Here is a 57,671-nt window from a genome sequence, read left to right on the forward strand (position 1 = left end):
GGAACTCCTTCGGATACGGCTTGGGCACTGCAACATCCTTCCAGGCCGCCTCTCAGCAAGCCAGGTCAGGTGTCACTCATCCGTGCAGCAGTCCCGGATGACCTGCCTGTTACCCGTCACCCAACGAGGGCGAGGTTGTACAGGCGGGCGATTCCGAGCATGGCGTGGTGGACGCCGTCGCCCTTCAGGCGGCAGTCACGAAGGATCTTCCAGCCCTTCATCCGGGCGAATACATGCTCGACGCGGGCGCGGACCTTGCGGTGGGAGGCGTTGTGCTCCTCTTTCCATGCCGGGAGTTCGGCCCGGCCGCGCTCGCGACGGTGCGGAATGACCAGGCCGGTGCCCCGGTAGCCGCCGTCCGCGATCACGGTCGTCCTGCCGACGGCGTCCTTTGCGCCGGACAGTTCCCAAGCCTTGCAGTCGTTGCGGTTGCCGGGCAGCGGCCGGCCGACGGCGACGACGAGCCGGGTGTCGGCATCGATGACGACCTGGTGGTTGGTCGAGTACCGGTAGTTCTTCGACTGCTCGGCGATGCTGTGATCGCGGGTGGGCACCAGGGTTCCGTCCACGATCAGCACGGTGTCCTTGCGGAACCGCTTGCGCTGCTGGAGCGCGAAAGACGGCCCAAGGTGGTCGATGACGCGGTCGGCGGCCGACTTCGACACCCCGAACAGCGGCGCGAGCTGGCGCAAGGTGAGGTTGGTGCGCCAGTACGCGGCGACCAGCAGGACCCGGTCCTCCAGTGGCAGGCCCCAGGGCCGGTCCTTGCGGATCGGGTCCGCACCCTCGCGCCGCAACGCGGTGATCAGCTTGCCGAACTGACGTCGACTCAACCCGGTGAACGGGGCTATCCAGGACGGCTCCGACGCCGTGATCACACCAGCCACAGCAAGATCATCTCACCCGTGACCAGCAGCTACGGGACACCCCTTACACCGCCGGACGCTTCTGGATCGAGGCATTGCGCATCCGGGCAGATCGTCGGGGCCGCCGTACGGTTCTTGGTTGAAGCAGTTGCCCCAGCGACCGATCGCCTGTGCCAGCACCAGGCCGGGAGCTGTGGCATCGGCGAAGTCCGCCAGCTCGGTACCACGACGACGACACCCCAGCCAGGCACCAACCGCCCCCAGCCCCATCGCACCGGGGATACCCAGGCCGCCGTCCCAGATGTACAGGGCGTGGAGGGCTTGCTTGCCCGCCGCGAAGTACAGCTCCGGGTCGGTGATCACGTGGTACAGGCGGCCGCCGAGGACGCCGAAGGGCACGGCCCAGATCGCGATGTCCGCGATGTCCGCGATGTCCTCCCGTCGGCCGCCACGCGCCTCCCTGCGACGGCCGGTCAGCCATACGGCGGTGAAGATGATGGAGAACACGCCCCGGGCGGATCGCCTTTTGGGTCCGGACCCGCGGTCACAACCGAGCGAGGCGGCTACCCCGACGCAAAGTCCCCCCTCGTCACGGAGCAGCACATGCACACCACCCGCGCCGTAGCGGCCGACTTGACCGACGAATGCCACCACATCGCCGGACGAGACACCACGACCATCCCACCGCCCGATCAGCGATGGTCGGGGTCGGGCACGTCCGGGCGGCAACCAGCGTCCCGCTCGGAGCGCTGATTGCCGTGGGCAGGGATGCCGCCGGAGCGCTTGAGCAGGACGCCGAGGTGCATCAGGTTCCGAGTCATGAAGGCCGTGTTGCGCTTGGTGAAGCCGTTCTCCGTCCCACGCGTCCGTAATAGGCATACTGCCCCTCGGAATCGAGCAGTCCCGAACAGCCGTACAGCCGCTCGATCACCTTCTTCGTCACCGAGCTGTTGTCGCCCAGCCGGATGGGCCCGGCCAGCACCAGGATGTCGGCGGCCATCACCTTCTCGTACAACGCCGGCCAGACGTCGGTGGCGGAGCCGTGCTCGGTCATGTCCGGGCAGACGCCGGTGGCGATGTCGTGGTCGACGGCGCGGATCACCTCTGTGGTCACCCCTCGTCCGTCCATGATGGCCCGGCTCTTGTCGATCAGGCCCTGGGTGTGGCTGAGGTGCGGGGAAGGTGTGAGGGTGCAGTTGACGAAGAGGGCGGTGAGGTCGTCGAAGCGGTATGGGTCATCGGGGGAAGAGAGGGAAGGCGACGCTGCCGTGACGGGTTCTCCCTTGCCGAAGGTGTAGCGGCAGCGTCTCGCGGGGAGCCGGATGTGTCCCGTTGGCGCGCCTGTGTCCGGGCATCCCCCAGACGGCGAGACCGTCAGGCGTCGGCGAGTTCGGCGGCGCCGAAGGAGACGTCGAAGCGGTCGCACCAGATGGTGACGCTGGTGTACCGGTAGGGGTCGACGTCCTCGGGCAGGGGGTAGTTCTGGCTTCCCTTGTTGCCCTTGAGCTTGCCGAGGCTGAGGTACTCGCCGTCGTCGAAGACGTGCCAGCCGGCCTGGCCCTGCTTCACCGGGGCGTCGGTCAGCCATACGCGCAGGTCCGGGCCATTGCTGGTCTCGAGCCGCTCAAGTCGGATCACGTGGGAGCCGTCGGCGAGCCGTACGAGTTTCACCGTGCCCGATGTCGTGTGCTCGTGGCTGATCAGCTCACCGGTGGCCAGTGTCACGGGTCCGGTCGGCGCCGACGGTGAGGGCGATGTTCCTGGGGCCGTTTCCGGGGTCCGGGAGGCTTCCACGACGGTGGCGGGCAGGGACTCCGTCACCGTCTCGTCCTGCCAGAGCTTCCACGGCTGGAACCAGTACAGCCCGGCTGCCAGTCCCACGACCACCGCCACAAGCAGCCCGGTGATCAGCGCCCCCCTTTGCACGCGCCACATGCCGTCCCCTCTTTCCTTTCCGTGAGTCCGTCTCGTCACCCCCATTCAACGCGGTGAGTGGCCGCCTCGGCCCGGAGCGGCCGATGACGAAATCCTTACGTCTCGGCACCGGTGTACGCGCGGGGGCGAAGGAGCGGCACAGCGGCGCGGCTTCCGGGCCGGCGTCTTACGGAAGCGTGACGTGCCGGGCGTGGCCCCGGGGTTCGACCGGTGCGCGGTCCTAGCGTGAGCCGTATGCGAGTACTGGTCACCGGCGGTGCCGGGTTCATCGGGTCCCATGTCGTCGACGTGTTGGCGGAGCGGGGGCACGAGCCCGTCGTGTTCGACGTGGCCTCGGACGCGGGCGCGGACGTACGGAACCGCGAGGCCGTCCTCCGTGCGCTGGACGGGGTGGACGCCGTGTGTCATCAGGCGGCGATGGTCGGTCTCGGCACGGGTTTCGCAGACGCGCCGGAGTACGTCTCCCGCAATGACCTGGGTACGGCCGTGCTGCTCGCCGCGATGGCGGAGGCGGGTGTGCGGCGGCTGGTGCTGGCGGGGTCGATGGTGGTGTACGGCGAGGGGCGGTACGAGTGCGGGAGGCACGGGGTGGTGCGGCCGGGGCCGAGGGACGCGGCCGGTCTCGCGGCCGGACGCTTCGAGCCTCTGTGCCCGACGTGCGGCGCGGAGCTGGCACCGGGACTGGTGGACGAGGACGCCCCGACCGATCCGCGCAATGTGTACGCGACGACGAAGCTCGCCCAGGAGCATCTGGCGGCGGCGTGGGCGCGGGCGACGGGCGGGACGGCGGTATCGCTGCGCTACCACAACGTGTATGGGCCCCGGATGCCGCAGGACACTCCCTACGCCGGGGTGGCCTCCTTCTTCCGTTCGGCGCTCGCGCGCGGCGAGGCGCCTTGGGTGTTCGAAGACGGGAGGCAACGGCGGGACTTCGTGCATGTCCGGGATGTGGCGGCGGCCAATGTGGCGGTGCTGGAGGCGGGTTCGGCGCGGGGTGCGCTGAGCGCGTACAACACCGGCAGCGGTGAGCCGCACACCGTCGGAGAGATGGCCCGCGCGCTGGCCGCCGCGTACGGCGGGCCCGAGCCGGTGGTCACCGGGGAATACCGGCTGGGGGACGTCCGCCACATCACCGCAGACTCGTCCCGGCTGCGGGCGGAGCTGGGCTGGAAGACGGAGGTCGGCTTCGCGGAGGGGATGCGGGAGTTCGCACGGGCCGGGATGCGGGGCTCGTAGGGCTCCTTGGACCGGTGTTGCTGCCCGTGTTCAGGAAGCGGCGGCGGGCAGCACCACCTCGAAGCGGCGGCCGTCGGTGATGTTGCGCACGGTTGCGTGACTCTGGTGCGCCTCCACGATCCCCTGGACGATGGCGAGGCCCAGGCCCGCGCCGGCCGGTGGTGCGCGGGCGTGGGTGCCGCGCCGGCCGGTGCCGAAGACGCGTGCCAGGTCCTCCTCGGGGCTGCCGCCGCAGCCGTCGCTCACGGAGCGCACCACGCCGTCCTCAGACCGCACGGCCGCGAACGCAGCCGTGCCGTCCGCCGGGGTGCGGCGGATGGCGTTGACCAGGAGGTTGCCGAGGACGCGGTTCATCTTCTTGCCGTCCACCTCGCCGGCACCGGCTCGACGCGGTCGCCGAGCAGCAGCGCGGTGGCCAGCGAGACGACGGCGGCCATCGCAACGACCGTGGTGACGACGCTCAGGTCGTGCGGGGAGGGGAACATCGCCCATGCCACGGCGAGGGTGCTTGCGAGCATCAGGTCACCGCGACGGCGGCCACGACGGTGAGCGACGCGGTGAGCGGGCGGCGGCGCAGCGGCCACAGCCCGATCGCGCCCAGCAGGCCGGCCTCGCCGGCGCCGAGGGACGCGTACGGCGCGATGAGCAGGATGCCGCGCACGGTCAGTCCTTCCTGCCTTCGGACCGGACGGGCCGTTCGCCGCCGTCGGGTGGGGTGCGTGTGAGGTCGAGTAGGTAGCCGACGCCCCACACCGTCTGGATCAGCTGCGGCCGCGCCGGGTCGTCCTCGATCTTGCCGCGCAGTCGGCGGCCGTCCGCGGCGTATCCGGCCCGGTCGAGGTATCCGGCGACGACCTCGGCGACCGTGGGGTCGTCGTCAGCAAGCAGGGCGCGCGCCGTTGTCGGTCCGCTCGGTTCCTCTTGCATGCCGTCAGCTCGCACCACACCCGGCGGCTCGGCCCTCCGGACTGCGGGAGGAACCTCCGACGTCCTCGTTTCGTAAGGACATGAAGTCCGGTATGTGAAGTTCGCCCTCGTAGAGTGAGACCCGTGACGACCTTTCCCGCATCGTCGGACGTCGACGTCGTTCTCCCATGCCTCAACGAGGCCGAGGCGCTCCCCTGGGTCCTGGCTCGTATCCCACCCGGCTGGCGGGCCCTCGTCGTGGACAACGGCTCCACGGACGGCTCGGCGGACCTCGCCCGCGAACTGGGGGCGACCGTGATCCACGAGCCGCGCCGCGGCTTCGGCGCCGCCTGCCATGCCGGGCTGACCGCCGCCACGGCCGACATCGTGTGCTTCTGCGACTGTGACGCCTCCCTCGACCCGTCGCTCCTCGCCCCCTTCGTACGCGAAGTGGCGGACGGCCGGGCCGACCTGGTGCTCGGCAGGCGGCGCCCGCAGGGCCGGGGTGCCTGGCCCACGCACGCCCGCGCCGGCAATCTGGCGCTCGCCCGGATGTTGTGCCGCCGCACCGGACTGCGCCTGCACGACCTGGGCCCGCTGCGCGCCGCCCGCCGCGAACCGCTCCTCGCCCTCGGGCTGACCGATCGGCGCAGCGGCTATCCCCTACAGATGGTGGTGCGCGCCGCCGACGCGGGCTGGCGCGTCACCGAGCACGACGTGCCGTATCTGCCGCGCGCCGGTGCCTCGAAGGTGACGGGTACCTGGCGGGGCACCTGGCAGGCGGTACGAGACATGAGCCGCGTCCTGAACGAACCGCCGGCACCCGCCACGACGGAAGGAACCGCCGGCACCACGGCCGAAGGACCCCGCCCATGACCAAGACCCTCCTCGTGATCGCCAAGGAGCCGAAGCCGGGCCGGGTGAAGACCCGGCTCACCCCACCCTTCACCCCCGTAGAGGCGGCGGCGCTCGCCGAGGCCGCACTGGAGGACACCCTGCGCGCGGTGGCCGCGACTCCGGCACGCCGCCGGGTGCTGGTCCTCGCCGGGGAGCCCGGCCCCTGGCTGCCGCCCGGCTTCGACGTCGTACCGCAGTGCGCGGGCGGACTGGACGAACGGCTCGCCGCGGCATTCGCCGACTGTGACGGCCCGGCCCTGCTCATCGGCATGGACACCCCACAGGTCACCCCGGATCTGCTGAACGTGCGCTTCGCCGGCTGCGATGCGTACTTCGGTCCGGCCGAGGACGGCGGCTTCTGGGCCCTGGGGCTGGCCGAGCCGGACCCCGCTCTCCTGCTCGGGGTGCCCATGTCGACGCCCGCCACCGGCGCCGTGCAACGCGACCGGCTCGTCGCCGCCGGACTGCGCGTCCACGACCTACCACGGCTGCGAGACGTCGACCTGTCCGCCGACGCCGAGGCGGTCGCCGCGATCGCGCCGCTCAGCCGGTTCGCCGCGGAGCTGGCCCGGCTGCGGGCGGTCAGCGGCCGATGACCCGGCCAGGGCAGGACACCATGTGGCAGCCCTGGTCCTTGGATCCCTACTCCGACGCCCTGCGCACCGGCCAGGGGCCGCTCCTCCTGCGCCGCAGCGACGGCCGGCTGCTGCCCCTCGAGGTGGAGCGATGGTGCGCGCGCCGACGCGGTGGATCTTCAGGTCCCGGGAAGGTGCGAGGGAGCCGTCCTGGGCGTGGGGTGCGGGCCGGGGCGGCTGGTCGCGGAACTCGCCGCTCGCGTGCGGCCCGCGCTCCTGGGCCCGGCTCGGCACCCCGGCACTGCTGCGACACGCCCGCCCGCTCGGCTGGCGCGACACCGATCAGTGGACGGCGGGCGGGCGCTCCTTCGTCGCCCTGCGCAGCCGCACCACCAGCAGCAGCGCCGAACCGCCGAACAGCAGGGCCGTGATCAGCAGCCAGCGGCCGAGGAAGCCACTCGCCGACAGCGCGGTGGCGGACTCGTAGCGGTCCGCCACCCGCCCGCTGATCAGCGGGAACCACACCAACAGCAGCAGCCCGGACAAGACGGCGGGCACGCGCACATACGCGGCCCGCTCCCGCTGACCGGCCGCACCCGCCGCCCGGACGAGCGCACGGTCCGCCGTCGCGTACAGCGGCAGCAGCACGAGATCGTGCACCACCGCCGCACCCACGAACCACAGCGCGACCTGGAACCAGTCGTCCGCGAGCAGCCGTACCCCCGCGTAACCGGCGAGCGCGAACGAGCATGCCAGGAGCAGCAGTTGGAACGGGCTGCCCAGCGGCGGCCAGAACTTCCCCATCACAGGTCTCCGAACGTCATCCGGGCCGCCCATTTGGTGTTGAGCACACCGGGCGCGGCGGGCACGATGACCCGCGCCGGGTAGCCGTGGTCGGGGGACAGTTGCTCGCCGTTGACGTCCAGGGCGAGCAGGGAGCGCGCGTCGCGGACCTGGTTGGCGCGCAGGGCTGCCCGGCGGAAGGCACCGCGCCGCTGGAGGGACTCCACCAGGACGTCGGGGGCCGCCTCGGGCTCGTATCCGACGAGGCCGGCCAGGTCCCTCAGCCGTACGCCCCGCCACCACTGGTCGGAGGTGGACCAGCCCTCCACGCAGGCGATGGGCAGCGCCGCGCTGTACAGGGGCAGTTCCAGCAGCTCGGCGCGGCTCAGCCTGACGGTCCCCGAAGGCCCGGTGACGACCAGCCGCCATGCCTCCTCGCTCGTCTCCGCCGCGCTGATCCCCCTCGACGCGGCCGTCTTGTTGATCTGGAAGCCGCCCGGCCCGCTGCCCGGCTCGGCACCGCCGTGCGGGGCGAGGAGGGCCGTCCGCCGCAGCGGGCCGTCGAAGTTCTGCCCCACGGTCGTCCCGAACAGCAGCAGCGAGCCGCCCCCGACCAGCCACACGGCACCGCGCCGCGACACGGTGGGCTCGGCCGGGTCCGGAGACACCAGCGAGGGCTCCTGTGACGAAACCGGCGGCGGAGCGCCTTCCCCTTCACTCCCCCGCAGCTCACGGAGGTTGCGTACGGCCGTCGGTGCCCTCAGCACCACATGGACCACGAACGCCGCGAAGAACACCCACGCCCCGTAGAAGTGCAGCGGGTAGAAGGAGCCGGGGAAGACGTAGTCGAGCTGGATGTTGAGCACGCCGGTCACGAACTCGAACAGCACGCCGCCGACCAGCAGGAGCAGCGAGATCCGCTCCAGGGCGTGGACGAGCGACCGCGCCGGGGGCAGCTGGAACAGCCTCGGCACCACCGACCACAGCTTGGCCAGCAGGACGGGGACCAGCGCGATCCCGAGCGTGACGTGAAGGCCCTGCGTGAACCGGTACAGCCAGTGCGGGTCCGTCGGCCAGGGGAACAGGTAGAAGCCGAGGATCCCCTTGTCCGGGGTCTTGTCGTTCACCGGCGACAGGCCCGGGTTGTAGGCGGCGTACGACAGCAGCCCTGTCACGAACAGCGCCGTGATCCCGGCGAGCAGCACCACGCCGAGGACGGAGGTGAGCCAGGGGCCGCGCAGCGGGCTGCGCCAGAAGGCGGGTGAGGTAGGAGTCCGTGCCATACCCCGACGCTAGGCCCGGAACACCCGGTGAGCGGGTGCGCGACTCATGACGAAAGGCTGACGTCCGCGCCTGTCGAGAGTCCATCGGCCCTCCACCGGCCTAACGTCTCCGAGCGTGAACCGCGATCTTCGCCGCGACCTGTACGCCGTCGCCGCCGCCACACTGCTCGTCGTGACGGCCGCGCTGGTCGGCATCGCCATCAAGCGCGCCAAGGACGTCCTGCACGTCGGCTGGCCACCCCTGTACGCCAACTGGCTGCCGCACACCGGCCCCGGCACCCCCGCCGCGATCGCCGTCGCCGTCGCCGTCGTGGCGTACGGCCCCACGCTGGCCGCCCGGCTGCCCTGGCGGCCCCTGCTGTGGACCGCGTGGGCCACCGCCATGGCCTGGACCTTCTCCCTCGCCCTCGTCGACGGCTGGCACCGCGGAATCGCCCGCCGGCTGACGACCAGGTACGAGTACCTCCAGGTCATCGACCGCTTCGACGACATCCCCCACACCCTGCGGGACTTCACCCGCCACATCCTGCTCGGCTCCCCCGACCACTGGCCCCCGCACGTCGCCGGCCACCCGCCGGGGGCCACCCTCACCTTCGTCCTCCTCGACCGGATCGGCCTGGCCGGCGGAGCATGGGCGGGCGTCTTCGTCATCGCCATCGGAGCGACCACCGCGGCCGCGATCCTCGTCACCGTACGAACGCTCACGAGCGAGGCCCTCGCACGCCGCGCCGCGCCGTTCCTCGTCCTGGCCCCGGCGGCGGTATGGGCAGGCACTTCGGCGGACGGGTACTTCGCGGCGGTCGCCGCCTGGGCCGTGGCGCTCCTCGCCCTCGCGGTGACGCACCACCGGCCACGGGCGACCGCCGTCGCCGCCGGACTCCTCCTCGGCCTCACCATCTACCTGTCCTACGGCCTCACCCTCTTCGCCGTGATGGCCTCCACCGTCCTGCTGCTCGGCTCCCGACGGCTGTCGGTCCTCCCCTACGTGATCGTCGGACTCGCCGTCGTCCCGCTGGCGTTCACCATGGCGGGCTTCAACTGGTGGGAGGCGTACCACCTGCTGGTCGAGCGTTACCACCAGGGCGCCGGCGGCTTCCGTCCGTACGGCTACTGGGTGTGGGCCAACCTCGCCTGCACGGTCCTCGTCGTGGGCCCCGCCACGGTGGCGGGCCTGCGCCGCACGGGCACCCGCCTCGCCCGGTGGCGCTCGTCCCCCGCCGCCGAGCGCCGCATGGGGGTGTTGCTGTGCGCGGCCCTGCTCATGCTGCTCATCGCCGACCTGTCCGGGATGAGCAAGGCGGAGACGGAACGGATCTGGCTGCCGTTCGCGATGTGGCTGCTCGCCGCAGGCGCCTTCCTCGACCGCCCCCGCGTCTGGCTGACGGCTCAGGCGGCCCTGAGCCTGCTCCTCAACCATCTGCTGCTGACGGGCTGGTGAGTTGCCGTGCCAACCGTTCGATGTCGGTCGGGCAGGACGCATCCTTCGATCGGTCTCAGGCCGTCGGTGCGGGCGAGGGCCAGCCGACCCAAGGTCTGCGGGGTTCACCGGGCTGGGCGACGGTGGGCTGGAGGCACATACCGGGCGCGCCGACTGACCGCGCCGACGACGAACCCGGACGGCAGCCACGGCAGTGATTGCCGTACTCACGATCCCCAACTCCCCTACTGTTACTCTGCTTTGACTTTCAACAAACGGCACTCGCACGCACACATCAGCCATCCCCCGACGGGAGACAGCAGCACGTGGACACCACCGGACCACGCACGGCCGAGAGCCTTGCCGCACGCTTCCACGACGTCGACTCGTCCGACGTCCCCGAGGACTTCATCGCCTATCTGCGGAAGATGGAGGAGAGCGAGAGCGGTCACGCGGTGCGGGAGGCCACCTACCGCGCCCTGAAGACCGCCGAGGGCAAGGGAACCGACGTCGGGTGCGGCGCCGGCCGCGCCGTAGCGGATCTCGCACGGCTCGGAAAGGACGCCGTGGGGGTCGACAGCAGCCAGGCCATGGTCGACGCGGCTCTGGCCAGGTTCCCGGACTGCCGCTTCGTCCAAGGCAGCGCCTTCGAGTTGCCGTTCGAGGACGGTGAACTGTCGTGGTATCGGTCCGAGCGGACCTTCCTCCACTTCGGCGATCCCGCCGAGGCACTGTCCGAGGCCCGCAGGGTGCTGAGGCCGGGCGGGACCATCGTTCTCGCGGACCCCGATCTCGGGTCGATGGTGGTGAGTTCACGGATCCCCGAGACGACCGAGGCGGTCAAGCACGCGTTCTGTTCAGCCGTCCCGAATCCCCACTCCGGCACCCGCAGCGCCTCCCACCTCGCCGACGCGGGCTTCACCGACATCGAGGTCGTTCCCATCATGGCGGCGCTGAACGACCACGCGTCCGCGTTCGGCGTGGTGCTGGAGCCGGCCCTGACGGCGGCGCTCACCCAAGGCGTCGTCAGCGAGGACGAGGCGGCGCGGTGGAAGGACGACCTGAGCGATCTCTCGCGCCGGAACGCCTTCACCGCGACGGCGACCTTCTTCGTCACCACGGCCCGCCGGGCGTCCTAGTACTCGAGCGGTACGGCTTCAGCAGAGTGCGGTACCGCGGTCGTGCGGTGACCTGATGCGCGGGCTCGCGCCCAAGGGCTGGTCCGCCGCCTCGGCCGCGGTTTCACGGCACCAGCGCGATCAAGGGCCCGGGTCCGTGCGGGAGTTCTGGATCCGGGCCCTTGGCAGCAGGGAGCGAGTCGCTTCTGTCGCCTCACGGCGGGCCAGGGCCACAGCCCCTCCGCGTTCTCCTCTGACCGAGGCGAACCCACGCAGGGTCGGCCCAGGGCCGGACAGTCGGGTCGCCCGGGGATGGTCTCCCGGGCGACCCGGACCTCTTGGTCAGTCCGAGCGGACCTGGAGCCGTCCCCGGAGCAGGTTCTTCCGCACCTTGCCGGTCTCGTTGCGCGGGAGTTGGGGCAGGAGTTCCAGGTGGGAGGGCAGGCACCATTCGCTCATGCCGAGCCCGCCGAGCCAGTCGCGCAGGCCTTCGAGGGTGGGCGTCCGCTCCCCCGGGACGACGACCGCGCAGGCGAGTTCGCCGCCGTGGCCGTCCGGGTAGCCGACCAGGGCGACATCCCGTACGTCGGGGTGGTCCAGCAGTGCCGACTCCACATCGCTGACCGGGATCATGATGACGCCGATCCGGTCTTCGGCACGGCCGTGGAGCCGGATGCCGCCGTGGCCGTCCGGCGCCGCGAGGTCACCGGTGTCGTACCAGCCGTCGTCGTGCTCGGCCAGCACGGTCAAACGGCCGTCGTCCCGGCCCCAGGTGGCCAGGCACAGCGAAGGGCTGCGCACGAAGAGACGCCCGGGTCGGTCGTCGCTGATCGGGTGGTCGGCCCGCAGGTCGATCTCATGACCCGGTGCGCAACGCCCGACCGTGCGTCCGGCCAGGTCCGGGTGCTCTCCGGCGCGGGTGAAGGTGTTGGCGCCCTCCGTCATGCCCCAGCCCACGTCCAAGGGGATTCCGAAGGTCTCCGTCACCCGCCTGAACAGCGGCTGCGGGACCGTGGTGCCTCCCGCGCGGATGATGCGCACGGTGTCCAGTCGCCGCGAGGTGCGTTCCATCGCGTCGATCAGCGCGGAGAGGTGGACCGGGACGATGACCATCCAGGTGACCCGGGCCTTGGCCAGGAAGGGGACGATGGCCTCCGGCGCCCAGCGGTCCGTCATGACCGCGCACCCCCCGCGGTGCAGCGGCATGAAGATCCCCATGGTGAGGCCGACGATGTGCGTCGCCGCGTTCGGTGAGTAGACGCGGCTGTGCGGGCCGATGCCGTCGGCGGCCGCGACGGGGGCGTACCAGGCGTACAGGGTGTTGAGGGTGTGCAGTACGGCCTTCGGCTCCCCGGAGGTACCGGAGGTGAACAGCACCAGGGCGATCCGGTCCGGGTCCACCACGGACGGATCCGGGAGGGTGCCGTGCTCCGTGTGCTCGAAGAACTCGCGGAAGTCGACTTCCCCGTCGTCCCCGTCGGCGGTTCGCTCACCGAGCACCACGCGGTGGCGCAGTGCGGGCAGCCGGGGTGCCATGTCGGCCAGCGCCGCGGCGTGTTCGAAGTCGTCCCACCGGTCGATGGTCACGCAGACGACGGCGTCCAGTCGGCGGAGCATCCGCTCCAGCTCACGGGGGCGGAAGGCGCACATGATGGGTGCGGCGACGGCCCCGAGCCGGGCGCAGGCCAGGAGCAGCGGTCCTACCTGCCAGACGTTCGGCACCTGCATCGCGACGACGTGACCGCTGCGCACGCCCAGCGCGTGCAACGCGCCGGCGAAGCGGTCCACGTACTCGGCGTACCGCGCGTAGCTCATCTGCATGAGGCCCCGGTCGGCCTCCGACACGAGGAGGGCAGGGGCGTCGGGAGTCTCGGCACGCCACCGCGCCAGGTCGTCCAGGATGGTGTCGGCCCGCCAGAAGCCCTCCTTGCGGTACCGCTCCATGGTGTCGGCGGGTGGGCGTAACGTGGTGATCGGGTTCACATTTCCACTTCTCATTGGATGGTCGCTTCAATTCACTGCGTCGGAGCGGAGCTTGGTGCCGCCCCGGACCGTGCCGGTCATTCCTGGCCCAGTCCCTCGCGCCAGCTCGGCCGCAGCGGCTTCCAGCCCAGAGCCGTACGGGCCCGGTCATTGGCCGCGCCGTGCGCGGCGGTGAGCTGATGGGCCAGGAACCAGCCGAGCAGCCGCGGCGCGAGGTCGTCCGGGAGCGTACGAGGGGCCGGGCCGCCCAGCGCCCGGGCGTAGTGCGGCAGCCACTGTGCGGCCGGGGCCGGGTCGTCGTCCGTCACATGGAACACCCCGGCGACCTCCGACTCGACGGCGGCGACCGTGGCTCCCACGGCGTCCTCCACATGCAGGAACGACGTGATCCCGGTGCCGTTCCCGGGCAGCGGGAGCTGTCCGGCCCGTACCGCCTGGGCTGCCCCGCCGTCGCGGGCGTACATGGTGCCGGGGCCGTACAGCGTGCCGTACCGCAGGACCGTACCGGCGAGCGGCTCGCTGTTCAGAGTCAGCCGCTCCAACTCGGCGATCGCCCGTACGGTGGCGGCCCAGCCGGGATCGGGTGCGTCCAGGTACAACGGTGCGTCCTCGTCGAGGACCGGTTCCTCGGCCGGGGCGGCCGCGAAGGCGACGGACTGCGCGACCAGCCGTCGCGCACCGGCCGCCCGGGCCGCCGCAATCAGGTTGGCGGTGCCCTCGGTACGCAGCCGCGCGGTCTGGGCGAAGGCCGCCACCGGGTCGTCGCCCAGCAGGCGCAGCGCCGTCATCTGATGGACCACCACCTCGGGGCGAACGGCCGACACCGCCGACAGCAGGGCCTCGCGGTCGAGGGCGTCGGCGCTCACGACGCTGTCCGCCTCCGGGGCCCGCTCCCGTGACTCGTGGCGTACCAGCGCGCTCACCTCGTGGCCCCGTGCCCGCAGCGCTCCCACCAGGGGGTGTCCGATCACTCCGGTGGCCCCGGCGACGAGAATACGCATGATTCATTCCTCCGTATCGGTAGAAAAAAGAGGGTGGCGAACCGCCTCAGCGAACGGCTCGCCTTGTCACGCTTGTGCGGACCGTTCTCGGTCAGGGCACGCCGAGTCCCTCGGACCGGCCCGCGTGGATGTTGTGCACGGGCAGCCGTAGCCCTCCGGCGAACCGCGCGTCCGTACTCTGGCGAGGGCGATGTTCCGCCGGAGCGTGCGGGCGGTTCCGGGGGCAGTGCGAGGCGTCCGGGAAGAGGCCCTTGGTGGAGGCATTCGCCGCTTCCCGCACAGACAGCAGCCGGGCGGTCCGCCTGCCACCCGTTCGCTGCCGCGTGCCGTCGTCCGGGCCCGCCGCGTGATCCGCGGGTGACGCCCGTGCGACCGACCAGGACCACTGCCCCGGTGACCGGGCGGAGGCCGGCCGTGTCGAGGACTTCCGGCCCGCACGGGGCGAGCGCGTGGCGCCGCGCCCAGCACTCGGTCGCGTCGGGCCGGGAGGCCGGGAGACTGTCGGGCACCCCGGGAAAGATCTCGCGCGGCTGGACAGCAACTCCCGAACGGCGGCCCCGGTGACGGTGAAAGTCGCGGGGTCCCGTACCGCTGCCGTGCTTGGTTCACCGGGGCTTGCGTGCTCATGCCTTCGCTCCGCGCCGAAGGACCTCGCCTCCGAATCCGCCGAGGCGCGGCGAGGCCAAGGGGTCGATGTCGGGGACCGCGGTATCCACACCCGAGCGCGACTCCAGTCGCAGGGGCGCGCTCGATCGGCTCGGCGAGTCGAGACCTGACGCTCCGACGGCCACCGTGGTCACGCCCGTGATGCCGTCGCGGCTCAGCGGGAAGTTCATCTCGTGGATGACCGTGGTCATGTGTGGACACCGGCCAACGACCGTCGCCTTGACCGAAATCGTGTGCCCCGTTCTCGCATCCCGCCGTCACTTCCACACCCGTAGAGCGATGGTCGTACAACTTTCAAGAATCTGCCGCGCATCAGCATTCCCCTTGTGATCACACGTTGGCAAGGCGTAGTCAGGGTGGATTTTTATGCCGCCCAGCGCATGACCACCGAAAGGGAATCGGCGACTGCCGACATGCCGACTCGACAGCGCCGAGCACCGAGTTCGGCATCTGCGACGCCCCCCGGGATCACCGCCGAACCACGCGCGACAGACGAGTTGGCCAGCCATGAGAAAGTCGCCCGGATCATGCGCAACACCGGGCCGGCCGGCCTACGGCCGCACAGGAACACCGCACCCCTCTTTCGTCGCGCCCGTAGGCCCACGGCGAACGCCGTCGGCTCATCCGGGGCTGTCGAGGTTGCCTGACGGTGTCACTGACGGCGACTGCTTCGCCGAGGTGGAGCAGTGGCCGCCGAGAGCGAGGTGGGTGCGGCGGGTTGCGGCGGCCGTGGCACCAAAAGCTCCAAAATCACCTCAGTCCATAGAAAGGAGTGCATGGATCACGGCCCTCCGAACGGGTGCAGTGCCGCCCCAGCCTCTTCGAGGGCCCTCATCGCCGAGACCGGGCCCGAACCCCGCCCCCGCCTCAACCGCTGATGATCTCTAGATGCGGTGGAGCTGGAATCGCTGGTTGGTGCTCCCGGAGGCCGCCCACTGGGAGATGCGGGCTCCGTCGGCGGTCGAGGCCCCCCACACGTCCAGGGCGAGGCCGCTGAGTCGGTTGACCAGACTGATCACGCCACTACCGTGGTCGACCATCCGCCACTGCTGGCCTGTGGCGTCGGCATCCGGCTGCTGGGTGACGTCGGCGCCGCTGCCGCTGCCGGCCGCGTGCAGGACCAGACCACTGTGCCCGACCCGGATCTTGTAGTGTCCGCCGTCGGAGGGCAGGAACGCGAAGTGCTGGTTGAGACCGGCGGTGATCTGCCACTGGACCAGCAGCGCACCCGCGGCCGTGGACGCGCCACTGATGTCGGCAGCCTTGCCGCTGTGCTGGGCCACCAGCCGATACGCCACGCCGGCCTCCACCGGCCCCGACCTGAGTGCGGACGCGCGGTAGGTGTTGCCGGCCCGGCCGGTGAACTCGATGAGATCGGCCTCGATCCGCTTCGACTGGACCGGCTCGCCGCTCGCATCGTCCCGCAGCGTGAAATCGCCGGCGAAGATCCGGCTGCGCACCCGGACGGCACCGGTTCGGTCGGGGGTGACGACGAACTCGATCCGGCCGCTGCTCCACTCGGCGCCGACGGTGTATCCGCCGCGGCCGCGCAGTCCGCTCACACGCCCGGTGGGCCAGGCGGCAGGCAGCGCCGGCAGCACGTGCAGCTCGCCGTTGTGGCTGTGCAACAGCATCTCCGCGATGCCCGAGGTGGCGCCGAAGTTGCCGTCGATCTGGAACGGTGGGTGCAGGTCGAACATGTTGGGCGCGAGCCGGTCCGTGCGCACCAGGTCCCGGATCAGCTTGTGGGCCCGGGCTCCGTCCTCCATCCGCGCCCAGAAGTTGATCTTCCACGCGAGCGACCATCCCGTCCCGTCGTCACCGCGCAGTTCCAGCGTCCGCCGTGCGGCCTCGTGCAACTGAGGTGTCCCGCGCTTGGTGATCTGGTTGCTCGGATGCAGACCGTACAGGTGGGAGACGTGCCGATGATTCCGCTCGGTCTCCACCCAGTCGGCCAGCCACTCCTGGACATTGCCCCTGGAGCCGACCCGTGTCGGGGGCAGCCGGTCCCGGGCCGCCAGTGCCTGAGCGCGGAAGGTCGCGTCCACGCCGAGGGTTTCGGCGGCGCGGGCGACGCTGTTGAAAAGGTCGCGCAGGATCTGGTTGTCCATGGTGGGCCCCGCGCAGACGGTGGCGTTCGTATGGTGAGGAAGCTCCGGAGAGTTCGACGGGTTGGTGACCAGGTGTCCGAGCGTCGGGTGGGCGACCAGGGTGTCGAGGAAGAACTGGGCGGCGCCCTTCAGGGCCGGATAGTTCGAGCGGAGGAAGTCGGTGTCACCGGTGAACAGGTAGTGGTCCCAGATCAGGGTGGCCAGCCATGCGCCGCCGGTCTGCCACATCCCCCACTGCGCTCCGTCGACGACCGAGGCGCCCCGCCACGCGTCGGTGTTGTGATGTGCCACCCAACCACCGGCCCCGTACTGCGCCTTGGCCACCCGGGCGCCGGTCACCGTCAGGTCGTCGATCATGTCGAAGACCGGGAGGAAGCATTCGGACAGGTTCGTCGTGTCGGCGGGCCAGTAGTTCATCGGCAGGTTGGCGTTGAGGGTGAACTTCGAGTCCCAGGACGGGGCCATCTGGTCGTTCCAGATGCCCTGCAGGTTCGCCGGCTGAGTGCCCGGCCGCGAGGACGAGATGAGCAGATACCGGCCGAACTGGAACAACAAAGCAGAAAACTGTGGGTCGTTCACTTGCGCGTGCTGCGCGATCCGTACGTCGGTCGGCTGGTCGGCCGCCGTCGTACGTCCCAGATCGACCGACACCCGGTCGAACAGCTCCTGATGGTCGGCACGGTGCCGACAGCGCAGTTCGTCGATGCCGACGTCGCGAGCAGCGTCGAGGTGGCTCCGCGCGATCCCCCGGTAGTCGCCGTCGACGTCGCGGAAGTCGACGTAGCTGGAGCCGATCGACACCAGCACCGTCACGCTGGTGGCGCCGGAGACCCGTAGCGTGCCGCCCGAGCTGCTGACCGTGCCGCCCGTCACGGCGGCGTGCGCCAGGGCGAGGAACCGGACCCGTCCGGCGATGCCCTCCATGGTGCCGGAGGTGCCGTCCAGGGCGATCGTGGCCCCGTCCGGGCTGGACACCGTGGTCCGTTGGGGACTGTCGAACGTGGCACTGAAGGTGATGGAGCCGGCCCGGTCGGCCGTCAGCCGGACCACGATCACCTGGTCCCGTGCGCCGGCGAACACCTCACGTCGGTACCGCACGCCGTTCTGCACGTAGGTCGTGAGGGCCGTGGCGGTGGTGAGGTCGAGCGTCCGGTGGTACTGCGACGCGCCGGTGGCGCTGCCGAAGGAGAGCAGAAGGCTTCCGACCGGCTGGTAGGCAAGCTGTCCGGACGGGCTGCCCAGCATCGTCTGATTGATCAGATCCTGCGCCGGCCCCCACTGATCCGCGAAGACCCGTCGCCGGATCTCCGCGATGTTGGCGGCGCCGCGCGTGTTGGCGGAGTCGTACGGACCGCCGGCCCAGACGGTGTCCTCGTTGAGCTGCAGCCGTTCGGTGTCGACGTTGCCGAACACCATCGCGCCGAGGCGTCCGTTGCCGATCGGCAGTGCCCGCAGCCAGTCCGCGCCGGCCGGCTTGTCGTACCACAGGGCGAGATCGTCGGCGGCCAGAACCTCCGGCGGCGCGGCCGAGCCGCTCCTGGCGGCGGCGCCCCAGCCACCCGGCACGATCCCTGCTCCAGCCGCCGCCCCGGCGGCGAGAAACCGTCTGCGTGTCACTTCGGACATGTCGTTCTCCCTTCACGGGCTGGAGCAGGTCACTGACTCTGGTGATGGCGGACCGCCGGTGACGAAGACGACGGCCGTCCGCTGTCTTCTCCGACGAGCCGCAGGCCGGCCACCGTCGGGATGACCGGCCCTGCACCGGCTTCCGAACGAGCGCCGGCGCCTCGGCACTCCGCTCAGTCGGTCCATGCCGGCGTCCTCCCACTCGACCGCGATCGGCCCGTCGTAGCCGATCGCGTTCAGCGCGCGGAAACAGTCCTCCCAGGGGTAGGTCGCCGGGGGAAGCCGATCCCGCCGTCGCCCACCTCCAGGTGCTCGTGCGTTCCTCGACGCCTGTCGTCGATCCGCACCTGGACCAGGTGCCCCGCCACGTCCGCGACGCGGTCGAGTGCCGGCAACGGCTCCAGGCATCGGCGGTGTCCGATGTCGAACGCAATCCGAAGCCCACCGGCTCGCACAGCGCCGTACGCTGTCTCACCCGCGGCGATGTCCGCGTGCAGGATCTTGACGTCGGCCGCCTGCCGGCAGCCGGCCGAGCCGGCGCGGAGCTTGCCCTCTCCGCGCCGGCCCCTCCCAGATCGCTCGCGCAGCGGGCATGTCAGCGTCATACCGCTGCCGTGGCGCCTGGAAAGCCCTGCTCCCCGGCTTCGCCCAAATATCCGGTCAGCAGGTGGAGTCGGTCCGGGTGAGTAGCCCCGTCCGCCACGGCAGGGTGACGCAGTCGCCGTCGGCGTGAGGGCCATGTCCTGGTACAGGAACTGCAACTGGCACGGGTTCAACGGCACGGCCTGGTCGTCACCCGGCCCGGATGGCTTTTTCGTGGCCGAGTCCCGGGTTTACACCGGGCCCGAGAACGTCACGCACTTTCACGCGGCAGCGTGCAAGCCGCGGCCAGCCCCGGCTGACAGCGGGAAACAGGGTCGCTCGGGCCCGGGGGCCGCCGCCGTGGATCAGCCGAGTGCACGAATTCTTTCATCACCGGCACCTTTCGAAGTCGGAGCCATCTCACCGTTTCAGTGCCAGCATTCCAGATTGCTTTCGACTTCCGCTTTCACAGGCCATGAGAGGGAGTACGTTCCACGTCGACGACTAGAAGACTGACAGATCATCATGGTCCATTCAAGAGGGAAACGTCGGCATATGTGGGCCTGAGCCGTTGTGCAACCAACCGGAGAATCGGGACCGTTGACGACCACTCCTCATAACCATTTCGAGGGCGATTTCGGAGAGACGGACGCATGTGAATCACGGCAGTTTTCGTTATCGACGGCCGACTTGAACAGTCACAGTCCCCGTAGTGCCGAAAAACACGGCGCCGAAGCCGAACACGTGGACTCGGGTTGCCGACTCGAACGGCTCTCAGACGAGTTGGCCGAGCAACCCAGCCCTGACGCCGGCATCCGACCCGGAGCCGGCCTCGGCCGACTCGGCTCCTCCCGACTCTGCTCCTGTCACGACCGCATTCGCGGTAGCCCCGGCGAGCGCGGGTCTGTCGAGCACCGTGGCGGACCGCGCCGGCGGGACGGGGAGCAGCGCCAGGGCGACGACCAGCCGGTCGAGGGGCACCAGTTCGTCGGCGGCCCGGACACAGTCCGCGCAGGATCGGGTGTGCCGGGTGATGCGCTTGCGCCACAGCGCGCTCGGTACGCCGCCCCAGCCCCCCAGCACGGCGGTCAACCGTGGGCACCGGGGGCCTGCTTCCAGCGCCGCCACGAGTGACCGGCTCAGCTCCAGCTGGTTGCGCATCCGCTGGACGCGCACACCCGCGTGGGCCACGCTCGTTCCCAGCGCCGCCGCGAGCTCCGGCCTCGTGAGCCGGCCCGCGGTCTCCAGCAACCACAGCGACAGCAACGCCCGGGCGTCCGGGTCGAGCCATCGACTGGCGCGTACGGTCTTTCGGCGATGAGCGGACAGCTCGACGTGGATCAGGGCGAGGTTCTCGGTGTCGGCGTCCGGCGGGTCGGTCAACTCGTCGAGGGGGGCCGTCCGTTCGGCGTCCGCGTGCCGCCGGTGCAGATGGGTGCTGATCTGTCGTGTCGCGATCGTGGCCAGCCAGGGCCGGAAGCACTCCGGGGTGCGCAACGTGCGCAGCTCGGGGAGTGCCCGCAGCATCGTCTCCTGCACCACGTCGTCGACGTCCGCGGGCTCACCCAGAGCCCTGCGCACGATCGCGTACACCAGAGGCAGGTACATCGCGGCCAGGTCGTCGAGCGCTCGTGGATCGCCGGCCTGTGCGGCGACGACCATGCTCGTCTCGTCGGCTCGACCGGCTCGCACCATGAGCCCGTACACGCCACCTCGGGCAGGGCCGCCGCAGGCGCCGCGCACGTCGCCACCCTCGGGTTCGCTCGCACGATCGACTCGGGCGCGGCCGGCGGGTAATGCTGGGCGGGCCGTCATCGCCCCGGCCGTCCACCGTCGACGGGAGGAACGATGCCGTTGACACCGTCCGGCGCCGTGGAGGCGAGGGGCACCGTGGCTCCGGCGAGATCGTCGGCGCGGCTCCGCCGACCGGCCGGGATCCGGCCGGGGATCGCCCGGTCGCGCCGGGGGTCCGTGCGTAAGGCCTCGGTCTTGCCGGTGGCGACGCGGCCCGGCGCGACGGTGCTGACGCCGCGTCCGCCCCGCTTCTTCGCAGGGGCCGGCGCCTCGTCGACCCGGATCTCGGTCTCGTGGGCGCGGGCCCCGCGGTGGACAACCGCGTTCATCGATCCTCCATTCCCATGGTGTCGAACGTCCCTTCCGCGGTGGATCGGCATGGTCCAGGGGTGACCGCGAGCAGCCGTCGGCCGGCGTGCTCCGGCCGTATGTGCGGTCCGTCGGGTGCGTGTGCCGTTCGCTGACGGGCCGCGGTCATCACCGTCTCGTCGACGCGGATGCCCAGGCCCGGTGTGTCGCCGAGGACGAAGGCTCCGTCCTCGACGTGCAGGTCCATCGCGACGCCGATCGGCGGCCGCAGGTTCTGTAGTTCGCTGACGAGGTGGTTGGGCACCGACGTCGCGGCGTGCAACAGCGCGACAGGCGTGTTGCCGATCGGGCTGACCGGCAGGTCGTGGGCGTGCGCCAGCGCGGCGACGCGCAGGAAGTGGGTGACCCCCCAGACCGCGGCCGTCTGGACGATGTCGACGCCTCCCGCCGCGATCAGCGGGCGGAACTGCTCAAGGCCGGTGAGGTTCTCGCCACTGGCGACCGCCGTCCGTACGCCACGGCTGACAGCGGCCAGGCCGTCGGCGTCCCAGCGCCGGACCGGCTCCTCGATCCAGGTCAGGTCGAGTGTGCGTTCCAGTTCACCGACGTGGCGTACCGCCTGCTTGCGGCTCCAGGACTCGTTGGCATCCAGCATGAGCCCTGGCCGGGTCCCGTGCGCGGCCTCGGTCAGTACCTCGCGTACGAGGAGCAGCCGGTGCCGGTCACGCTCGATGTCCAGGCCGCCCTTGAGCTTCGCCGCCCTCAGCCCGCGTTCGGCGTAGGCCTGGTAGGTGGCGACGAGTTCGTCGTCGGTGAGGCCGATGTCCAGTCCGGAGGCGTAGGCGTGGACCATGCGGTCGTTGCCGCCGAGCAACCGCCACAGCGGCTCTCCCACGGCCTGTGCCTTGATGTCCCACAACGCCGTGTCGAACGCGCCGATCGTGCCGAACACCACGCCGGCATGCCCGGCTTTGAAGGTGTGCCGCAGCATGCGGTCGTAGAGGGCGGTCACGGCGCGCGGGTCCTGGCCGTCGATGGCGGCGAAGATCACCTCGGCTTCCACGTGCGGTCCCAGACCGACTCCGGTGATCCCCTCATCGGTCTCGACGATGACGACCGGCACGGGCACGACGCCGTCGCCGTGGACGCCGTTGGCGTCACCGACGGATCGGCCCCATTGCTGCGTCGTCGTCAGGGTTCTGTACCCGGTGATGCGCATGCGTCAGCCCTTCGTCGCGCCGGCCGTCACGCTGTCAGCGATCTGGCGCTGCAGGAACAGGTAGGTCACCAACACGGGCAGCCCGGCGATCAGGACACCCGCGGCGAAGGTGGGGATGTCGGCGGAGTACTGGCCGCGCAGGGAAGTGATGCCCACCATCAGGGTGCGATGGTCGGCCGACGGCATCATCAGCAGCGCGATGAGCACGTCGTTCCAGCAGAACAGCGCGTCGAGGATGCCCACCGACAGCAGTGCCGGAGCACCCATCGGCAGCATGATGCGCCGGTAGACGCCGTACAGGGTGTTTCCGTCGATCCGTGCGGCGTCGACGAGTTCGGTGGGCACCGCGCGGTAGTAGCTGGTCATCAGGAAGACGGTGAACGGCAGGAACTGCGCGACGTACGCGAGGATCAGCCCCGGATAGGTGTCGATGAGACCGCCGTCGGCCATGATCCTGGCCAGCGGCACCATGATCACCTGAAACGGGACGAACAGTGCCGCGAGGCAGACCACAGCCAGCGCGGAGGACCCACGGAACCGCACCTGGGCCAGCGCGAACCCGGCCATGGACCCGATGAGCAGGAGCAGCCCCACGGCGCAGGCCACCACGATCACGGAGTTGAGGAAGTAGCGCCCCATGCCGACGCTGTTCCACGCGGTGCTGAGGTTGTCCCACCGCAAGGTGCTCGCCAGGGAGAACCGGTCGAGGATGTACTCCCGGCGGGTCTTCATCGCGACGTTGGCGGTGAACAACAGCGGGTAGACCGTCGCCAGGGCGAGGAGCGCCATCGGCACGGCGACCAGCCATCTGCTCGGCCCCGGGCGGGACATCAGTCCTCCCTCCCCGCCCGGCGCAGCAGGCCGACCTGCAGCAGGCCCACGACCAGCATGACGAGGAAGAGAACTGTGGACGCGGCCGACGCGAGCGCCGGGCGGCTCATCTGCCCCTGTTGAATCCAGATGTAGTACTCCGGCAGGTAGGTCGAGCCTTCCGGGCCACCACTGGTCATGACGTAGAGCAGCCCGAACATCGAGGTCAGCATCCCGATCATCGTGGTGACGACGACGAACTGGATGGTGCGGGTCAGACCCGGGATGATGACGTGCCAGATCATCCGCGCGAGCGAGGCGCCGTCGACCCGGGCGGCGTCCAGAAGTGCGGGGTCCAGGGTCGCGAACCCGGCCAGGAACACCACCAGCGCCATCCCTGCCGTCGCCCAGATGTGTACGCCGACGACGGAGAAGATGGCCACGTCGGGATCGCCGAGCCAGTCGACCGGGCCGATTCCCGAGCTGCCGAGCAGGGCGTTCAGCGGACCGTCGAACGCCAGGAGCAGGTTGAAGATGGCACCGACGATCACCGGTGAGAGCACAGCCGGGAAGAAGTAGACGCTCCGGAAGAACGGATGTCCCGGCACTCGCAGGTAGATGAAGGTGGCGAGCAGTCCCGGGATCGCGACCGCGACCGGCAGCAGCAGCACCAGCCATCCGACGTTGCGCAGCGCGGTGCGGAACAGCGGGTCGTCGATGAGCTCCGCGTAGTTGTCGAACCCCACCGGGGCGCCGTTGCGTTCGCCGTCGCCGGTGAAGGAGAAGCTGACACCCAGTCCCAGTGGCCAGAGCCGGAGCGCCACGATGATCAGGACGGCGGGAGCGATCAGGACGTAGGGGGCGAGGCGTTCGGCGCGCCGGCCGTTCTTGACTCGCGGAGTTGTCGACGCAGGGCCGCGGCCGGCTGCCGTCTCGCCTGCTCGCGCCCCGTCGGTCCGCCCTGCTTGAGCGGCACGGACCGGCGAACCCATGGGTGACATGGCCTCAGCCCGCCTGGTCGGATGCTGCCAGCTGTTTCACCGCCGCGTCGACCGTGACCGATCCGCTGAGCAGCTGCTGGGACAGGCGCCCCATCAGGTCGACTGTCTTGGACGGCAGGGCCACGTGCAGCGCGGGCTTGCCACGGTCGATCTCGGAGACGATGGTGGCGACGGCTGGGCCACCGCTCGAGACGTCCACGGTGCGGTCGGCCGCGATCGCGCCCGCGTCGGCGTGGAACGACTTCAGTGCGTCGGTCGAGGTCAGTGAGCGCACCAGGTCGGCGGCGGCCTTGGGATCCTTGGTCCACTTCGCGACGGCGTAGCCGATGCCGCCGTCGTAGGGAAGGCTCGGCCTGGCGCCGGCTGTGACGACCGGCGGCTTCATGACGCCGATATCGGTGGCGTCGAGGAATTCGGCGAAGTCCTTCCAGTGCCCGATGTCCGACATCAACCCGATGACGTGGGCGGCTTTGTCGGACTGGAACACCGCGAACGCGTCGTTGAACATCGCCGTCGAGTTCGCCCCGTCGTTGTTGAGGCCTTTGTCGTCGGCCTCTTTCCAGAGCGAGAAGACCCGCTTGACCGCCGGCGCGGACCAGTCTCGCTCGCCGGCGATCCAGTCGTCGTACTCCTTGGGCGACAGGACGCCCGAGCCGAGCCCGGACAGGAAGAACTGGATACCGATGCCTTCCTTGTTGCCCTGCGCGAAGCACCTGGCACCGGTCGCCCTGGTGACGGTCCGGCAGTTGGCGACGAACTCGTTCCAGCTGGTGGCCGGATGCTCCGGGTCCAGGCCCGCCTTCCGGTAGAGCGACTTGTTGTAGTAGATCGGGTGACCTTGCAAGGTCACCGGAGCGGCGTAGGTCTTGCCGTCCTCGGTGAAGGCCTCCCACCCGGCCAGCCGCTTCTTGTCGTCACGGACGTACTCGTCCAGCGGCAGAAGGGAGTCCGCGCGGTCACGGATCTGCCCGCCGCCGTTGAAGAGCATGACGTCCGGCCCCTTGCCGGCTTGGATGGCGGCCCCGAGCAGGGTGTAGTACTGCTCGAACGGCTGCGCGACGAACTCGACCGTCACACCGGGATGCCGCTCGGCGAAGTCGGCCTTGGCCTTCTTGACGTAGGAGGACGCTGTGGCGTCGCCGGACTTCCAGTCCCAGACGACGAGCCTGCCCTTCGAACCACCTGACGTCGCATCCGGATCGGAGGCGCTTCCGCACCCGGCTAGGACGACGAGCCCGGCGACCACGATCGCCGACCACGGTGTTCGGTGCTTCATTGCTGCCCCACTCTCCTGAGGTGGCCGGCCGTCCGGCAGTTGAGGTTGAGGAGGAACGCAACTCGTATGACGTATGTAACTCGTATGACGTATGACGTCAACCGGATGCCGTATAGTGGGCCGGAATCCGTGGCACGGCGGGTCCCGGGGGGTGTCATGACGGCAGTACCGCAGTCATCCGCAGGGGCCTCCGAGGTCCCCGCCTGGAGTCGGCGCCCGGCGAACCTTGCCGCGGCGGTCACGGCTGAGCTGGTGGAGCGGATCGTCCGTGGAGTCCATCCGTCCGGTTCGCCACTGCCCCCTGAGCCCGTGCTCTGCGCGACCTTCTCGGTCAGCCGCACCGTGGTGCGCGAGGCGGTGAAGATCCTTCAGGAGAAGGGGCTGGTGCAGGTCCGCCAAGGCGCCGGCACGATGGTCACCCCGCCGACGATGTGGAACATGCTCGACGAACTGGTCCTCGGCGCGTCCATCGCCGAGGACGAGAGCCTGGCCATCCTCGATCACCTCGTCGCGACCCGCCGCGTGCTGGAGTCCGACATGGCCAACGTCGCCGCCCGCCTGGCGAGCGCGGAGGTGATCGACCGGCTCCGCGGTCTGGTGGAGCGGATGGATGAGCTCGTCGACGACCCCGCTTCGTACCACGAAGAGGACAGGGCGTTCCACGACACCGTGATGCAGGCGTCGGGCAACCGCATCGGCCGTGCCGTGGTCCGTTCGCTGGAGCGCCAGGTCATCGACTCCGCCCGTTACATGGGCCGAACCGGCCGCGCCCTGTGCGTCGCGTCCAACCAGGGCCATCGGCGCATCTACGAGCGGATCGCCGGGCACGACCCCAAGGGTGCGGCCGAGGCGATGTTCACCCACATCACCGAGGCATGGGTGGTGCGCCGCAGCGGGCCGGGCGAGCCGACCCGGCTGCGGCGTTAGGGCCCTTCCGACGGATCTCCGTGCAAGAGCCGTTGTGGTCGAGATGGCAGAGCATCGGCGTGCAGCTCGCTGGTGGGCGGAGACGCCGGCTGTGCCGGTGCTGTTGCCACTTCACCCGTCCGGGTCCGGGCGCACCCCGCTGAACAACCGGACAGGACCGGAGTCACCGGCTTGGTGTCCAGGGGCCCACGCGACGAGGGGCAGGGGCCGGCGGTGGCGTGCCGCCGCATTCCGCAGGTGTCCACGGATCCGCGGATCCACCGAGGCGCGGCGGGGGCCCGTACCCGGCCCGTACCCCACTCGGGGCCCGCTGCCGCCCCTCCGCTCCTGTCCCGAAGGAGCGGAGGGGCGTCGGTGCCGCTATCGCAGTGCCCACTGCTGGTTGGTGCCGCCGTTGCAGGACCAGAGGATGATCCTGGTGCCGTTGGCGGTGCCGCCGGCGTTGGCGTCGAGGCAGAGTCCGGACTGGACGCCGGTGATGGTGCCGTTGGGGTTGACGTTCCACTGCTGGTTGTTCTGGCCGTTGCAGTCCCAGATGATGACGGGGGTGCCGTTGGTGGTGCCGCTTCCGCTGGCGTCGAGGCATTTGTCGCCGTGGACGGTCAGTTGTTTGCCGATGGTGTGGGTCCAGGTCTGGCCGGCCGCGCCGGTGCAGTCCTGGAGCTGGGTCTGGGTGCCGTTGGTGGTGCCGGCGCCGGGGACGGTCAGACAGCGGCCGGACTGCGCGCCCACGATCTCCCGAGCCGTTGTCGGCGGCGGGGTGGTGTCCTTCGGTCCGGCGGACGCGATCACGTCCTGGGCACCGGAAGGCCAGTTGCCATTGGTGACCGTGGCATTACCGGACACCACGTTGCCGCGGTCCCCGTTGGTCACGTTCGTACTGCCGTTGGTCGACCAGTTGTTGGTGACGGTCCAGTTCCCCATGTTCTCGCCACCCCAGTAGTTGGCTGTCGCCCACGTACCGGTGCTCGAGAAGACATTGTTGTCGGCCTTGTAGTACTTCGAGCCCTCGTCGAAGTACAACCCGAAGTGTCCGTTGGTCCGCAGGCAGTGGTTCCGGCTGATCAGCGCGCTCGGGTTCCATCCGAGCGTGTAGATGCAGCCACCGTCGTTCATCTGCTGCATGACATCGTGGATGTAGTTGCCGACGAGCCGATTGTTGGACGCGGTGGTCGGCGTCGTGTAGCGCGGCTGGTAGTTGTACAGGCCGCGGCCCGCGTAGTGGTTACTGCCGCCCGCGTCGTTGGCACCCCAGCCGAACCCGATCGACATGCCGGAGTACGGCATGTTGTAGACCTCGTTCTGGGCGACGGTGCTGTTCGTGACGTACGTGGTCAGGACGGAGACGATGCCCCGGTGGTCCGCCCCGAGGTCGTGGATGCGGTTGTTGCTGATCGTGATGTCCCTGTTGACCATGCGCTGGTCGCCGGGGTGGTGGGCGTCGGCGCGCACGCCGCCCACGAGGATGCCACCGGCTGAACTCCGGGCTATCTCCGACCGGGTCACCGTGATGTTGCCGGCGCCCAGGCCGACGCCGCTGGCGTGCGCGTTGGCGTCGTTGCCGATACCGATGGCCGTCTGGCCCAGGTTGATGAACCGGGAGTCGGTGAAGGTGATGGTGTGGGCGGCGGATACCTGCACGGCGGCCGGCATCTGGCGCCAGTGCGGCCGGGCGGCCTCGAACTGCGTGCAGCCGTTGTGGCAGGAGTCGAAGCCCGGCCAACTCCAGTCGCCGGCCAGGTACGCGCCGGTCTGCTGGTCCGCGTAACCCTGGTTGCTGCTGGGGCCCAGCCAGCTCGTCCCGGTGAAGGTGATCCCGCTGAACGTGAGGTGGTGCGCCGGCTCGCCGTACGTGCCTCCGACGTTCACCAGCGACTGCAGCGTCGGCAGTTCCACGCCGGCCGAGCTCATGTTCTGCCCGGGCCGGGGGATGTAGTACAGGGCTCCGGCCCTGGGGTTGAGGTACCACTCACCGGGCGAGTCGAGGAACTCGTACGCGTTGGTCAGGTAGAACGGGCCGGCCCGGTGTGGCCGCATGAGGGTGTCGTAGCCGAAGTTGTTGTTGTTCCACGCCGGCTGCTGCATCGTGATGAAGTTCGCGTTGATGCTCTGCACCGGCGAGTACCGGTCGGTGAAGGAGTTGATGCTCTCCACCTCGATCCGGCTCTGGTCGGCCAGGTTGTTCAGATAGCTCAGTGCTCCGCCCGAGAACCTCATTCCGGTGCTGGAGGCGGTGAAATCGGCTCTGTTCACCTGCGTGCGTGCCCGGGTGGCGACGGCGCCGTCGACATAGAGCTGCCGGGCATCGAGACCGGCGGGCACGTCGGCCTTATAGATGTTCTTGGCTGTGTCGGCCACCGACCAGCCGGTGACCGCCCGGGCACCGGTGATCACCGGACGCGCCGACGGGGCGGCTCGCCACACGACCGTGTGGCCGCCTGAACCGGAGTCCTCCGCTGTCAGCCGCAAGGGTTGGGCCAGTCGGTACACACCGTCCGCCAACTGCACCACGATGTCGTCCGACATGCCGTCGTTGAGCGATCGCACCGCCGCCTGCGCGGCTGTCAACGAGCAGGGCTGCGCGCTGGAACAGTCCGTGCCGGTGCCGGACGGCGAGACGTACACGGTGTGCGCGGCTGCGGATGCGGGCGCGGGGAACGCCATCACGGCGGTCGCGGCTGAACCGAGTGCGGCGGCTACGGCGAGAAGCCGCCTTCGTATCGTGCGGGCTTTGAACACGTTTTCTCCTTGTGGCGGTTCCCGATGCAGAGGACGTAGGACGTCTTTCGGATACCGGTGCCACCCCCATCACCCGGTCGAGGGGGCGTTCTCCAGTCCGTGCAGGACGGTTCGGAGGTAGGACAGCCCGTCACGGGCGAGGGTGTCCTGCGTCGGGGCGAGCGGCCGCCAGATCGAGGCCGCGGTGGCGATGGCCTCGTTCTGCGCGGTGAACGACTCGATGCACAGCGCGCCGCCGTAGCCGGTCGTGGCCAGGTCGGCGAGGAAGCGCGGCCAGTCGAAGTGGTCGGTGCCCGGGGCGCCGCGGTCGGTGCCGCTGACCTGGACGTGCTTGATGTGCGGACCGGCCGTGCCGAGCGCCTCGTAGGGGTCGGCCTCCTCGATGTTCATGTGATAGGTGTCGAGCATGAGACCGACGTTCGCGGGCAGGCCGTCGATCAGCTCCACCGCCTGCTCGACCGTGTTGACGACGCTCGTCTCATAGCGGTTGAGGGCCTCCACGCCGATGCTCACGCCCCGGTCCCCCGCGTAGTCGGCCACCGGCTCCAGGGCGCGGCGGACGTCCGCGTAGCAGGCCGCGCGCTCCACCGGTGACATCCGCCAGGTCCGCCCCACCGCTGCGTAGACCGGGCCGCCGACACAGGGCGCGCCGACGGCCACCGCACGGTCCACACACGTGCGCAGGTACGCCGCGGTGGAGGCGACGACCTCCGGTGGGGCGTTCACGAGGTCACGTCCGGGCGAGGTGACGGCACAGACGCCGACCGCGCGCAGGCCGTACGCCGCCAACAGGTCCCGGGTGCGTGCCGGGTCCCAGTCGCCGGGTCGCTCGATCGGCAGCTCGACCGCGTCGAAACCGAACGCGGCGATCCGCGGCACCAGTTCGGCCAGGGCCTCGTCGTCGACCGGCGAGGCCCAGACCCACGGGTTGACACCGATGGTGTACACCGGACTACTTCCAGCGCTTCGGGTAGCCGGGCAGGTCGGTGCAGCCGCACATCGCGTAGTGCAGCGGCGGCATGGTGGGGTCGACGTACTCGTCCAGGTCGTCCTGGGTGATGGTCGGCTGTGGCAGCTTCCACGGGTTCGGTACCTGCTCGCCGTCCAGGATCTTCAGCGCGGCGATGACGGGGGTGCGCCACTGGTAGGTCGGGTAGGTCGGGGCGATCGCCGTGAGCTTCTTGTCCTTCCACAGCTTGAGGAAGTCGAGTTGGTCCTCACCGTTGATCGGCGGCACGGGCTTTCCCGCGTCCTCGAACGCCTCGACCGCCGCGCCCGCGACCGCCCCGGCGTCCATCCAGACGCCGTCGATCGTGCCGTACCGCTGGATGTAGTCGTTGACGATCTTCTTCGTCCTGGCCGGGTCGCCGTCGGTGAACTCGACACCGACGACGTCGACGCCCGCCTCGTCGAAGGCGACCTTCGCCGCGGCCCACCGGGTCTCCAGCACGTCGACGCCGGGCAGGATGCGCAGCGCGAGCACCTTGCCGCCCCGCTTCATCTTCCGGGTGACGAACTCCGCCGCGACATGGCCGAATCCGTAGCCGCCGATCGGGTTGATGAACGTCACCGGGCAGGTCGTGTCGACGCCCCGGTCGAAGACGATGACCGGCAGGCCGTTCTGGCAGGCGGCCTCCACGGCCGGGGTGAGCGTCGCGGTGGTGTTCGGCGAGACGATGAGCGCGTCGCAGCCCTTGCCGAGCAGGTCGTTGATGTCGGCGATCTGCTTCTGGTCCTTGCCTTCGGCGTCGACGTGGACGAACTCGGAGATGCGGTCGCGGTGCGTGTCGACCTCGGCCTGCATGGTCGTGAAACCGACCTGGCGCCATGGGTTGTTCAGCCCGGCGTTGGAGAAGCAGATCTTGTGCGGTCCGGGCTTCTTGAACTTCGCGGTCTCCACCATCGCCGGGTCGAGCGCCTGCTCCCAGGGCTTGCCGGCGGGCCCGGTGGGCGCGGTGTCCAGGAGGGCGAGCTGCTGGTCGTAGTCGGCCCGCACGAAGAACTTCGACTGCTCCCCGGTGCCCGACCCGGTGCCTGCGGAGGGTGAACTCGAAGCGCCGGTGGTGGGCTCGTCGGTGGCGCAGCCGGCCAGCACCAGTAAGGCGCTCGCGACCAGCACCGTCATGGAATGCCTCACTGGATCCCCTTCATCTGGACGGGACACGGAAGGACGCCGCCGCCACGGCGAACAGGATGATCGCGCCTTGGACGGCCGGTTCGAGGGCGCCGGAGACGCCGTAGAAGTTCATGAGCGTGAAGAGCGTCTCAAGGGTCAACGCGCCCAGCATCGCGCCGACGACCGAACCCCGGCCCCCGCCCAGAGCGACACCGCCGAGGACCGCCGCGGTGATCGCGCCGAACTCCAGGCCGGCACCGGCCTGGAACGACACTCCGCTGTACCCGCCGAGAAGGATCGCCGCGAGCGTGGCGGCGAGTCCGCTGAGGACGAAGGCCATGGTCCTGGCGCGCCCCACGCGCACGCCGCTGAGCTCGGCGGTCCGCGGGTTGCCGCCGACGGCGACCAGGGTGCGGCCGAAGTCCGAACGCGTCAGCACCAGCGCCAGAGCGGCCGCCACCAGCAGGACGAGAAGGGCGTACGGTACCCGGCCCAGCACGGGCACGTTCTCGAAGCCCGACCGGCCGAGCCGACGGAACTCCTCGGAGAGGCCGCCCTTCGGGGCACCGTCGGACCACAGGTACACGGCACCGACGAGGATGAGGAACATCCCGAGGGTCGTGATGAACGACGGCACGCGCAGCCATGTGGTGACGAGGCCGTTGACGAGGCCGACGGCGACGCCGAACGCGAGCAGGAGCACGACGACGGGCCAGCCGGCCGACGGATCGCCGTCGATGAGCCGGGCGGCGACGACCACCTGCGCGGTGACCAGAGAGCCGACGGACAGGTCCAGCTCGCCGGAGACGATCACGAAGTACTGGCCGGCGGCGAGCAGGACGATCGGCGCGGAGCGGCCGAGGAACGACATCAGCGACGGCGGCGAGAAGAAGTCCGGTTGGCGGGCGCTCAGCAGAACCAGCAGGACCGCCAGGATCACGATGATCGGTGCGAGACCGCCGGAGCGGAACCCGGGCCGCAGTGGGCGCGCGATCCGCATGCTAGGACGCCTTCCGCATCGCCCGGCGGGCGTAGACGGCGACCGCCGCAATGATGATCACACCACGGATCACCTGTTTGAAGAACACGTCGACGTCGAGCTGGTTGAAGACGGCGTCGATGCTCGCGAGCAGCAGCACGCCGCCGACGGTGCCGACGACGCCGCCGCGCCCACCGGCCAGGGCGGTGCCGCCGAGCACCACCGCCGCGATCGATTCCAGGTCGTACAGTCCCTCGGTGCCCACCCTGGGTGCGCCGGCGCCGAGCCGACTGGCGAGGTAGACCCCGGCGAGGCCCGCGCAGAGGGCGCACAGCACATGGGCGGTGACGAGGACCCGGCTGCCCCGCACGCCGGAGAGCCGGGCGACCTCCGGGTCACCTCCCACGGCGATCAGGTGGTGGCCGAAGCGGGTGCGCGCGAGCACGAACCAGGCCGCCGCGGCGACGGCGAGCAGCAGCAGGAACGCCAGCGGAACCGGGCCGACGCGCTGGTACCCCAGGCCCTGCACCAGGGCGGGTGCGGTCTTGCCGGCCGGCCCGTCGTATCCGTTGTCGAGGTATCCCTTCAGCAGCAGTCCGACACCGACGGTCGCGATGAAGGGGTTGATCCGCGCCATGGTGACGAGCAGGCCGTTGACGAGGCCGATCGCGGCGCTGACGGCGAGTGTCAGGCCGATCGCCGGCAGCAGCGCACCGTCGTCACCGGCCATGGCCTCGGCGGCGACGAGGGTGCTCAGACTGACCACGTACGCCACGGACAGGTCCAGCGAGCCCCCGACGACGACCAGCGTCTGGCCGACCGCGACGAGGCCCAGACCGGCGGCGACGTGCAGCAGGCTCACCGTCGTCGGCAGGCTGAACAGCCGGCCGCCGTCGACCGTGACGACGAGCCAACCGATCGCCAGGGTGAGGGACAGGGCGACGAACACACCGGGCGGGGTCCGCCGGGCCGGCGGGGACAGCGCGCCGCTCATCCGGCCGCCTCCCGCGCGGTGCCGACCGCCAGGGCGACGACATCCTCCTCCGTCGCGCCGGCGGGCAGCTCGCCGGCGATCCGGCCGTCGTGCATGACGATGATCCGGTCGCTCATGCCGAGCAGTTCGGGCAGCTCGGAGGAGACCATCAGCACGGCGGCGCCGTCGCGGGCCAGCCGGCGGACGAGACCGTGGATCGCCGACCTTGCGCCGACGTCGATGCCCCGGGTCGGCTCGTCGAAGATCAGGATCCTCGGGGCGAGCGCGAGCCACCTGGCCAGCACGACCTTCTGCTGGTTGCCACCGGACAGGAAACGGATCTCCTGGTCCTCCCCCGCGGCGCGCAGCTCAACGGCCGCGAGAAGCTCCCGGACCCGCGCGGTCCGGGCACCGCGGCCGACCCGGCCAGGGCGGACGGCACGGACGGCGCGGACGGCGCGGACGGCCAACAGTGCGTTGTCGAGCACCGACTGCTCGGCGACGATCCCCTCGCCCTTGCGGTCCTCGGAGACGTAGGCGATACCGGCCCGCATGGCGGCGCGGGGCGAGCGCAGCCGGAGGGGGGCTCCGTCGACGGCCACCTGTCCGGTGCTGAACGGTGCGGCACCGAACAGTGCGCGGGCGAGCGCCGACCGGCCGGAGCCCTGCAGGCCGCCGACGCCGAGCACCTCGCCGGCGCGCAGCCGCAGGTCGATGCCGCGCAGCTTCCGGTTGCCTCCGCCCCGGACGGTCAGTCGCACCGGGCCCTGCTCCTGCGGCTTCGCCCGGTCGGGGTAGTGGCTCGACAGCTCACGGCCGACCATGTGGCGCACCAGCCGATCGGCGCTGGTGTCCGTGGTGTCCAAGGTGGCCACCGCCCGGCCGTCCTTGAGCACGGTGATCCGGCTGGACAGGTCGAAGACCTCCTTGAGGCGGTGCGAGACGTACAGCACGCCTATCCCGTGCTCCTGCAGCCGCCGTACGAGCGCGTAGAGCTGGTCGACCTCGTGGTCGGCGAGAGCCGCGGTGGGCTCGTCCATGATGAGCAGCCGCGCGTCGAGGGCGAGCGCCTTGACGATCTCGACCACCTGTTGGTGCGCCACGCCGAGTCGTCCCACGCGTGTGTCGGGCGCTAACGAGCCTTCCCCGATGGAGGCGAGGAGCCCCGCGGTGCGGCTGAGCATCGCTCTGCGGTCGACGAGCCCACGGCGCAGGGGCTCGCGGCCCAGCCAGACGTTCTCCGCGACGGTGCGCTCGGGCAGCAGCGTCAACTCCTGGTGGACGATGCCGATACCGGCCTGTTGGGCCTCACGCGGGCTGCGGAACGTCCGCGGCGCGCCGGCGAACTCGACTGTTCCCTCGTCGGGCTGGTGGACGCCGGACACCACCTTCATGAGCGTGGACTTGCCGGCACCGTTCTCGCCGACGACCGCGTGCACCTCGCCCGGCCGTACCTGGAGGTCGACGCCGTCGAGCACCCGCACGCCGAGGAACGACTTGCCGATGCCTCGCAGAGCGAGCAGCGGCGACGGCAGCAGGCCAGACATCGTGGGACCCTCAACATTCGCGTCGTCAGCAGGAACGAGTCACCGATAGCTGAATCGTCCGGGTAAGGCCGGGCATGGAATGACAGCTCTCGCCCGCGAGCTATCGTCGAATTGCCTCGAACTTACGCGGGGCGCAACGGCGACATCGCGCCCCGAGGGTAAATGCCTCGACGAGCGCCTGGCAATACCATAGGCGCCGGCCATTCCATGCGAACCGGCGATCGATCGACAGTAATTGATACGCCAAAATCTGTTATCGAATCGCCCCGTACACAGTCGCGCGCCGAACCACACCGACTGATGCGTAAAAACGTTATGGGATCGACCCGACGACAGTCGCGCACCGGACCATGAGGACGACAGAACCACGAAGAATGATGCGAGAAATGTGTTATGGAATCAGCCGCACCCCATCCATATTGACTGTTGCGAAACCCCGCTGCATGCTGACCGGCAGACCACGGGAGACGGTCGCATCCGGTGTGACGCCCCCCTCTCTTCCGTAGGGACTTGACTGCCCGTCACGGCGGACGGGACGACGAGCTGACGGCACACGCACGCCTCCGACGCGCGCAGGCATTCCGGCGCATCGGAGGTGCGGCCGGCGCGTGCCCGTGGTCATGCCATCGTTGCTCCGCCGAATAGGAGACGGCATGCGTCGCATCACATTCATCTTCGGGGCGATCGCGAGCGTGCTCCTGTCGCTCGTCGTCGCCCAACCGGCGTCAGCGGCGCCGGCCTTCCGGGCCTTGGTCTTCACGAAGACGGTCGGCTACCGGCACGATTCGATCCCGGCCGGCCTGGCGATGTTCCGGGAGCAGGCGGCGGCCAACAACTTCGAGTTGGTCCACAGCGAGGACTCAAGCGTCTTCACCCCGGCGAATCTCGCCACTTTCGACGTACTCATCATGTTCCAGACCTCGGGAATGGTGTGGACCACGGCGTCCCAACGTCAGGCGGTGGAGGGCTACCTGGCCGGCGGCAAGGGCATCGTCGCGATCCACAACGCCACGGACATGGGCATCGAGAACGAGTACCCGTGGTGGGACCAGACCATCAACGGTGGCGCGCACATGCCGGAGCACTCCCCCGGCGTGCTGGGCGGCACCGCGATCGTCGCGGACAAGAAACACCCGTCGACGGCCGGCCTGCCGGACCGTTGGAACCGCAGCGAGGAGTGGTACAACTTCGACCGCAACCCCCGCGGCGACGTCCATGTCCTGGTCACCGCGGACGAGCGCACGTACAACCCCGGCCCTCGCGCCATGGGGCCGGACCACCCCATCTCCTGGTGCCGCAACACCGGCGGCGGCCGCGTGTGGGCCACCGGCATGGGGCACACCAGCGCGGCGTACAGCGAGACCCATTTCCGCAACCACGTCCTCGGGGGCGTCAAGTGGGCGGCGGGCAAGGAGCCCGGCGACTGCGGCGGCACCGTGTGGAGCAACTTCGAGAAACGCACCCTCGACGACAACACCGCGGACCCGATGGCCCTCGCGGTCGCCCCGGACGGGCGGGTCCTCTACGTCCAGCGGGGCGGGCAGCTGAAGATCTTCAAACCGACCACCAACCGGACCGTGACAGCCGCCACGCTCAGCGTGTACACCGGCGGCGAGGACGGCCTCACCGGACTGGCGCTCGACCCCGACTTCGACGACAACGGCCACGTGTACCTGTATCACTCCCCGGCCGGAGTCCCGAACGACATCAACCGGGTCTCCCGGTTCACGCTCACCGGCGACACCCTGAACATGTCGAGCCAGGTGACGATCATCGACATCCCCGCGACCCGTGACCGCACGTTCGCCGAGCCCGGACACACGGGCGGGTACATCGAGTTCGGCCCCGACAAGAACCTCTACATCGGCACCGGGGACGACGTCCCCCCGAACCTCGACCCCAACTGGCAGGGCTACGCCCCGCTGGACTGGCGGCAGGGCAAGGCCAATCTCGACGCCGCCCGCACCGCCGGCAACACCAACGACCTGCGGGGCAAGCTGTTGCGCATCCGGCCGTCGGCCGACGGCGGCTACACCGTCCCGGCCGGCAACCTCTACCCGCAGGGCACGGCGCAGACCCGGCCGGAGATCTACGCGATGGGCTTCCGCAACCCGTTCCGCTTCTCGATCGACCCGGACAACGGGTGGGTCTACCTCGCCGACTACGGCCCGGACCGGAACCCGCCCACGACCAACCGCGGCCCCGAAGGGCTCGTCGAGCTCAATGTCATCAAGACGCCGGGCAACTACGGCTGGCCGTTCTGCCACGGCGACAACCAGGCCTACGCGCCGTACAACCCGAGCACCGGCGTCGTCGGCGCCAAGTTCAACTGCAACGCGCCGGTCAACAACTCGCCGAACAACACCGGCCTGACCAGCCTCAAGCCGATCGTCGCGCCGAACATGTGGTACGGCTACGGCGTCTCACCGAACTTCCCCGAACTCGGCTCCGGTGGCTCGGGGCCGATGGGCGGACCGGTCTACCGCTACGACGCGGCGAATCCGTCCGAGACGAAGTTCCCGCCCTACTACGACGGGGTCCACTTCTTCTACGAGTGGTCGCGCCACACCGTCAAGGAGGTCCACTTCGACTCCGCGACCGCGGTCACCCGGACCAACCCCTTCATGCCCGGCGCCAAGTTCCTCAAGCCGATGGACATGGAGTTCGGGCCCGACGGCTCGCTGTACCTGCTCGAATGGGGCAACAACTTCTCCGGTGGCAACAACGACTCGGGTCTCTACCGCATCGACTACAACCACGGCGGGCGGTCGCCGATCGCCAAAGCCACCGGAACGCCCACCAACGGGGACGCGCCCCTGAACGTGCAGTTCAGCAGTGCGGGGTCCGCGGACCCGGATCCCGGCAGCACGCTCAGCCACCACTGGACGTTCGGCGACGGCACCACGTCCACGGCGGCGAACCCGTCCCACACCTACACCGCCAACGGCAACTACACCGCTCAGCTCAAGGTCACCGACAACACCGGCAGGACGGCCTTCGCCAACGTGCCGATCACCGTGGGCAACACCGCACCGACCGTCACCCTCACCATTCCGTCCAACGGCGGCATGCTGGACTTCGGCGACCGCGTCCCGTACAAGGTGTCCGTCTCGGACCCCGGCGGCGCGCCCGTCGACTGCGCCAAGGTGTTCGTCAACCCCGCCCTCGGCCACGACGACCACCAGCACGAGACCACGGACCATCCGGGGTGCTCGGGCACCATCGACACGACGCTGCTGGGCGGGCACCCCGACGGCGCCAACCTGTACTACGTCCTCAACGCCCGCTACACGGACAACGGCGGCCCCGGCGGGGCGAACCCCCTCACCGGCTACGCCCAGGCGATCCTCCAGCCCAAGCACAAGCAGGCCGAGTTCCACACGGACCAGTCGGGTGTGCAGATCGTCGAGCAGGCCGGCGCGGAGAGCGGCAAGCGGGTCGGCAACATCTCCGACGGCGACTGGATCGCGTTCAAGCCCATGAGCCTGTCGGGCGTCACGAACGTGCGCTACCGTCTGTCGTCGCCGAGCGGCGGAGGATCGATCGAACTGCGCGCCGACTCCCCGACCGGCACGCTCCTGGCCACGACACCGGTGCCCAGCACCGGCGGCTGGAACACCTACCAGTCCACGTCGGCGGTGAACACAGCCGATCTCTCCGGCTCGCACCCGCTCTACCTGGTGTTCAAGGGCACCTCGAACAACTGGTTCGACCTCGACTCGCTCACCTTCGGCGGCAACGGGGTCGGCGAACCGGGCAGCGGCGGCGGTGGCGGCGTCGCCGGTCGGACCTGGACGGTCGCGGCGCAGCACAGCGGCAAGTTCATGGACGTCAACGGCGCCTCGACCGCTGACGGCGCCCAGGTCGTCCAGTGGCCGGCCACCGGCGCCGGCAACCAGAAGTGGCAGGCCGTCGACGCCGGTGGCGGCGCCGTCTATCTGAAGGCGGCGCACAGCGACAAGTGCCTCGCCGTCACGGGCGGGTCCACCGCCCAGGGCGCGTTCCTGCAGCAGTCCACCTGCGACAACGGCAACCCGCAGAAGTTCCTCGTCACCCCGTCGACCACGGCGGGCGTGTACACGATGAAGAGCCTCCCCAGTGGGCTGTGCATCGACGTCAACGGCGGCTCGACGGCCGACGGCGCACGACTCCTGCAATGGAGCTGCCACGGCGGCACCAACCAGCAGTGGCGGTTCACCGCCGTATAGCCCCTCCGGTGGATGCCCGGCGTGGTCGCGCGCCGGGCATCCCTTCCCACGACCAGGTGAGGAACCGCCATGGTGTTTCGCATACCTCGGCCCCGTCGGTACGGACGTCTGTCCGCGCCGGCCACCGCCCTGGTGCTTGTCGCCGTCGGCGCCACCGCGGTGGCGGCACCGATCGAGCCCGAGCAGAGCGCCCCCATCGTGGGCGCGCAGTCCGGCCGCTGTCTGACCGTCCCCGGCGCCGGCACCACCAACGGCACCCAGACCCAGCTCCAGGACTGCACCGGCGCGGCCGGCCAGACCTGGACCTACACGACCGGCAAACAACTGACCGTCCACGGCGACAAATGCCTCGACGCCAGCGGAAGCGGCACCACCAACGGCACCCCCGTCATCGTCTGGGACTGCAACGGCCAGAACAACCAGCAGTGGAACGTCAACCCCAACGGCACCATCACCGGCGTCCAGTCCGGACTCTGCCTCGACGCCAACGCCGGCGGCACCGCCAACGGCACCAGGGCCATCCTCTGGTCCTGCCACGGCGGCACCAACCAGCAGTGGAGCTCACCGACCCCGCCGCCGGACCCACCGGTGCCGGGCGGCGCGGGCACGTGCGACATCTACGCCTCGGGCGGCACCCCCTGCATCGCCGCCCACAGCACCGTACGAGCGCTCTACGGCACCTACAGCGGCACCCTCTACCAGGTCCGGCGCTCGTCCGACAGCACGACCCGGAACATCGGCGTCCGGAGCGCGGGGGGTGCCGCCGACGCGGCGACGCAGGACTCGTTCTGCGCGGGGACCACCTGTGTCATCACCGTCGTCCACGACCAGTCCGGCCGCGGGAACGACCTGTGGTACCAGGGATCGAGTGTGGTTCCCGGCTCCCCCCAGAGCCGCCCGGCGACCGCGACGTCGGAGTCGCTGACGGTCGGCGGCAGCAAGGCCTACTCGCTCTACATCAACCCCGGCAACAGCTACTGGCGGGACGGCCACCTGACCGGCGTGCCGACCGGCAGCGCGCCGGAAGGCATGTACATGGTGACCAGCGGCACCCATGTCAACGGTGGCTGCTGCTTCGACTACGGCAACAGTGAGACGACCCGAGCGGCCGACGCGGCCGGGGCGATGGACGCGATCAATTTCAGCACCCAGTGCTGGTTCGGCGGGTGCGCCGGCAACGGTCCATGGGTCCAGGCCGACCTCGAATGGGGGCTCTACTCCGGTGGCAGCCAGACCTGGAACACGAACCAGCGGGCCTTCACCAGCAAGTTCGTGACGGCGATGCTGAAGAACAACGGGACGAGCCGTTTCGCGCTGAAGGGTGCCAACGGCCAGGCCGGAAACCTGACCACGCTCTGGGACGGCGCGCTTCCGCCCGGCTACAGCCCCATGAAGAAGCAGGGCGCCATCATCCTCGGCAGCGGTGGTGACTGCTGTAAGCCCGGCGGCGGCGCGAACCTCAGCGCCGGCACCTTCTACGAGGGCGCGATGGTGTCCGGCTACCCGTCCGACGCGACCGACAACGCGGTACAGGCCAACATCGTCGCCGCCGGCTACCGCTGAGTTGCTCATCCATGAAGGGAGAAACATGATGCGACAAGGCAACAACCATCACCGATGGCGCACATCGATCGCCGTGGCCCTCACCCTCCTACTCGCCGCGGCCGGTATCAGCGGCATCGGACTGACGTCCGCCGCCGCGGCCGAGGCCCCCTCCGCCGCCCCGAGCGCCGGATGCGGCAAGCCCCCCACGCTGTCGAGTGGTCCGCGCTCGATCCAGAGCAGCGGCAGGACGCGGAACTACATCCTGCGGGTCCCCGCCAACTACGACAACAACCGGCCGTACCGAGTGGTCTTCGGCTTCCACTGGAACGGCGGTACCGCGGGCGACGTCGACTCGGGCGGAACCAGCGGGTACTCCTGGTCGTACTACGGCCTGCGGGCGATCTCGAACGACAGCGCGATCTTCGTCGCGCCCCAGGGCCTCGGGAACGGCTGGGCCAATTCCAACGGCGAGGATCTGACCTTCGTGGACGACATGATCAGGCAGATCGACGCGGGCCTGTGTGTCGACACGACCCAGCGCTTCGCCGGAGGTTTCAGCTACGGCGGCGGCATGAGTTTCGCACTCGCGTGCGCCCGGCCGACCGTGTTCCGCGCGGTCGCCGTGTACGCGGGCGGGCAGTTGAGCGGGTGCAACGGCGGTACCCAGCCGGTCGCGTACATCGGACTGCACGGCTTGCGGGACCCGGTGCTCCCGATCGCCACGGGACGTTCGCTGCGTGACAGGTTCGTGCGGAACAACGGCTGCACTCCCCAGAACCCGCCGGAGCCGGCACGGGGCAGCCTCACGCATGTCGTCACGACCTACTCGGGGTGCCGCGCCGGCTTCCCCGTGGCATGGGCCGCGTACGACGCGGGTCATACGCCCGGTCCGGTCGACGGCTCGGCGGGTGACTTCGAACCGGGTGAGAGGTCGTGGACCCGGGCGGTGGTGTGGAACTTCTTCACGCAGCTCGACGGCTCGGATCCCGCCCCGCCGGATCCGACGACGTTCCGGCTGCGCAACGAGGGTTCGGGGCGGTGCCTGGACGTCAACGGCGCGAACGCGGCCAACGGCACACCGATGATCATCTGGGACTGCCACGGCAACGCCAACCAGCAGTTCACCCAGAACGGTCAGGCGCTGCAGGTGCTGGGCAAGTGCCTGAACGTTCCGCCCGACGCCGCCGCCGGTACGCGGGTCCAGATCCAGGACTGCAACGGTGGCGCCAACCAGCAGTGGGCCCTCAACAGCAGCGGCACGATCCGCAACGCTCAGAGCGGGTTGTGCCTGGACGTCAACGGCGCGAGCACCGCCAACGGCTCCGCTGTCGTCGTGTGGGGCTGCCACGACGGCGCCAACCAGCGCTGGGCGCGAGCCTAGACGCACGAGAGGGCCACCTCCCCTGGGGGAGGTGGCCCTTGCGGCGTGCCGTGTCAGCTCAGGGCAGGGTCCATTTCTGGTTGGCGCCGCCGTGGCAGGACCACAGGTTCACGAGGGTGCCGTCCGAGGAGTTGGCGCCCGACACATCCAGGCACTTGCCCGACCGCGGGTTCCGCAGCGACCCGTCCGGGTGGGCCTGCCAGTTCTGGTTGGCACCACCGTTGCAGGACCACAACTGGACCTTCGCCCCGTCCGCCGTGCTGTTGCCGCTGACGTCCAGGCACTTGCCCAACGCCTTGACCGTCGACCCCGGCGCCACCGTCCACTGCTGCCTCGCCGACCCCGCACAGGACGAGATCTGCACCGCCGTCCCATCCGCCGAACCACCGTCACGGACATCCAGACACTTGCCCGCGACCCCCACGATCGGACCCGCGCCGGGGGTGGGTGGCGGGCTGCCGCCCAGGTCCTTGAGCCGGACGTTGCGGAACGACACGTCGTCCCCCGTGCCGTGGTTCTGGATGCCGACGTGGCCGGCGAGCGAGCGGGCGGGGTCGGTATTGGTGAAGTCGTTGATCTTCATGCCGTTGAGCCAGACCTGGAGCCGTTCGCCCTCCACCAGCACCTCGAAGGTGTTCCACTCGCCCGGTGGGTTGAGCGCCGCGTCCCGGGCAGCCGTGTCGGGGGCCTTGACGGCGTAGATCGAGCCGGTCGTGCGGTCGGGTGCGTCGGTGGCGTCGATCTGGACCTCGTAGCCGTTGTCCAGTGCCGACGACGGGTCGTTGGTCGGTGGGAAGCCCACGATCACGCCGGAGTTGTCGTCGCCGGGCATCTTCCAGTCCAGCTTCAGCGAGTAGTTGGTGAACTGCCGGGCGCTGTACCAGAGCATGCCCATGCCGCCGTACGAGGCGAGGGTGGCGTCCGCGTTGGTGAAGCCGCCCGGGCCGGCCTGCGACCAGCCGGTGGTCGAGCCGTTGTAGAGGGCCGTATAGCCGGTCTCGGGCCGGCAGTCGGCCTTGGTCCGGCCTGCCGCGTACCGGATGCCACCGAGCAGGTGCGCCCGGAACGCCGGCTCCGCGTACGACGCCTGACTGTGCCCGCCGCCGGTGTAGAAGGCCCGGCCACCCGAGTGGGTCTTGCACCAGCTGTGCGGGTGGTCGGCACCCATCGAGCCGCCCGAGTACGACGACTCGTCCAGCGTGGTGAGCACGCGCGCGGTGGTGCGGGGGTTGGTCCGGAAGTTGTACCACTCATCGGTGCGGGTCCAGGTCTGCGGCAGGTGGGCGGTCGCCGCGTGCGCCCGCCCCTCCACCTTGACGTTGGCCTGCTGGACAGCGGGGTGCGAGGCGAAGTAGGCGCCGACCAGCTCCCCGTAGAACGGCCAGTTGTACTCCGTGTCCGCGGCCGAGTGGACGCCGACGAAGCCGCCGCCCGTGCTGATGTACGACTGGAACGCCGACTGCTGGGCGTCGTTCAGAACGTCGCCGGTGGTGTTGAGGAAGACCACCGCCTCGTAGCGGCTCAGGTTGCCGGTGGTGAAGTGGCTGCCGTCCTCCGTGGCCGTCACCGTGAAACTGTTCGCCGCGCCGAGGTCGCGGATGGCCTGGATCCCCGCCGGGATCGAGTCGTGCCGGAAACCGGCGGTCCTGGAGAACACGAGGACGTCGTAGGACGTGTCCGCGGCGTGGACGGGGTGGGGCTGCCCGAGGAGGACCAGCGTGGCGAGTGCCGTGGCCGCCCCACCGAGCAGGGTTCGGAATTGTCTGCGCATGTGCGTCGCTCCCTTCTTGGTGACCGACATCAGGGCAGGGTCCATTTCTGGTTGGCGCCGCCGTGGCAGGACCACAGGTTCACGAGGGTGCCGTCCGAGGAGTTGGCGCCCGACACATCCAGGCACTTGCCCGACCGCGGGTTCCGCAGCGACCCGTCCGGGTGGGCCTGCCAGTTCTGGTTGGCACCACCGTTGCAGGACCACAACTGGACCTTCGCCCCGTCCGCCGTGCTGTTGCCGCTGACGTCCAGGCACTTGCCCAACGCCTTGACCGTCGACCCCGGCGCCACCGTCCACTGCTGCCTCGCCGACCCCGCACAGGACGAGATCTGCACCGCCGTCCCATCCGCCGAACCACCGTCACGGACATCCAGACACTTGCCCGCGACCCCCACGATCGGACCCGCGGACGGGCCTCCCCCGGTGTCGAAGGTGAACGCGTCGACGTCGAAGAGGAATCCGGAGCCGCCGGCGAAGGTCAGGTAGAGCGTGGTGGTGCCGGCCGGTGCACCGGAGATCGAACCGCCCACGGTGGTGAAGTTCGTCCACGAGCCGGTGACCGGGACGGTGGCGGAGCCGAGAACGGTGCCGGTCGGCGAGCCGGCCCGAACCTGCAACGTGCCGCCCGCGCCGGCTGACGACACCCGGGCGGTGAACGACGTGGCGTTGCTCAGCTTGTACGGCTCGAACGCGATCCAGTCGCCGTTCTCGATGTCGCCGACGGACTTGCCGCCCTCGGCGGTCGACTTGTCCAGGGTGGCGATGCCGGACGACGTCTCGTAGTGCTCGGCCTGCCGGTGCTTCGGCTGCAGGATGTGCTGTGTGTGCGTGGTGAGCCCGGCGCTGTCGGTGTACTCGGCGTCGAAGACCCCGAAGATGTTCGCCGCGTCGTCGTGCTCGCCGTCGACCGGGATGGTGATGGTCCCGGAGCAACCGGTCTTCGAGGTGATCGGGTGCCCGTGGCTGTCGTGACCGACGATGTACGTCATCTTGACCTTGGCGCAGTCGACGGTGCCGTCCTCCGGATCCGTCACGGTGATGCTGAACGGCACGGTGTCGCCGAAGGCGAAGATCTCCCCCGCGGCGGGTCTGTTGATGGTCACGGTCGGCGCGGTGTTTCCGACGGTGATCCGCACGTCGGCGGTGCCGGTGGCACCCTGCGGGTCGCGCACGGTCAGCGTGGCCGTGTAGTTCCCGTTCGTGTCGTACGTCTTCGTCGGGTTGGCGGCGGTGGAACTGGTGCCGTCACCGAAGCTCCACGCATAGGTCAGTGCCCCACCGTCAGGGTCGGAGGAGCCGGCCGAGGAGAAGGTCACGGTCAGCGGCGCCGCGCCGGACGTCCGGTTGGCGCCGGCCACCGCCGTGGGCGCCCGGTTGCCGCCGCCGACGTGGTCGAAGCGGTACAGGGCGGAGTACTGGTCGCCCTGGTACAACCCGGCGCCGTAGTCCAGTACGTAGTAGGAGCCGTCCGGGCCGAACGCCGAGTCGATCACCTGCTTGCCGGTCCAGGGGAAGCTGTCGATGGTCCCCGGGGAGCCGTCGGCGTTGAGGTGGATCGGCTTGATCCAGCCGCGGCCGAACTCCGTGGCGAAGAACTGCCCGTCGAACGACTGCGGGAACTTCGTGGGCGAGCTGAGGTCGGGGTCGTACCGGTACACCGGGCCCGCCATCGGCGACTCCGAGCCACCGCCGAACGCCGGCGGGCTGCCGGCGTCGCCGCCGTAGCGGATCCAGGCGGCCTTGGCGGGGGGCAGGGTGCTCAAGCCGGTATTGCGGGGCGAGTTGTTCGTCGGCCCGCCCGAGCAGTTGTACTTCCCGCCCGCCGTGTTGGTGGCGAAGTCCCACTCGGCGTACGTCTCGGAGCTCGTGTTCGTGCCGGTGCAGTAGGGCCAGCCGTAGAAGCCCGGGCCCGTGACGCGGTTGAACTCGACCTGGCCCTGCGGCCCGCGCCCCGAGGTGGCACCGGCATCGGGGCCGTAGTCGCCGACGTAGACGGTGCCGGTGGCCTTGTCCACGCTCATCCGGAAGGGGTTGCGCAGGCCCATCGCGTAGATCTCCGGCCGGGTCCTCGCCGTGCCGGGCGGGAAGAGGTTGCCTGCCGGGATCGAGTACGACCCGTTCTCGTTCACCTTGATCCGTAGGATCTTGCCGCGCAGGTCGTTGGTGTTGGCGGCTGTACGCTGCGCGTCGAACGCCGGGTTGCGGTTGGTCCGCTCGTCGAGTGGGGAGTACCCGGCGGACTCGAACGGGTTGGTGTCGTCGCCTGTGGACAGGTACAGGTTGCCTGCCGCGTCGAAGTCGATGTCTCCGCCGGCGTGGCAGCAGATGCCCCGGTCCGCCGACACGTCGAGAATGTCCACCTTGCTGGACTGGTCGAGTGTGAAGTCGGCGTTGAGCGTGAACCGGGAAAGCCGGTTGACACCCTGCCATGCCGCCCAGTTGCCGCCGGTGGTCGGTGCGTCGCCTCCTGGTGTGGACAGCGGCGGGGCGTAGTAGAGGTAGATGTGCCGGTTGGTGGCGAAACCCGGATCGATGTCGATGCCCTGCAGACCGTCCTCGTCATGCGCGTACACGGGGATGCTGCCGATCACCTTGGTGGTGCCGTTGGCATCTGTACGGCGTACGGTCCCGTTGCGAGCGGTGTGCAGAACCGACCGGTCCGCGAGTACGGCCAACGACATCGGCTCACCGACCTCCGCGACCCCGCGGGCCAGTTGGACCTGCTGGAAGTCGGAGGCGTTGATCGGGTGCGCCGAAGCCGGCGTCGCGCCGGACAGGTTCGCGATGAGAGCGGCCGCGACCAGGAGCAGAGCCGAAGCGATGGCCGGCCAACGTGCGGCCGCAGCCCTTTCGATGTTCATGACCATGACAATTACGTCCCCTTTTCCTGAACAGATGACTGCCAGGCTTGGGGCGCGCGCTGCCGCGCCGATGCCGTAGCGGGATGTCGCCGCTTCGGCCCGCCAGGTGTGCGTCAGCGGGCCACTACGCCGAGCGGGGGCAACCGCTCGGAAAACACCGGGAGTCGATGGCTACCGCGCTGTCGGGTCACATCGACGACCGTGATGGTCCGTCAGCAAGGCTAGGAGACTTCAGCCCGACGTGTCCACACTTCCCTCCGAACCGGTCGGGTTCTAGAGCTGGTTACGGAGCTCAGAGACGCGACCCACGAGACGGTCTCGACGCTTCTCCGTCGCTCGGGTGGAGACGGACACCGGCCGGCAGGTCGCGGCCGCGGCGGGCCTCGGTCCACTCGTCGTTTTCACCCCCGGCAGGGGCCTTTTGGCCAGCCTGCTCTCTTGTTCCGTCAGGGGGACCCGTCGCGTCGGCCCGGCGGCGACCGGATAGCCTGCGCGGGGACAGCGGCCCGGCCCGTGGGGGGAAGCGTGAGCGACGTCGGCGACACCCGATCCGTCGAAGGCGAGACCAAGGCTCCGCGGCCTCGGCGGAGCCGGCTGCATCGTCTGATGCGCTACCTCCCCCTGATCGCGCCCGTGCTGCTGTGGGTGGTGCCCTGCTGGGTGCTTCTGCACACCGGCCAGCACTGGCCGCTGCCCGTCACGCTCATCGGCACCGCGCTGTTCGTCCTCGGTCTCGTCGGCATGCCGTTCGCGATGGCGCGTGGTCACGGCCGGCGTCAGCAGGACCGGGCGGCGATCGTCGGTGACAGCCTGCTGGGTGTCAGCTGGGTGCTGTTCACCTGGTCGGTGCTGCTGGGGGTCCTGCTGCGGCTCGCGTTGGGCGTGGCGGGCGTCGGTGAGGGCGAGGAACGGGCCAGGATCGTCACCTGGGCCGTCGTCGGCGTGGCCGCCGTCCTGCTCACCTGGGGGTATGCCGAGGCTCGCCGTGTGCCGCGCGTGCGCCGGCTCGACGTGCCACTCCCGCGACTGGGTGCCGGGTTGGACGGCCTGCGCGTCGTCCTCGTCACGGACACCCACTACGGCCCGCTCGATCGCGCCCGCTGGTCGGCGCGGGTGTGCGAGACGGTGAACACCCTGGAAGCCGACCTGGTCTGTCACACCGGCGACATCGCGGACGGCACGGCCGAGCGACGCCGGGCGCAGGCCGTCCCGCTCGGTACCGTGCGGGCGACCCGGGCCCGGGTGTACGTCACCGGCAACCACGAGTACTACAGCGAGGCCCAGGGCTGGGTCGATCTGATGGACGAGCTGGGCTGGGAACCGCTCCGCAACCGCCATCTGCTGCTCGAACGCGGAGGCGACACCCTCGTGGTCGCGGGTGTGGACGATGTCACCGCCGAGTCCTCCGGCCTGGCGGGCCACCGCGCCCACCTCGCCGGAGCCCTGAACGGCGCCGACCCCGACCTGCCGGTCCTGCTCCTGGCACACCAGCCCACGTTCGTCGACCGGGCGGCGGCCGCCGGTGTCGACCTCCAGCTCTCCGGCCACACCCACGGGGGCCAGATCTGGCCCTTCCACCACCTGGTCCGCCTCGACCAGCCCGCTCTCGCCGGCCTCAGTCGGCACGGCGACCGCACCCTCCTCTACACCAGTCGCGGCACCGGCTTCTGGGGTCCTCCGTTCCGTGTCTTCGCGCCCAGCGAGATCACTCTGCTCGTGCTCCGCTCCCCGCAGCCGCCCGCCTCACCGTGACAACGGGCGACGGATGACAAGCGAACGGACGACGGACATCGACGGGGGGGTGGAGCCAGGATCGGCCTGGCTCCACCCCATCGTGCGGGCGGGTGATCAGAACTGTGCGAAGAACCTCCAGATCTCTGCCTTGGTCCAGGTGGTGACTCCGCTTTCGCCGGAGGAGCCGTCGACCGGGCCGGGAATGTGGCCCCCGTCGAACGCGGCCCACTGGACCGGGTATCCGGCGCGGCAGCCGGAGTAGGTGGTGGTGAGGTGCGTGCGGCTGCCCGGCGCGGGCTCGCGCGGGCTCTGGGGGGTGCAGCCGTTGTTGCCGACGAACCGGTCGCGCAGGGACCGTCCCTGCGCGATGTTGAGGACGGAGTCGCCGACGCCGTGGATGCCGAGGTAGGCGACGGGCCGGCTGCCGCCGTCGCACCCGCTGATCTGGGCGCCGGAGATGACAGCGACGGCCCTGAAGACGTTCGCCCGGCTGCAGGCGAGTGCGTAGCTCATGCCGCCGCCCCAGCTGAATCCCGTGGCGAAGCGCTGGGCGGGGTTGACGCAGAGGCCGCCCTCGATCCGTCGGATCATGTCGTCGACGAAGGTGACGTCCTCACCGCCCGCGTTGGCCCAGCCGTTGCCGAGGCCCTGGGGCGCGACGAGGATCGCGCTGTTGTTCGACTGCTCCTGTTGGCCGTAGTAGGACCAGGCGTTTCCGCTGGTGCCGCCGGAGGCGACGTCGCCCGCGGTTCCGCCCCGCCAGTGGAAGGCGAAGATCAGCCGGTAGGGGCGGCTGTTGTCGTAGTTGGCGGGAACCCTGAGGATGAAGCTGCGGCTCTTGCCGCCGCTCTGGATCGTGTGCGTACCGCTCGCCAGTGCCGGGGCGTTGCCGCATCCGCCCGCGCCGCCGGACGACAGCTTGACCATCTGCCATTGCTGGTTGGCGCCGCCCCAGTCGGTGTACTGGACGACGTTGCCGCCGTCGGCGGTGGAGGCGCCCTGCACCTCCACCGCCTTGCCGCTGGTGCGGTTGATCAGCCGGACGTGGCCCGCGTCGGAGTCGGCCAGGCGGAACTGCTGGTTGGCTCCGTTGTGGTCGGCCCACTGCTGGATCGCGGCACCGTCCGCGGTGGAGGCGCCGGCCACGTCGAGGACCTTGTCCGAATGCCGGGCCTTGAGACGGTAGAAGCCGTCGCCGGAGTCCGTGAACCGCCATTGCTGATGGGTGCCGTCGTTGCGCGTCCGCTGGCTGACCCGCGTGCCGTCGGCGGTGGAGGCGCCGGTGACGTCCAGTGCCTTGCCGCTGTTGCGGTTGACCAGGACGTACCAGGCGTTGGTGTCCACCGTCGCCGCCTCGGCGGGCGTCGGGTTCACCGCGGCGAGCATGCCGATCGCGAGGGTCGCCGCCACCAGTGCGGCGACCCGCGACCACCAGCGGTGTCGTGCTGGAGCGGCTGGGTGTGCCGCACCGTGGGTCTTCATCGGTTCACCCTTTCGTCCGTGAAATCCGTGAAATCCGTGGAATCCGTGAGATCTGTGAGATCTGTGAGATCTGTGAGGCCCGTCAGGTCCCTACCGGGTCTCCTCAGGCGCGGGACCAGCGTTGGCCGCTGCCGTTCGAGCAGGAGGAGAGCTGGATCAGGGTGCCGTTGGCGGTGCCGCCCGCGGCGGTGTCGAGGCAGAGGCCGGACTGGACGCCGACGACGGTTCCGTCGGAGTTGAGGCGCCACTTCTGGTTGTCGCCGCCCCAGCAGCCGTAGATCTGGACCTTGGTGCCGTTGCCGGTGCCGGCGGCGTCCAGGCACTTGTTGCCGTAGACCCTCAGCTCGCCGGCGGCGGTGTACGTCCACTGCTGGTTGGTGCCGTTGTGGCAGTCCCACAGCTGGAGCTGGGTTCCGTCGGCGGTACCGGCACCGGGCACGTCCAGGCAGCGTCCCGATCCGACGCCCTTGACCGGTCGGGCGTCCGCGGGGGGCGTGGGGGTGCCGCCGTTGAGCGCGTTGAGGACGGAGGTGTAGGCCGGCTTCTTGGCGCCGCCGCCGGTGAACAGCAGCGGCGTCTGCTCCGCTCGCCAGGAGTCGGTGTCGCGCACGCCCCAGACGGTGATGCCGAGGCAGCGCGGGACGGCCAGGCAGTCGTTGGTCACGTTGGCGTAGGTCGTGCCCGAGGCGCCCTGGATGTCGAGTTCGGTGATGGCGACGTCGACGCCGAGGGCGGCGAAGTTCTGCAGTGTGGTGCGGAAGTTGCTGTTGTAGGGGCTGTCGTTGTTGAAGTGGGACTGGAAGCCGACGCAGTCGATCGGTACGCCGCGCTGCTTGAAGTCCCGGACCATGGCGTACATGGCCTGGGTCTTGGCCCAGGTCCAGTTCTCCACGTTGTAGTCGTTGTAGCAGAGCTTGGCGGCCGGGTCGGCGGCGCGCGCGGTGCGGAAGGCGACCTCGATCCAGTCGTTTCCGGTGCGCTGCAGGTTGGAGTCGCGCCGGGCTCCCGAACTGCCGTCGGCGAAGGCCTCGTTCACCACGTCCCACTGGGCGATCTTGCCCTTGTAGTGGGCCATCACGCCGTTGATGTGGCCGATCATGGCCTGACGCAGGGTGTTGCCGCTGAGGCTCTGCATCCAGCCGGGCTGCTGGGAGTGCCAGGCCAGGGTGTGGCCGCGTACCTGCTTTCCGTTCTGCACGGCCCAGTTGTAGACGCGGTCGGCGGCGGCGAAGGTGAACCGGCCCCGCTGCGGTTCGGTGGCGTCGATCTTCATCTCGTTCTCGGCCGTCACCGAGTTGAACTCACGGTTCGCGATCGTCGTGTACGCCGAGTCGCCCAGCCGGCCGGAGGCGATGGCGGTGCCGAAGTAGCGGCCGCTCTGTGCCGCGGCGGCACCGAGCGTGCTCTCGGCGGCGTGTGCGGCCGGTGGCGCGACGAGCGCGGCGACCGTGCCGAGGACGGTGACGAGCAGCGTGAGCAGCAGACCGCGGATCTTGGGGCGGACGTCGGGTCCGCGAAGGGCGTAGGAGCCCATGACTGTGCCTCCAGACAGGGTGGACATCACGGAAGGATCGAAAGCGCGGGCGGTGGCGATAGGGGCATGGGGGTGCTCCCTCGCGGCTCGCCGGGTCGGCAGCCGCGAACGGGGTGGCGCCGGTGCTCCGAAGGACGGATCCGCGGATCCGCGTGCGGCGGTGCGGGATCGGCCGTGCGGCACAGCCGTTCGGGGCGACATGGTCCGGGATCCCGAACCACGGTCGGTCACTCAGAGAGGGATGATTGAGGGATTGACAGTGAATCGTCAATACTCATCACAGAGAAACTTTCTGTTGTAGGTTCGAATCTTTCGGAAACACGTCGAGCGATCGAACATCGCTCACTCGACTCCCCTTCGCTCCATTCCCCTTGAATTGGCGCGCCTTGCCGCAAAGCCTCCGATGCGCCACGAGGAGCTGTTTGTAGACAGATCGGCGAGAGCCCTTGACCGAAGGAGCCCTCATTCCTAGCTTGTGGCGTCAAAGGTTCGGCTTGCGCTTCGAATGTTTCGAAGTCGTTCCTTACTTCCCGGTACGACCGCTCCGCTGTTCATCGGCGTCGCCTCACCCCGTCCCCAAGGAGGCCCTCTGATGTGGTTCCGCCACCCGTCCCCGGTCAGTCCGAGACGCCTCTTGGCTGTCCTCTCACCCCTGCTGCTCGTGGCCGCCTTCCTCGGCGCCCAGCCCGCCGCCGCGGCGACCGTCGACCCCAACGCCTCGTACGTGCTGGTCAACCGCAACAGCGGCAAGGCCCTGGACGTCCACAACAGGGCGACCGCCGACGGCGCCCGCATCACCCAGTGGACCAGGAACGACCAGGCCCAGCAGCAGTGGCAGTTCGTCGACTCCGGCGGCGGCTACTACCGCGTCAAGTCCCGTCATTCGGGCAAGGTGCTGGACGTCCACAACCTGTCCACCGCGAACGGCGGCTCGATCGTCCAGTGGGCCGACCTGAACGGCACCAACCAGCAGTGGCGGCTGGCCGACAGCTCCGACGGCCATGTGCGGCTCATCGCGCGCCACAGCGGCAAGGCCCTCGAAGTACAGGGCGCCGGCACCGCAGACAACGCCAACGTCGTCCAGTACGACGACTGGGGCGGCGCCAACCAGCAGTGGCAGCTCGTCAAGATCGGCGGCGACGGCTCCGGCCCGTGCGACCTTCCGTCGTCCTACCGCTGGACGTCGACGGGCGCGCTGGCGCAGCCCAGGGCGGAGTGGGCCTCGCTCAAGGACTTCACCGTCGCCCCCTACAACGGCAAACAGCTGATCTATGCAACGACCCACGGCGCCGCGGGAACGGGCAAGGCATGGGGCTCGATGAACTTCGGCCTGTTCACCAACTGGTCGGAGATGGCCTCGGCAAGCCAGAACGCGATGTCGTCCGGCACCGTCGCACCCTCGCTCTTCTACTTCGCACCGAAGAACATCTGGGTGCTCACCTACCAGTGGGGCGCGACCGCCTTCTCCTACCGGACGTCGACCAACCCGACCAACCCGAACGGCTGGTCAGCACCGCAGCCGCTGTTCTCCGGAAGCATCTCCGACTCCGGAACCGGCCCCATCGACCAGACGATCATCGGTGACGGGACGAACATGTACCTGTTCTTCGCCGGCGACAACGGCAAGATCTACCGGGCCAGCATGCCCATCGGGAACTTCCCGGGCAGCTTCGGCTCCTCGTACACAACGGTCATGAGCGACACGGTGAAGAACCTGTTCGAGGCGCCGCAGGTCTACAAGGTCAAGGACCGCAACCAGTACCTGATGATCGTCGAGGCTCGGGGTGCGGACGAGAAGCGCTACTTCCGCTCGTTCACCGCGACCAGCCTGAACGGCTCCTGGACACCCCAGGCCGCGACCGAGAGCAACCCGTTCGCCGGCAAGGTCAACAGCGGCGCGACCTGGACCAACGACATCAGCCATGGCGAGCTGATCCGCTCCAGCGCCGATCAGACGATGACCGTCGACCCCTGCAATCTGCAGTTGCTCTACCAGGGCCGCAGCCCCAACTCCGGCGGGGACTACGGCCTCCTGCCCTACCGCCCGGGTCTGCTGACCCTGCAGCGCTGACGGTGCGAACGCCGGCCCGGACGCCTAGTCGGCGTCCGGCTGGTGGTCGGCCCAGACATAGCTGTCCGGCAGCAGATCCGCCACGCGGACGGCGCGGATGCGGTCGCCCGCACCGACGATGACCCGGAGGGAGGGGAAGTAGTCGAGGAGGACCTGACGGCACCGGCCGCAGGGCGGCACCACTCCCCTGTCGCGGTCGCCCACGGCGACGACGGTGTCCAACTCGTAGGCTCCCAGAGCGGCGGCCGTGCCGATGAGGACCAGTTCGGCGCAGGGGCCTCCGGTGAAGTGGTAGGCGTTCACGGCCGTGATGACGCGGCCGTCACGCGCACGGGCCGCCGCTGCCATGGTGTGGTTGTCGCCCCGGCACCGAGTGCGCGCGACGTCGGTCGCGGCCCGGACGAGTTCGTGGTCGACGGGATGGATCTCGGTGGTCATCTGCGGTTTCGTCCTTGCTCGTCGGCAGCGGGCGACGCCCCGGCGGAGGGTGGGGTCACTCCGTCGGGGCGTCGTCGGGGTCGGCGGGCGGCTGGTCACCGGGGTGGTTCCGTCGTCGGTGGCCGAATCGGTGTCAGGCGCCCGGGGGATCGTCTCAGCTGCTCACCGGCTGCAGTTTGGCGCGGAAGTGCCGCAGGATCGGGGACTGTTCCACGATGCGGTAGCCGTGGACGGTTTCCGCGTTCTTGGCGATCTGTTCCAGGGTGCGGCCGACATGGTCGTAGTGGCTGCGGGTGTAGACGCGGCGCGGGAGCGCGAGGCGGACCAGTTCGTAGGGCGCGCTCTTGGTGGGGTTGCCGTCCTCGTCCTCCTCACCGAGGTAGAGGGAGCCGAGTTCGGCCGAACGGATACCGCCTTCGAGGTAGAGGCGGCAGGCGAGGGCGTGGCCCGGGTAGTGGTGGGGCGGTATGTGCGGGAGCAGGCGTCCGGCGTTGAGGTAGAGGGCGTGCAGGCCGGGGGGTTCGAGGATGTCGACGCCGGCCGAGCGGACGCGGTCGGCGAGGTGGGAGGCGACGTCGGCCCGTTCCGCGAGGTAGGCGGGTTCGGTGACCTCGAGCAGGCCGGTGGCCATCATGTCGAGGTCGCGGCCGGCGAGTCCGCCGTAGGTGGCGAAGCCTTCGGTGGCGATGAGGAGGCGTTCGCACTTCTCGGCGAGTTCGGGGTCGTTGAGACCGATGAAGCCGCCGATGTGGACGATGCCGTCCTTCTTGGCGCTCATGACGCAGCCGTCGGCGAGCCGGAACGCCTCTTCGGCGACCTGGCGCGGGGTGCGGTCGCGGTAGCCCTCTTCGTGACGGGTGACCAGCCAGGCGTTCTCGGCGAACCTGGCGGCGTCCAGGATCATGGGGACGCCGTGGCGGCGGCAGATCTCGGCGGTCTGCTTGAGGTTCTCCATGGAGACGGGCTGGCCGCCGCCCCCGTTGTTGGTGATGGTCATGATCACCACGCGGACGCGGGAGCCGTCCGGTCCTTCGAGGGTGGTGCGGAGCTTGTCGAGGTCGATGTTGCCCTTGAAGGGCCGTTCGCTGTCGAGGTCGCGGGCCTCGGCGCACGGGATGTCATGGGCCTGACATCCCGAAAGCTCCACGTTCGCCCGGGTGGTGTCGAAGTGGGTGTTGGCCAGGACGATGCCGCCGGGTTCGAGGAGCGTGTTGAACAGGATGCGTTCGGCGGCGCGCCCCTGGTGGGCCGGGAGGATGTGCCGGTAGCCGGTCAGCTCGGTCACGGTCTCGTGGAAGCGGTAGAACGAGCGCGAGCCCGCGTAGGACTCGTCGCCCTCCATGCCCGCCGCGAGCTGGGCGGCGGAGATGGCGCCGGTGCCGGAGTCGCTGAGCAGGTCGATGGTCACCTCCTCGGCGCGCAGGTCGAAGAGGTTGTAGTGCACCCGCTCCAGCGCAGCCTCGCGCTGTTGCCGAGTGGTGAGCGCGATGGGCTCGACGACCTTGATGCGGTAGGGCTCCATGCTGATCCTTGCTCCTGGAGTACTGCGGAATGCTTCGTCGTTGCTGTACCGACGGACGGACGCGTGCCGTACGGAGGGCTGTGCGGGGCGGTCCGCCGACGGGGTGTTCGGGGGCCGGACCTCATAGGCCTCCGACGAGATGTACGTGGTCACCCGGGGCGGCTGGTGCTGCTCGTGGGCCAGTGCCAGGTACGCGATGAGTCCGGCGCCGTCCTGCGGGGAGCGTGGGGTGAGGGCGGCCAGCGACCGGGTGAGCGTGTCGGTGCCCAGCCCCTGGCGGCCGAGGACGGTTCCGGCCCGCCGGAGCGCCTCGGCGTCGTCCCGGACGTAGTCCCTGACCGGGACATGGAGGGTGAAGCCGGTGGGGCCTCCGGTCGTCCGGGTGAAGGAGTGGCAGGTGAGGACGGGGCGCCGGTCGAACCGCGCCTGAGGGGCCGGCGCCCGCCCTGCTCCGTCGAACCGTGCCGCCGGGGCCGGTGCCTGCCCCGCTCCGTCGCCGAAGCCGCCCGCCGTGCGGAGGAACTCCTCCAGCGTCGCGCCGTCGGGGCCGTGTTCCATCCGGCACAGGCCGCCGACGTCTGTCACCGGCAGCCCGCGGTGGGTGGCGTAGATCTTCACCCGGGGCGCCGCCCAGTCGCCCAGGTCGAGTGCGAAGAACGGGTGTCCGTCGGCCGGGGGCAGCGCGTCGAAGGCGTGCCGGTGGCCGAGGCGGTCGAGGGCTTCCCGGATCGTCGCGGCGGCTCTCGTCGCGCCGGACGCCGCCGGGTTGAGGTACACCTTCATCTTCGGCACGCCGCCCGGGCGCAGTTCCAGGGCGATCCACAGGGCCAGGGGGCCCTGCGGGTCGGGGGGCAGGAACAGGTCCTCCAGGGCGTCCAGTTGCCCGGTGTCGAAGCCCCAGCGCCGTGCCATGGACCGGACGACACGCAGCCCGGTGCGGCCGTCCTCGCGGAGGTCGCCGGCGCCGCATCCCGGTTCGAGCAGCACCCGCAGTCGGGGGGACGCGTCGGCGGCGAAGGAGAGCGAGAACTCCACGGGGGTGGAGTCGTCGGACAGGAAGCTGCGAGAGGGGGGCGGCAGGTCCAGGGACCGTTCGGCCGCCGCTCCGAGGGAGTCGGCCAGGACGTGCGCGTAGGTCTCGGCGTCGGACGGGCCGAGCCCCGACACCTGGCACAGGCGCCGCAGTTGGCCGGTCACGAGGTCGCCGAGCGTCCGGTCCTGCCGGGTCCTCCCGGCGCCGGACGCGAGGGCGCTCACCGGTGCTCCCGCCGCTGCTCGCGGGGGACGGGCGGGGTCGGGAACGAGGGTTTCTCCCTGTGGGTTCCCTGGGTAGAGAAGGAGACAGAAAGATACCCGCCGACCTCGGCGGGTATCTCGTGTCGCGGCGACCGGTGGCGGATCTCGCCTCTCGTGGCCTCCACATGGGTTAAAGCGGTGTGCCGTCGGGAGCGGCGGGAAATGTCCGGATGTCGAGCAGAAGCGGCGCCGGTGGATATGTGTTCCACGACACCTCCCTTTGTTCGTTGGTCACCACGAATTGCCGCCGCGTTACTACCCCGTTGGTTGAAAACTCATGCAGTGCCTTCTGTCACAGGATGTTGCGTGCGTCACCCCTTCAACCAGGACAGGAAGGAGCCCCACACACCTCGCTCCTGCTTCCGGCCCGCCGGGGCGCTCTCGCCGTGTGCGGCCGTCTCCGTGCGGGGCGGGTTGGGGCGCTGCATCACCTGGGGGGTGAAGCGGCAGGGAAGCGCGGCGAGCGCGCGGTGGAAGGGGCCCGGGCGCCAGGTGAGGCTGTCCGCGGGCACCGCGAGTTCGATGTCGTGCAGTCGGTTGAGCAGGTTCTCGATGGACACCATGGTGACCAGCCGGGCGAGTTCCTTGGAGGGGCAGGCGTGCGGGCCGGCGCTCCAGGACAGGTGGGCCCGCCTGCCGCCCGTCTGACGGGCCGTCGCGAGCGCCGGGTCGGTGTTGGCCGCCGTCATGCTGACGAGGACGAGGTCGCCGGCCCGCAGCTTGGTCCCGCCGAACTCCAGGTCGATGGCGGGGTAGTGCGGCGCGAAGTTCGCCATGGGCGGGTTCTCCCACAGCGTGTCGTCGATGGCTTCCTCGATGAGGCCGCCGTCGGCGTAGCGGTCGTGCAGGAGCAGGCGATGCAGGGTGTTGCCGATGAGGTTGCGCAGCGGTTCGGCGCCGGCGCCGAGGAGCAGGATCAGCTGGTGGACGAGCTCCTCGTCGGTCAGCCGCGCCTCGTGCCGCATCAGGTAGGACGTGACGTCGTCGGCGGGCCTGGCGCGCTTGAGGGCGACCAGTTCGAAGACGGCCTGGCCCAGCACCGCGTTGGCCTTCTCGGCGTTGACGCCTTCGAAGACACCGGAGATGCCGAAGACGACCCGGTCGCCGATGTCCGCCGGGCAGCCGAACAGCTCGTTGAAGACGAGCAGCGGCA

At 69.9% G+C, this 57,671-nt stretch carries 38 protein-coding genes and 5 pseudogenes (1 of these 43 running past the window's edge); 11 read left to right on the forward strand and 32 right to left on the reverse strand.

What is annotated here, in order from left to right; translation table 11 throughout:
• Positions 1-116 precede the first annotated feature (116 nt).
• The 4 genes and pseudogenes from ACFU5F_RS27095 to ACFU5F_RS27110 form a co-directional block, all read right to left on the reverse strand.
• The gene (locus ACFU5F_RS27095; protein WP_383892330.1) at positions 117-887 is read right to left on the reverse strand and encodes a transposase; all 771 of its coding nucleotides are present in this window, start codon (positions 885-887) and stop codon (positions 117-119) included.
• Positions 888-971: 84 nt separating this feature from the next.
• Positions 972-1,373 (reverse strand): annotated as a pseudogene (locus ACFU5F_RS27100) (prolipoprotein diacylglyceryl transferase family protein); the annotation flags it as partial.
• A 185-nt stretch (positions 1,374-1,558) separates the two neighbouring features.
• Positions 1,559-2,190 (reverse strand): annotated as a pseudogene (locus tag ACFU5F_RS27105) (flavodoxin family protein).
• A 50-nt stretch (positions 2,191-2,240) separates the two neighbouring features.
• Positions 2,241-2,801 (reverse strand): DM13 domain-containing protein, encoded by a 561-nt coding sequence (locus ACFU5F_RS27110; protein WP_383892334.1) that lies wholly within the window; start codon positions 2,799-2,801, stop codon positions 2,241-2,243.
• 234 nt (positions 2,802-3,035) lie between these two features.
• On the opposite strand from ACFU5F_RS27110, the gene ACFU5F_RS27115 reads away from it, so the two are divergent.
• A complete protein-coding gene (locus ACFU5F_RS27115; RefSeq protein WP_383892337.1) occupies positions 3,036-4,037 on the forward strand; it encodes an NAD-dependent epimerase/dehydratase family protein in 1,002 nt (333 codons plus the stop codon).
• Between the two features lie 30 nt (positions 4,038-4,067).
• Here the strand turns inward: ACFU5F_RS27115 and ACFU5F_RS27120 are convergent.
• Together ACFU5F_RS27120 and ACFU5F_RS27125 are read right to left on the reverse strand one after the other, a co-directional pair.
• A pseudogene (locus tag ACFU5F_RS27120) lies at positions 4,068-4,698 on the reverse strand (sensor histidine kinase).
• Positions 4,699-4,700: 2 nt separating this feature from the next.
• A pseudogene (locus tag ACFU5F_RS27125) lies at positions 4,701-4,847 on the reverse strand (helix-turn-helix domain-containing protein); the annotation flags it as partial.
• 231 nt (positions 4,848-5,078) lie between these two features.
• On the opposite strand from ACFU5F_RS27125, the gene ACFU5F_RS27130 reads away from it, so the two are divergent.
• Positions 5,079-5,819, forward strand: coding sequence for a glycosyltransferase family 2 protein (locus tag ACFU5F_RS27130; protein ID WP_383892341.1), 741 nt, complete (start codon positions 5,079-5,081; stop codon positions 5,817-5,819).
• On the forward strand, positions 5,816-6,436 hold the full coding sequence (locus ACFU5F_RS27135) for a DUF2064 domain-containing protein (protein WP_383892344.1): 621 nt from the start codon (positions 5,816-5,818) through the stop codon (positions 6,434-6,436). The genes ACFU5F_RS27130 and ACFU5F_RS27135 overlap by 4 nt, the downstream gene beginning before the upstream one ends.
• A 321-nt stretch (positions 6,437-6,757) precedes the next feature.
• On the opposite strand, the gene ACFU5F_RS27140 is transcribed toward ACFU5F_RS27135, so the two are convergent.
• Entirely contained in the window at positions 6,758-7,219 is a 462-nt protein-coding gene (locus ACFU5F_RS27140) for a hypothetical protein (protein WP_383892347.1), read from the reverse strand.
• Positions 7,219-8,481 (reverse strand): molybdopterin-dependent oxidoreductase, encoded by a 1,263-nt coding sequence (locus tag ACFU5F_RS27145; RefSeq protein WP_383892350.1) that lies wholly within the window; start codon positions 8,479-8,481, stop codon positions 7,219-7,221. The genes ACFU5F_RS27140 and ACFU5F_RS27145 overlap by 1 nt, the downstream gene beginning before the upstream one ends.
• Before the next feature lie 115 nt (positions 8,482-8,596).
• On the opposite strand from ACFU5F_RS27145, the gene ACFU5F_RS27150 reads away from it, so the two are divergent.
• Together ACFU5F_RS27150 and ACFU5F_RS27155 are read left to right on the forward strand one after the other, a co-directional pair.
• A complete protein-coding gene (locus ACFU5F_RS27150) occupies positions 8,597-9,919 on the forward strand; it encodes a hypothetical protein (RefSeq protein WP_383892353.1) in 1,323 nt (440 codons plus the stop codon).
• Positions 9,920-10,224: 305 nt separating this feature from the next.
• A complete protein-coding gene (locus ACFU5F_RS27155) occupies positions 10,225-11,037 on the forward strand; it encodes a methyltransferase domain-containing protein (protein WP_383892356.1) in 813 nt (270 codons plus the stop codon).
• A gap of 321 nt (positions 11,038-11,358) precedes the next feature.
• Here the strand turns inward: ACFU5F_RS27155 and ACFU5F_RS27160 are convergent, their stop codons facing one another.
• The 11 genes and pseudogenes from ACFU5F_RS27160 to ACFU5F_RS27210 form a co-directional block, all read right to left on the reverse strand.
• Complete coding sequence (locus ACFU5F_RS27160; protein WP_383892359.1) at positions 11,359-12,999, reverse strand: AMP-binding protein; 1,641 nt, start codon at positions 12,997-12,999, stop codon at positions 11,359-11,361.
• 77 nt (positions 13,000-13,076) lie between these two features.
• Positions 13,077-14,000 carry an NAD-dependent epimerase/dehydratase family protein gene (locus ACFU5F_RS27165; RefSeq protein ID WP_383892362.1) on the reverse strand — a complete coding sequence of 308 codons (924 nt, stop codon included), beginning with the start codon at positions 13,998-14,000 and terminating at the stop codon, positions 13,077-13,079.
• Positions 14,001-14,623: 623 nt separating this feature from the next.
• Positions 14,624-14,857 carry an acyl carrier protein gene (locus tag ACFU5F_RS27170; RefSeq protein WP_383892365.1) on the reverse strand — a complete coding sequence of 78 codons (234 nt, stop codon included), beginning with the start codon at positions 14,855-14,857 and terminating at the stop codon, positions 14,624-14,626.
• A 693-nt stretch (positions 14,858-15,550) separates the two neighbouring features.
• Positions 15,551-18,403 (reverse strand): glycoside hydrolase N-terminal domain-containing protein, encoded by a 2,853-nt coding sequence (locus ACFU5F_RS27175; protein ID WP_383892368.1) that lies wholly within the window; start codon positions 18,401-18,403, stop codon positions 15,551-15,553.
• A 162-nt stretch (positions 18,404-18,565) separates the two neighbouring features.
• Positions 18,566-18,670 (reverse strand): annotated as a pseudogene (locus ACFU5F_RS27180) (sugar phosphate isomerase/epimerase); the annotation flags it as partial.
• Between the two features lie 1,089 nt (positions 18,671-19,759).
• A complete protein-coding gene (locus ACFU5F_RS27185; RefSeq protein ID WP_383892371.1) occupies positions 19,760-20,680 on the reverse strand; it encodes an RNA polymerase sigma factor in 921 nt (306 codons plus the stop codon).
• A gap of 116 nt (positions 20,681-20,796) precedes the next feature.
• Positions 20,797-21,108 carry an SDR family oxidoreductase gene (locus tag ACFU5F_RS27190; RefSeq protein WP_383892374.1) on the reverse strand — a complete coding sequence of 104 codons (312 nt, stop codon included), beginning with the start codon at positions 21,106-21,108 and terminating at the stop codon, positions 20,797-20,799.
• A complete protein-coding gene (locus ACFU5F_RS27195; protein WP_383892377.1) occupies positions 21,105-22,307 on the reverse strand; it encodes a mandelate racemase/muconate lactonizing enzyme family protein in 1,203 nt (400 codons plus the stop codon). The genes ACFU5F_RS27190 and ACFU5F_RS27195 overlap by 4 nt, the downstream gene beginning before the upstream one ends.
• 3 nt (positions 22,308-22,310) lie before the next feature.
• Entirely contained in the window at positions 22,311-23,138 is an 828-nt protein-coding gene (locus tag ACFU5F_RS27200) for a carbohydrate ABC transporter permease (RefSeq protein WP_383892381.1), read from the reverse strand.
• The gene (locus ACFU5F_RS27205; protein WP_383892384.1) at positions 23,138-24,109 is read right to left on the reverse strand and encodes a carbohydrate ABC transporter permease; all 972 of its coding nucleotides are present in this window, start codon (positions 24,107-24,109) and stop codon (positions 23,138-23,140) included. The genes ACFU5F_RS27200 and ACFU5F_RS27205 overlap by 1 nt, the downstream gene beginning before the upstream one ends.
• A gap of 13 nt (positions 24,110-24,122) precedes the next feature.
• Complete coding sequence (locus ACFU5F_RS27210) at positions 24,123-25,394, reverse strand: ABC transporter substrate-binding protein (protein WP_383892387.1); 1,272 nt, start codon at positions 25,392-25,394, stop codon at positions 24,123-24,125.
• A gap of 156 nt (positions 25,395-25,550) precedes the next feature.
• On the opposite strand from ACFU5F_RS27210, the gene ACFU5F_RS27215 reads away from it, so the two are divergent.
• Positions 25,551-26,321: a FadR/GntR family transcriptional regulator gene (locus tag ACFU5F_RS27215; RefSeq protein ID WP_383892391.1), complete on the forward strand. Its 771-nt coding sequence runs from the start codon at positions 25,551-25,553 to the stop codon at positions 26,319-26,321.
• Positions 26,322-26,681: 360 nt separating this feature from the next.
• Here ACFU5F_RS27215 and ACFU5F_RS27220 read toward each other — a convergent pair whose 3' ends face one another.
• The 6 genes from ACFU5F_RS27220 to ACFU5F_RS27245 form a co-directional block, all read right to left on the reverse strand.
• A complete protein-coding gene (locus ACFU5F_RS27220; protein ID WP_383892445.1) occupies positions 26,682-28,985 on the reverse strand; it encodes an RICIN domain-containing protein in 2,304 nt (767 codons plus the stop codon).
• A 144-nt stretch (positions 28,986-29,129) separates the two neighbouring features.
• Positions 29,130-30,008, reverse strand: a complete 879-nt coding sequence (locus tag ACFU5F_RS27225) for a sugar phosphate isomerase/epimerase family protein (protein WP_383892394.1) — start codon at positions 30,006-30,008, stop codon at positions 29,130-29,132.
• A 4-nt stretch (positions 30,009-30,012) separates the two neighbouring features.
• Positions 30,013-31,185, reverse strand: a complete 1,173-nt coding sequence (locus tag ACFU5F_RS27230) for an ABC transporter substrate-binding protein (protein ID WP_383892397.1) — start codon at positions 31,183-31,185, stop codon at positions 30,013-30,015.
• Between the two features lie 22 nt (positions 31,186-31,207).
• Entirely contained in the window at positions 31,208-32,176 is a 969-nt protein-coding gene (locus ACFU5F_RS27235; RefSeq protein ID WP_383892401.1) for an ABC transporter permease, read from the reverse strand.
• 1 nt (position 32,177) lies between these two features.
• Positions 32,178-33,149: an ABC transporter permease gene (locus tag ACFU5F_RS27240; RefSeq protein WP_383892405.1), complete on the reverse strand. Its 972-nt coding sequence runs from the start codon at positions 33,147-33,149 to the stop codon at positions 32,178-32,180.
• The gene (locus tag ACFU5F_RS27245; RefSeq protein WP_383892408.1) at positions 33,146-34,675 is read right to left on the reverse strand and encodes a sugar ABC transporter ATP-binding protein; all 1,530 of its coding nucleotides are present in this window, start codon (positions 34,673-34,675) and stop codon (positions 33,146-33,148) included. Before ACFU5F_RS27245 ends, ACFU5F_RS27240 begins: the two co-directional genes overlap by 4 nt.
• Before the next feature lie 653 nt (positions 34,676-35,328).
• Here ACFU5F_RS27245 and ACFU5F_RS27250 point away from each other — a divergent pair.
• From ACFU5F_RS27250 to ACFU5F_RS27260, 3 genes are all read left to right on the forward strand, one after another.
• Positions 35,329-38,883, forward strand: a complete 3,555-nt coding sequence (locus tag ACFU5F_RS27250; RefSeq protein ID WP_383892411.1) for a ThuA domain-containing protein — start codon at positions 35,329-35,331, stop codon at positions 38,881-38,883.
• A gap of 69 nt (positions 38,884-38,952) precedes the next feature.
• Positions 38,953-40,446, forward strand: a complete 1,494-nt coding sequence (locus ACFU5F_RS27255) for an arabinofuranosidase catalytic domain-containing protein (RefSeq protein WP_383892414.1) — start codon at positions 38,953-38,955, stop codon at positions 40,444-40,446.
• Between the two features lie 28 nt (positions 40,447-40,474).
• Positions 40,475-41,809 carry a ricin-type beta-trefoil lectin domain protein gene (locus ACFU5F_RS27260; protein WP_383892448.1) on the forward strand — a complete coding sequence of 445 codons (1,335 nt, stop codon included), beginning with the start codon at positions 40,475-40,477 and terminating at the stop codon, positions 41,807-41,809.
• Positions 41,810-41,867: 58 nt separating this feature from the next.
• Here ACFU5F_RS27260 and ACFU5F_RS27265 read toward each other — a convergent pair whose 3' ends face one another.
• On the reverse strand, positions 41,868-43,580 hold the full coding sequence (locus ACFU5F_RS27265) for a ThuA domain-containing protein (RefSeq protein WP_383892417.1): 1,713 nt from the start codon (positions 43,578-43,580) through the stop codon (positions 41,868-41,870).
• Positions 43,581-43,609: 29 nt separating this feature from the next.
• Positions 43,610-46,447, reverse strand: coding sequence for a carbohydrate-binding protein (locus ACFU5F_RS27270; protein ID WP_383892420.1), 2,838 nt, complete (start codon positions 46,445-46,447; stop codon positions 43,610-43,612).
• 519 nt (positions 46,448-46,966) lie between these two features.
• Between ACFU5F_RS27270 and ACFU5F_RS27275 the strand changes: the two genes are divergently transcribed.
• Positions 46,967-48,193 carry a metallophosphoesterase gene (locus ACFU5F_RS27275; protein WP_383892423.1) on the forward strand — a complete coding sequence of 409 codons (1,227 nt, stop codon included), beginning with the start codon at positions 46,967-46,969 and terminating at the stop codon, positions 48,191-48,193.
• 96 nt (positions 48,194-48,289) lie between these two features.
• Here ACFU5F_RS27275 and ACFU5F_RS27280 read toward each other — a convergent pair whose 3' ends face one another.
• Together ACFU5F_RS27280 and ACFU5F_RS27285 are read right to left on the reverse strand one after the other, a co-directional pair.
• Entirely contained in the window at positions 48,290-49,588 is a 1,299-nt protein-coding gene (locus ACFU5F_RS27280) for an RICIN domain-containing protein (RefSeq protein WP_383892451.1), read from the reverse strand.
• Positions 49,589-49,760: 172 nt separating this feature from the next.
• A complete protein-coding gene (locus ACFU5F_RS27285) occupies positions 49,761-51,191 on the reverse strand; it encodes an endo-1,4-beta-xylanase (RefSeq protein WP_383892454.1) in 1,431 nt (476 codons plus the stop codon).
• Between the two features lie 592 nt (positions 51,192-51,783).
• On the opposite strand from ACFU5F_RS27285, the gene ACFU5F_RS27290 reads away from it, so the two are divergent.
• Entirely contained in the window at positions 51,784-53,262 is a 1,479-nt protein-coding gene (locus tag ACFU5F_RS27290) for a non-reducing end alpha-L-arabinofuranosidase family hydrolase (protein WP_383892425.1), read from the forward strand.
• 24 nt (positions 53,263-53,286) lie between these two features.
• Here the strand turns inward: ACFU5F_RS27290 and ACFU5F_RS27295 are convergent, their stop codons facing one another.
• From ACFU5F_RS27295 to ACFU5F_RS27305, 3 genes are all read right to left on the reverse strand, one after another.
• Entirely contained in the window at positions 53,287-53,700 is a 414-nt protein-coding gene (locus ACFU5F_RS27295; protein ID WP_383892428.1) for a cytidine deaminase family protein, read from the reverse strand.
• Between the two features lie 154 nt (positions 53,701-53,854).
• Positions 53,855-56,479 (reverse strand): tryptophanase, encoded by a 2,625-nt coding sequence (locus ACFU5F_RS27300; RefSeq protein ID WP_383892431.1) that lies wholly within the window; start codon positions 56,477-56,479, stop codon positions 53,855-53,857.
• Between the two features lie 350 nt (positions 56,480-56,829).
• Positions 56,830-57,671, reverse strand: partial view of a cytochrome P450 gene (locus ACFU5F_RS27305; RefSeq protein ID WP_383892434.1) — the 3' portion only. Its footprint extends 496 nt past the window's final position; the window shows 842 of its 1,338 coding nt (coding positions 497-1,338); the start codon falls outside the window, past its right edge; the stop codon is at positions 56,830-56,832.

Origin of the sequence: Streptomyces sp. NPDC057438, assembly GCF_042802995.1 — a bacterium.
Taxonomy (GTDB): domain Bacteria; phylum Actinomycetota; class Actinomycetes; order Streptomycetales; family Streptomycetaceae; genus Streptomyces.

Coding starts and splice junctions, on each gene's coding strand:
- ACFU5F_RS27110 (WP_383892334.1), bottom strand. CDS start 2,801: ATGTGGCGCGTGCAAAGGGGGGCGCTGATCACCGGGCTGCTTGTGGCG.
- ACFU5F_RS27115 (WP_383892337.1), top strand. CDS start 3,036: ATGCGAGTACTGGTCACCGGCGGTGCCGGGTTCATCGGGTCCCATGTC.
- ACFU5F_RS27135 (WP_383892344.1), top strand. CDS start 5,816: ATGACCAAGACCCTCCTCGTGATCGCCAAGGAGCCGAAGCCGGGCCGG.
- ACFU5F_RS27140 (WP_383892347.1), bottom strand. CDS start 7,219: ATGGGGAAGTTCTGGCCGCCGCTGGGCAGCCCGTTCCAACTGCTGCTC.
- ACFU5F_RS27145 (WP_383892350.1), bottom strand. CDS start 8,481: ATGGCACGGACTCCTACCTCACCCGCCTTCTGGCGCAGCCCGCTGCGC.
- ACFU5F_RS27165 (WP_383892362.1), bottom strand. CDS start 14,000: ATGCGTATTCTCGTCGCCGGGGCCACCGGAGTGATCGGACACCCCCTG.
- ACFU5F_RS27170 (WP_383892365.1), bottom strand. CDS start 14,857: ATGACCACGGTCATCCACGAGATGAACTTCCCGCTGAGCCGCGACGGC.
- ACFU5F_RS27175 (WP_383892368.1), bottom strand. CDS start 18,403: ATGTCCGAAGTGACACGCAGACGGTTTCTCGCCGCCGGGGCGGCGGCT.
- ACFU5F_RS27185 (WP_383892371.1), bottom strand. CDS start 20,680: ATGGTGCGAGCCGGTCGAGCCGACGAGACGAGCATGGTCGTCGCCGCA.
- ACFU5F_RS27190 (WP_383892374.1), bottom strand. CDS start 21,108: ATGAACGCGGTTGTCCACCGCGGGGCCCGCGCCCACGAGACCGAGATC.
- ACFU5F_RS27195 (WP_383892377.1), bottom strand. CDS start 22,307: ATGCGCATCACCGGGTACAGAACCCTGACGACGACGCAGCAATGGGGC.
- ACFU5F_RS27200 (WP_383892381.1), bottom strand. CDS start 23,138: ATGTCCCGCCCGGGGCCGAGCAGATGGCTGGTCGCCGTGCCGATGGCG.
- ACFU5F_RS27205 (WP_383892384.1), bottom strand. CDS start 24,109: ATGGGTTCGCCGGTCCGTGCCGCTCAAGCAGGGCGGACCGACGGGGCG.
- ACFU5F_RS27210 (WP_383892387.1), bottom strand. CDS start 25,394: ATGAAGCACCGAACACCGTGGTCGGCGATCGTGGTCGCCGGGCTCGTC.
- ACFU5F_RS27215 (WP_383892391.1), top strand. CDS start 25,551: ATGACGGCAGTACCGCAGTCATCCGCAGGGGCCTCCGAGGTCCCCGCC.
- ACFU5F_RS27220 (WP_383892445.1), bottom strand. CDS start 28,985: ATGGCGTTCCCCGCGCCCGCATCCGCAGCCGCGCACACCGTGTACGTC.
- ACFU5F_RS27230 (WP_383892397.1), bottom strand. CDS start 31,185: ATGACGGTGCTGGTCGCGAGCGCCTTACTGGTGCTGGCCGGCTGCGCC.
- ACFU5F_RS27235 (WP_383892401.1), bottom strand. CDS start 32,176: ATGCGGATCGCGCGCCCACTGCGGCCCGGGTTCCGCTCCGGCGGTCTC.
- ACFU5F_RS27240 (WP_383892405.1), bottom strand. CDS start 33,149: ATGAGCGGCGCGCTGTCCCCGCCGGCCCGGCGGACCCCGCCCGGTGTG.
- ACFU5F_RS27245 (WP_383892408.1), bottom strand. CDS start 34,675: ATGTCTGGCCTGCTGCCGTCGCCGCTGCTCGCTCTGCGAGGCATCGGC.
- ACFU5F_RS27250 (WP_383892411.1), top strand. CDS start 35,329: ATGCGTCGCATCACATTCATCTTCGGGGCGATCGCGAGCGTGCTCCTG.
- ACFU5F_RS27255 (WP_383892414.1), top strand. CDS start 38,953: ATGGTGTTTCGCATACCTCGGCCCCGTCGGTACGGACGTCTGTCCGCG.
- ACFU5F_RS27260 (WP_383892448.1), top strand. CDS start 40,475: ATGCGACAAGGCAACAACCATCACCGATGGCGCACATCGATCGCCGTG.
- ACFU5F_RS27265 (WP_383892417.1), bottom strand. CDS start 43,580: ATGCGCAGACAATTCCGAACCCTGCTCGGTGGGGCGGCCACGGCACTC.
- ACFU5F_RS27270 (WP_383892420.1), bottom strand. CDS start 46,447: ATGGTCATGAACATCGAAAGGGCTGCGGCCGCACGTTGGCCGGCCATC.
- ACFU5F_RS27285 (WP_383892454.1), bottom strand. CDS start 51,191: ATGGGCTCCTACGCCCTTCGCGGACCCGACGTCCGCCCCAAGATCCGC.
- ACFU5F_RS27290 (WP_383892425.1), top strand. CDS start 51,784: ATGTGGTTCCGCCACCCGTCCCCGGTCAGTCCGAGACGCCTCTTGGCT.
- ACFU5F_RS27295 (WP_383892428.1), bottom strand. CDS start 53,700: ATGACCACCGAGATCCATCCCGTCGACCACGAACTCGTCCGGGCCGCG.